This window comes from Mesorhizobium sp. M1396 (assembly GCF_040317725.1).
In the GTDB taxonomy this organism is placed as follows: Bacteria; Pseudomonadota; Alphaproteobacteria; order Rhizobiales; family Rhizobiaceae; genus Mesorhizobium.
Genome location: NZ_JAMYLA010000046.1, coordinates 1 through 57,671, shown reverse-complemented (window position 1 = coordinate 57,671; position 57,671 = coordinate 1). Strand labels below are relative to the sequence as shown.

The following is a 57,671-nucleotide window of genomic DNA, read 5'->3' as shown; positions in this document are numbered from 1 at the left end:
GATGCCGTTCTCCGCCGGCTTGAATGGCGTATATAGTGCGATTCAGCAAGCCTGCAGCCAAAGCGGCATGAGCTGTGAACGGGCCGACAATATCTGGAAGGAGTCGGCCGTCATCCAGGACATCTTCGGTCTCATCTACCGATCGTTCGTTGTCGTTTGCGATTTCACCGGCAAAAATCCCAACGTCTTTTATGAAGCTGGGATTGCTCACACGCTGGGTAAGCAGGTCATTCCGATCACCCAGTCTGCCGACGATATCCCTTTCGACCTACGTCACCATCGGTTTCTTCCTTATCTCAACAATGGTGAAGGGCTAGCGGCTCTCACAAATGCTCTCGCAAGCAGGCTCAGAACGTTGCATGCCAACCGTGATTCAGCCACTTCGGCGGCCGCGAATGTGGGCGTTTTTGGCTGACGACCAGGCGCTGCCCGATAGTCCCGCAGACTGTTCAGCAAGCTCGGCGCCGCTCATGGCATCGTGACAGAGTACACCGCCGATCGAAAAGCTATAAATCGATCAAATACTTAACTCGCATAATATCCATTATGTTAGATCACCGTGTCCCGGAGAGTCGGGGATGAGACTTCCCATGCCGTCAGCTAATCCCTGTTTGTCGCTCATCGTAGCCCGCAAGAGTTCGATGCCAGCCTTGCTGGGGACGCTATAACCTGCCGGTAGCCCTACTTGATGGATAGACCCCGCATCGTGCTCAAAAATCAAGGTTCTCCGCTCGGCCCGGAAATGTCCGCCAAGATGGTGTGCCGTCCCCCAATTGGCAATCAATTCAAGCTTCGCAGGTTGGAAGAAGGCAGGCAATTCGGCGAGGCGGTCGATCTGTTCCTCAATCCTCTCGAGCAGCACGGAAACTTGCTTGAGAAGCGTGGCCATGCCTTTGTTGCTGGTGTCGCCAAACCCAAATGCCAACCGCATGAAGCTGCCACGGGCGTCCTTCCTGGCATTGTAGCCGAAATAATGCAGCTTCTCGAATGCCGACATTGCACTGACCGGGTCAACGGCAAGGCTCTCGAACTGAGCGGCGATGTCCTCCAGGTCGCGACGCGGAGCGTTGGTAGACGAGAAGAAAGTACCGGCGCCGACTGACCCAATCGGGCGGGGTACTGTCTTATAGATTGGTGTCTGCGGTTTCCGCGGCGCCGCACCTTCCCGGCGCCAGCGCTTCCGCTCTGTTAATGTGGCTTGCTGCCAGTCTTCCATCTCCCTTTCATAACGGGCTTCATCCCGCGCTTCGGCTTCGAAGTCGCGCACCCGCTCTTCTATGTGGAGGATACCTCCGCTGCGCTCGGTCGCTGCCCGTAGGCCGCCCCATAGCCTCTGCATGCCGCTCCGCAGGGCTTGCCGGGTATCGCTATACTGCTGGAAGGCGGAATCCCGCTTCAGGTCTGCCAGATAGCGAACGAACCCAGGCAAGGCCTGTTTGAGTTTCGCTACTCTATGGAGAAGGGATGCACGATCTCTCGCCTGGGAATAATCCCGGTGCAACGCCTCAAAGTCTACACCATAGATCTTGGCCCCGCACCTATGGCCACATAGGAAGCGGCTGCCATCGTCAACGCGGATGACAAATCCCGCGAGATGATTGGGGTACTTGCAATGTGCACACCGGATCATTGACCGCTTTGAGCCTCGAAAATCGTATCCGAACTCCACGAAAGGCCGGCTATCGACGGGGGGAACACTTTGGATCAGCCCCTCCAGGCCTTCCGGGTCGTCGGTGGTGAACCTGATCCGGAGGAGTTCCTCGTCAGAAAGCCGACCCCAGCGGCCTGCCGGCTCGATAGGTTTGTTGAGTTGTGTCGCGGCACTCAATTCGATGCACCTCGCGAAAACTGATTCTCGCGACATCTGTACCATATAATGTGTCGTCAAGCGAATCGGTTGCCACATGTGGTGGGTGATGGGTACATTCACAGAAAGTGACCCATTTAGGTGTATCCGTAACGCAATGCGGCCTGTAGTTGCACAGCACAAAGACTGCCGCCGTCCCTTGGCCGAGGCCGTTCGATCACCTACAGCGTTATGGTCGGCAAGCCCCCCGGAGGCATTTCTAACCTCTTGAGGTTGGCGCCTTCCGAGCAACACTTGTTATTTCTACGGAGGAGTTGAAATGACTACCGTTACTCTCGAAGAGACCCTCATCCCGGCCAATGCCAAGGCGCATTTTCCGCCGGATATGAGCGTCGCATCTAGCCCGGCAACGGCCGCGCCGCGCAAAACGCGCGGCCGGCTCAAGCGATCTGCGCGCTCTGAGCTTGCCGCAATCCGCTACCTCACTGCCGCTCGTGGAGAAGAGCTTTGCCGCCGAGCGGCTGATGGAGTTGGAGGTTGGGGCCGCCACCGGCGCCGCCTATGGCGAGAAGAACCCGTTGCGCACGGCCCAGCGCAACGGCTATCGCGAGCGCGACTGGGAGACGCGGGCCGGCACCGTCGAGCTGCGCATCCCCAAGCTCAGGAAGGGCTCCTACTTCCCCGGTTTCCTTGAACCGCGCCGCATGGCCGAGAAGGCGCTGACCGCCGTCATCCAGGAGGCCTACGTCCAGGGTATCTCGACCCGCTCGGTCGATGACCTGGTCAAGGCCATGGGCATGAGCGGCATCTCCAAAAGCCAGGTCTCGCGGCTCTGCGAAGAGATCGACGGCAAGGTCAAAGCGTTCCTTGAAAGACCCATCGAGGGCGACTGGCCATATCTGTGGATCGATGCCACCTACCTGAAGGTGCGCCGCGGCGGCCGCATCGTCTCGGTCGCCGTCATCATCGCTGTCGGCGTCAATGCGGACGGCCGACGCGAGGTGCTGGGCATGGAGGTCGGCACGTCTGAGGCCGAGCCGATCTGGACGGAGTTCCTGCGCAAGCTGACCCGCCGTGGCCTGCGCGGCGTCAAGCTCGTCGTCTCCGATGCCCATGAAGGCATCAAGGCGGCCGTCACCAAGGTGCTGTGCGCGACATGGCAGAGGTGCCGCGTCCACTTCATGAGGAACGTGCTGGCCCATGCCGGCAAGAGCGGGCGCCGCGTCGTCTCCGCTTTCATCGCCACCGCCTTCGCCCAGGAAACGCCCGGGGCCGCAAGCACGCAATGGCGCGCCGTCGCCGACCAGATCCGGCCGAAGGTGCCGAAGCTGGCGACAATCATGGACGACGCCGAGCCCGACGTGCTTGCCTACATGACCTTCCCCAAGGAGCACCGCGCCAAGCTGCACTCGACCAACCCGATCGAGCGCCTCAACGGCGAGATCAAGCGGCGCACCGAGGTCGTCGGCATCTTCCCAAATGATGGCGCCATCGTCCGCCTGGTTGGCGCTATCCTGCTCGAACAGAACGACGAATGGGCCGTGCAGCGCGCCAGATACATGACGCTGGAAACCATCAGCCAAATGAGCGATGATCCTCTGATCAGCCTGCCAGCCGTGGCACGCTGATCAGCCCGGCCCCATGCCGGAGAGCGCGGCGACCAAGCCGTCAGCTACACCACGCAGCGGGACACGATCCCCTCGTTCAAGCATGACTTTGATCCCCCTGACCATTCTATCAGGGGTTTCTCGTTGCCTGGCAAGCAACTTAGTCGCAATCGAGAGTTCTGTATGAGTAGCGCTTGACTTCATCGAGCGTCGCCTCATCCGGTCGACGGTCGCCCGAAGGTATGGTTTCCGGTTTTGGTGTCGGTGGCTCCGCCCCAGCCCGCCTTTGCAGCATGGCTTAGAAGCGCAGCAATGCTGTGAGAACGAGAGATGGCGCGGACCATTAAGACGATAGAGCGGCGTTGAACTTTACGCGCACAATCACTGATAAAGGACATTGTCACATTGAGTCATGCTAAATCAGGTGACGGCAAGTGTTGACAGGTGACGGCAAGTCACCTACCTTATCAGTTGACGGCAACTGATGGAGCGCTTCATGCGTCCGATAAAATGTAAGCGGATTATCGATGGCAAAACCTACAACACCGAAACGGCAACCCAGATCGGCGGTTGGACCTCCAATGAGGAGTGGTGGAGCTATGGCGATTACCTTTACCAGACCCGCCATGGTGCATTCTTCCGCTACAATTTCATGGATGGTCAGAACGAAGATGATCACGACACGATCACACCGCTGACTCCGGACGAGGCCCGTCAGTGGCTCGAAAAGAATATGAGCTGGGACCCCGAGCTCATAGAGAAACTGTTCGGTGAAATGCCTGAAGCCGGCTCGGGTGAGGTGAAATTCACTTTGCGAATGCCGGAGAGTTTGAGGACGCGGTTAGCGGCAAAAGCTGAGGCAAACAAACAGTCCCTCAATGCCTGGATGGTGCGCTGCCTCGAAGGCTGCGCCGGCGATGGAGACAAGCCGTGAGCAAGATTGAGATTTCTGCCTCGCGTGCCAGCCTCAAGGTCAGGCTGACGGCCGAAGGTGCGGTCGCCATAATCATTGCCATCGCGGCAGTCGCGATAGGCGCGTATTGCGCTTATCGGCTTATCTCATAAGCTTCATCACACATCCGAGGGTCGCTCCCAATGAGCCACACCGCTTTTTCACAACACTTCGATCGTGAGCTTGACTCCAACCGCGCCACATTCAAAACAAGATGCTCTTGCCCGTCCTGACTAAGCACCTCAACGGAAGGGTCGAACGGAGCCGAGAATAAATCCAGCCAGTTGCGCCGCTCGGCTCCATCAGCCCTTAGAAGTAGCCGCACCGGTTATCCTCGCGGTTGTAGGGAGCTAATGCAGTCTCCGTAGTATGTGATGACGTCATTCCCAGGCGCGGCTATTGAAACAGAGGTGGGCATTCGAAGGGAAAACGTCAGCTCCTGTGCCCCTATTTCGGCAACTATCAAACTTGATCCGACGCTTAACGAAACGGGCGGGGTTTGTCCGACTTGCAGAGTATTGTCGTTAGCTCCCATCCCGCCACGGAACGTTAGCAGCATCGGAGGCAGGTGCTCAAACTTGCAGGAGACCACAGTCGGTTCTCCCGCCGCAAGCGCAACCATCGGAAAGGGCAGGCACAAAGCCACAGCCAGTCCAATTAGTCTCGCTGTCATCGTCGCCATTCCTAGCATAAGGTTTCGCACGCCTGCCCGTCGCCATCCCGGTCGAGCTTGCCGCCCCACGGACAATTACTGAGATACCATTGAGCCTCGTCGCACGAGCTGATTTGCGAGCATTTCCGCCGCGGCTGGCATGAGTAGCTTTGCGCTACCTGTTGACGGCTGATGGTGCCGAGCGGTTGGCTCACCGCCGGTTGGGCATTGAAGCGGATGCGCTGTCCGTGGATTTCGATCGTGTCGCCGTCGATGACGGATGCCACGCCGGCAATCGTCGCCAAGCCCGCGCTGGTCCAGTTCGGCAGATGGAACTCAGGTATGCGGTCGCTGTGTTGCATGGCCGTTTGCGCAGCCAGAGCGCCAGCCGCGGCCACCGTCACCAAGATCAGGCGCCTTTGCACCACGCCAAGTGGCCTCCGGCGAGGCGATCGCATTCTACGCAGCATTGCTAGTTCGCCTCATGTCCGGTGCGGCCGCCCGGTTTCGCTTCGGCGGCACGTTCACCGCAAGCCCGGCCTAGGCTGTCAACCCCATTGCGCAGATCGCATGGATGATTGCCAGAGTCCCCGCCGCCACCTTGGTTCGCACCTTGGCCTGGCGGTGTCAGCGGGATTCCGCGAAAGGCCTGGATGACTCCAGCTGTTCGCTGGCCGTCGCCCTCGATATGCGTGTTCTGACTGTTCGGGTTGAACGGGTCGACTGTCTGGGCGAGGCTATTGGCGCGATTGGCGTCGCCGGCAGAGAGCGTCACGCTGTCGTAGTGATTGAGATAATCCGCTGCGCAGCCGCTCAATGCTAGAACGATGCCAAGGCAGATCGCCAGGTTCCACTGCATGGCCCCTAGACCGGCGCCGGGTTTATGCCGGCGGCTCTCAGTTGCGCACCAAGCTTCGCTCGAGTCCCACACGCGGCCTTGTCGCCGGCGACGCACTTGTTATTCGCGTCTGACCAGTCCAGCAGCGCCGTATTGATCCAGCTGCCAGGTGCGCGCTGGATCCCATAGGGTGTCGGTGGCGCGCCACCAGCAACGGCTGGAGCTGCCGTGGCACTCTGGCCATGCGGGGCACGCTTCCACCCGCTTAGGATGAGGCAGTTCTTCATATACTGGTCTTCGGCAGCCAAGTTGCCGAGGGCATTGCCGATTCCGGCCCCCGCAACAAAGCCCGGGGACCCGATAGCAATATAGCCTTGGTCAACCGACCCCTTATGCATTTCGCATTGAGCGTGGGCGACGTCGAAACTAGGCCCGTAGCCTATTTGCATGTAGTCAGCTTGATTGCTTGTTTGGCAGCCGCCCAGCGCTGCCGTGGCACCGAGTGCCACAAATGCTTTTATTCTCATCCCCCAGCCCTCCCAAGGCCGAGTTAGCATCTCCTAAAGTTGAATTTGGTGCAAGAGTGATGAACAAATCTGGTAAATTCTGCCAAATTCCACCTGCTGGCAGTTCGTAGACTTCCCTATTCCGACGGATATACCCCGTTATTTTATCCATCATTCCGTAGGAATGAAGATGCGAAACAGCGAATTGGCGCAACGGCTATGCAAGGGCTGGACCCCATGGGCAAAGGGTCCAGGCGACCACGATATTGAGAAAATATGATGGGCGGCCCGCGTGCTGCATTTTCCGAAGCTGAACTTTTCGACTTGGTTCGAGGGCTCGGAAGTCGTCGGCACCTGGCATTGGGGATTCGTCAGGAGCGGCATGCTTCCCCCTCTGACCCGATCGTGCATCTCTTACGGGATGTAGAGCTACGGATTCCGGCTGACGTCCGCGACATGCGCCCGCAGAGCAGAGTGAACCTCTAACATGGAAGGTGGAGGTTTTTGTCCTCCTTGGGCGATCAACGCTGGAATTTCGGCGGGGGGCGCTCGACCAAGGATGCCGAGACCGAGATTACGCCTTTTGAAGGCGTGCAGAATTGACAGAAAGGGCAGTTTCAGGTCATGCGGCCGGCAGCATTCGCCATAGCGCCGATTTGATCCGCAGCTGCAAAGCTCGGCCTCCTTAAACTGAGTTAGCCGATAATAGGGATCAGATTGGCCCAGTTCATCAGGCATCGCATACTGGCGTCCCGGCCACCGATCAAACACCACCAAATGAAGGTGACGAAGCGCCCATACGCTATAAAGGTCGAGCAACGTGCACAAATCACCACCTGGCGACCAAGCTTTGTCGAGCATGGGGTGATAAGCGCAGACCGAGCCGTCAGGGAAATTGGTATGTCGCGGGCCGATCCATTCGACCTGCCCATCTTGCTCCCAGAACGCCCATCCACGCGGCTCGACCGCTGGTGTTTCTGGTAAGGCAATAAGGAATATGGCTTCTCGCGCTAAACCATCTATGACTTGGCTGCGAGCGAGAAGCCATACTCCATGGTCATCGGGGAGGAGAGTTGCTCCGGGGTATGCCCGTTGCACATTCTCTAGCTGCCCGGCGTAGTTGCCGGCGAGGCCGACGATCCGTGATCCGGCACGGGGCGCCCGTGATCGATCGGACGACCTTTGCCGTCTGGTGGACCCTTGCCGTGATCGGGCTGCGGGTCCTCCCGCTCCTTGCTGTTGCTCATTACTTTTCTCCTGGACAGTCGGTGATGTGGGCTGTGGGCCGAGAATTACGATTCCCCGGTCCCTTACCCCCACGGGCTGGCGCGCGTCCAAACCGTCGCCAATCCGCTGCAACTCAGCCCGCGCATCGTTGGTCAACAACACTTCCATTTTGCTTGCCGATGTGCGAGTCTGTGTCACCAGCACAGGATGCATTCTGGAGCGGAGTGTGTCAAGGTGTGCTGATCGCACAATGGTGAACATGAACGAATTCGAAGAAAAGCTCGTCGGGGCGGTCCGCGAGAAGCGGGAACGCGAAGGTCTTAGTATAAGGGCATTATCGGGGATTGTGGGGATCAGCTTCTCCACGCTGGCCCGCATCGAGCGGGGCGACGGATCGCCCGACAACAATTCCAAAATTAGGCTGCTCGAGTGGCTCGGCCCTGATGCCGATGAACACGAGCTTGGCTTTGATCGGGTGGCATTCGTCCACTTCCGCGCTGGCAAAAACGCGTCCTCCGGGACTGTGCAAACCCTACTGCACGCAGCCGTGTGTCTTCGTCAGCACTACACTAAGGGTGATATATCAGAACCGAGCAGCGCGCCGATAGATGCTGAAGTTATCGCCATGTCTAAGGAGGAGCTAGAGCAGACGGCCGAAGATTTCCGAAAAGAGTTAGGGTTGAAGAAAAGCGATCCGCTGGATCCATTTTATTTGGTTGTTGATTCTGTTACGGTAGAACGATTGCGGGAATCCACCTGTATTTCCGGAAAGGCAAAAAACACGCTTGTTGGACCGTCGCGCGGCGAGTGGTCCGCTATGAGCGTTCCCTTGAATTCCGATCAGGATAGCTGGGTTGTCTTTTTAAACGACTACCATACCGTTGAGAGACAAAGAGTGACGCTACTTGAGGAGTATTGGCATATTCTTGCCGGGCACAAGCTAACCAAGATAGCTAAGATTGCTGGCTGCTTCGGTCGAACATATGATAGCGCTGAAGAGCACGACGCTTATTTCTTGGCATCGGCAACTTTGCTTCCACGAGACGCGATCAAGCGTATGGTCTCGGATGGCAAAAGTGCCCCCGAGATCGCATCCTTCTTCGGGACCTCACCGGAACTTGTTGAATATCGAATAAAGCGGCTCGGCTTATGGCGCGATCATATTGGAAAGAAAGTGAGTCTCGCCAAACCCTAACGATGCCACCCGTCGACCGCCAGCGGCGCGTGGTTCAACAAGGTTCCGATTCGCAGTTACGCTTAGGCAGTGCAAAGCCGGTCGGGAAATGTCGACCCTACTACAAACTTCAAAATAGCGCCTTCTAGCTCCCCTGACCTTTCGATGCCGTCAAAGAAGGAGACCGGCGAGCGCGTCATCCCCCTCGGCAACGAGCCATTTCTGCCGGAATGGCTGCTTGTCCGCCTCCAAAGCGAATCTCACCGCCTCCTCCACCCTCTCATGTGCATCATCTGCAATCGCCCAGAGTGTCGGGTTGAGAGCGTGTCTTTGCCTAGCATCCTCCAACAAGAGATCGACCATGCGCGGCAAGTCGGCAATAGTGGCGGCTCTGATAATAGCAGGCATATCGTTCCCACGTCGCAATGCGGATTACGCCAATCCTGTTGGCGGCGCCACGGCACCGAGCACCAAGAGACTCAAAGCTGCCTTAGCTGCTCTCGCAAATGAACTCCCGCTCGGCTGTGGAACTATCGGCCCGTATCAGGAAGAATCGCTCCTCGGCGATGACATGTTCGCCGTCGGGCAAATGAAGCACAAATTCTCGCTCTCACACCTGGGGCGCGACGCGATCCACAAGGATTCCGGTTTCCTCGCGCAGTTCGCGGATTGCGGCCTGTTCGAACGTCTCCCCCATGCTGCAAGCCTCCACCGGGCGTCGCCCAGTAGCTCTGCCCCGCGAGCGCGCCTTTAGATTGTGCTTACTCGAGAGAGACTTGCCCTCCGCGACCGAAGGCGGCATCTTCGCTGACCATGGGAGACGGTGCAGCCAAAAAGCCGAAGGTATATGGATCGGGAATGACGCCGTTCGGCGTCTTTCTTTTCGCCCAAACGTATCGGGCGAACGCTGATGCTCTTGCCTTGGTCTCCCCCCAAATTCGGCCGAGCATTTCCGATCATCCTCGCAGATTCCTCTACTTTCAAGCGTTAGAGCACTACCTGCGAAGCTTCCTCCTTCTCCAAGGAAAAACACCGGCTGACATCCGGGGCTATCAGCATCATTTCTTGGACATGCTGGACGAAGGAAGACACCTCGGGTTGGAGATGCCGAGCGAGGTAGAAGACTTCATCCGCTCGCGCACGGTCGCGAACGAATACACGCAGATCCGATACGACTACAAGCTTGACAAGGACGGGCCGCGTAGGACTGCGCGAACCATGGAGCGATTGCGGCTGGTGGTTTGGGAGATAGAGAAAGCCGTCGGTCTGGCTATCCGGAAGACGGGCATCGAGGCTGTGTATGGTGAACGACCATCGGCAAGTCCACTAAACGGATCGTTTGCCAAAGCATGAGGAGACCATTTCGGCTTCGGCACTGGCAACTCCCGCAGACCCACGGCGGCGCCAGGTTTTGTACGGCTGCCCGACCAGGTCGAACAGGGAACGAGGCGTCGGCCTCGGCAAAAGTGTCCGATCAGCAGATTATCGATTGGCTTCACGGCTTGCCTCTAGCATGCCGGGTCATTATTTCGGTGCTTGGCACAAAGCCCAAAGGTCATATGAGTGAATGGTCGTTCTACTCGTTCGACAAAAAGGGCTTCAGCTTCCAAAACTGGTTAGATGAGAATGCACCTGGGTACATCGTCTTAGAGCGACCAACATTCGATTTTACCCCCGTACCGGTCGAGATCTGCCAACAGATATTGAGCGACGTCCAGAAGTGCGAGTCTAACTTTGGCTACATTCCAGTGATCATGGATTCGGGTGGGGTGGGCAGGACTGGTCAGGTGTGCCGGTGGATGAAAGCTGTGGAACGAAGCGACAGCTAACCCTGGCTTCATAGCCTAGGTTTGTAGCGCTCTTGACTGCCTGACCGCGCCGGATAAATTCCATGCCGTGCCTTGAGAGAAGCGGCCCTGGGCATCTTGGCTAAGCCGCGTGATAACCGACGATGGGGGAGCCCTTACGTCGTAGACAACGAGCAGCACGGCTGCCCAACAAAACTCCTTGAACACATCAACTGGCCCGCTGACCTGCTCACGCAGTCGGCGGCCGAACGAACACGTTTGGAGATGGAGTCATGCGGATACAGAGTGGCTATTGGTGGGCGATTAGCATTCGGCAGGAGGATGATCGGCCCGAGATCATCGACGTAGGTTCTTATTCCTTTGGCCAAATGGCCAATCGTGTTGGGGATGCCGATCCATTCGACTTGATAGAATTCGAGCTACTGCAATGGCTTGATGCCAGCCTCTGGCCAACGGAGGGCGCCGTCGATCCATCGACAGTTCGCGAAGGCTATTGGTGGGCGCTTGACCCGGCAGAGAACGCATATCAGATCGTCTTGGTGGGCAAAGATAGAGCAGTTCGAACCTTCAATGGCGATTTCGATAGCTGTCTGGACGAGTTCGAATTTCTGATGCCTCTGGATCTCATCCCCACGGCTCGCTCCGATCGCTAGGGCCTGTCGCCGTCACGTTGGCTGCTTGCGCGTCACCCCGAACCTTGGTCATGTCGCCTCCTGATCCGTTACGCGATAGGCTCCATGGCCAACCTTGATGAGTAGGCGCTCGTTACACATCCGAATGAGATAGCAACGAGCTGAACGGTGCGCGGACAGAGGCAATTCTGCCGATGCGGCTATCTGAACCCCTTGATATCAGCGCATCAACTCGGTTGAAGCAAAACGAGATCTAATCGCATTAACTCACCGCGAATGGTCCGTTAGCAGACTATTTCAACAACAGCGCTGTATTGGCGGTAGCCCTCTCCCGACTCGAACCCCCGAATAAGCGGTTCGATCATGCTTGCATCACTGTATGTCCAGGGCCGTCAACTTCCTTCATGAGCGCGCGAAATTCAGCTGGAGGCGCAAGGCAGAAAGTTCGAAAAGCTTCCAGGAACCCCAGCGCGCGCGCCGCCGGAACCTGGCCGAGAATGATGGCGGAGCCGGCAGCAACGAAATTGATGGCGACGCCGGAGACAATCTGGCCGCCCCAATGGGTGATCGAGGCGAAACTGTGCACCAGCGCGAACAATGACGGCGGTGAACCGCGGCCGCCCAGGCGCCGCAACCGCCAGGCAGGCGAGCAGCAACGGCCCGGAGAACACCAGTTGCTCGGCGGCGATGGTGCGGGTCGCATCCCGCACCGCCATCATGACGGCGCCCGCCGAAGTGAGCATGGCGAGTAATCGGACAGCAGGCACAGCATTCAATCCCCGAAGGCGTCAGTCTACGTTCGTAAGAGACATATGGCGCGGCGCGAGCGCTGCGGCTGTACGACAGACGAAAGCGGTTCTCAATCCGAGGCGATGCCGTTCTTGATCCGTGTGAGGCGGCTTTCGCCTTCCTCCGGGCCGAAGCAGCTTTCGACATCATTGCATTCCCGGCAACTGGGCGCGCTGCACAGCGAAAAACCTTCGGCCTCGCAGAGCTTGCGGTAGAAGTATTTCTTCCATTTCATGTTTTGGGTATTGCCGGCCGCCAGCGTCGGAAAATGCGAGGCGAGCAGGCGGCCGAGCTCGGTCCGATTAAAAAGGCCAAGCTCCTGCCAGAGGTGGTCATTGCGCATGGCACGCCGGGCGATGATCCTGGCGAAGCGGGCGCTCGCCTTGTCCCCCGGACGGGCATGCGCCAACAGCAGTCCATGCAGCAGTTCTTCCTCCAGATCCGGCTCGGGCTCGCTCACCTCTTTCAAGGCAAACGCGTTGATAGGAATAGCAGGAAAACAGCGGGACAGGACATCGCGCAGCTCGGCGCGCGAAAGTCCGGTTGCCTCCGTCACAGTCGCCTCGCCGGCCTCGATCTCCTCGAGCGCACGTGAAAGCACACAGGCAAGCACATGCTGGTCCAGCTCGATCTGCGGCGATTGGCCGGTGCTGAGCCGGGCATAATGTTGAGCAAATATGGTGCGTTCTCCTGGTTTGTCCCTATCAATTCATGCAGAGACCCGGCCTGCCGCAACATGGGTCGGGCAGTTCATCGGTGTGGCACTCCGGGTCGCCTCGCGTCGAATAGTTCGGCAATTCTCGTCTGGTCCATCGGCTCTGACGCAAATTGTGTGATTGGAAGAGGTGTTCGCGAACCCCTGCCCTGCCGTTTGCGCCTCACCGGGAACACTGGCGACGGAAATGCCCCCGCAGAGTTGGACGTGGACCGTGCAGGACAAACGTCGCGTGCTGAGTGCGGCCACATGGCCGGCGCCATGCCGCCAGACTCACGGTTGAATGACGTCTGATTCAGAGCGTCGGAGTGAGTTCCAGCGCACGTTCAGGACAGGATCGCACGCCTCGTGATGCAGGCAGTTCCTCCCCTTCCGCAACTTCAATGTCACCAGGCAGGATGTAACCGTCATTATCAAGCTTGAAGATGTCCGGCGCTTGCGCCGCGCATCGCGCGTGACCCTGGCATTTGGCATTTTGGACGATGATGCGCATGGCGCTGCCTCCATTGTCGGTGCCCCGGCTCGGGGCGGGCCTAGGACCAGTCTAGGATCAAATTCTCGATCCCGAACACATGGCCGCCAGAGGTTATCGGTGCCGTACCCTGCTTGATCCTGAAAGCCGGGATGCGCGCCAGCCACTCCTCCAGGCCAATGACAATCTCCCGCCGGGCAAGGTGTGAGCCAAGGCAACGGTGGGGACCATAACCAAAGGCGGCGTGGCGGTTGTCCTCCCGCTCCAAATCGATCGTGTTGGGGCATTCGAATTCCGCCGGGTCACGATTGGCAATCATGGTGGCGCAGGAAACATAGTCCCCCTTCCGGATCGGCGCGCCTTCGAAGTCGATATCCTTCGTGGCCACGCGGATCAACTGAATGGGCGGATAGGCCCGCAGCAATTCTTCGGTTGCGAGCGGGATGCGGTCCGGTTCGCTCCGCAGCAATTGCTGATCTTTGAGGTTGCGTGCGAGGTAGGCCAAGTCAAAGCCTATAGCTGCTGCGACTGTGTCGAGCCCAGCGACGAAGACAAGCACGCCGATGCCGCGGACTTGGGTGTCCGTCAGCCGGCGGCCCTCGACCTGTGCCTGCACGATAAAGGTCATGAAATCGTCAACCGCCTCCTGGCGGCGCATGGCTGCAAGTTCGTCGATGAATGCCACGATTGTCCGGGCAGCCACAGGTCGTTCCTTATCGTCGCCGTGGAGCAGATCTTTTCCCCAGCCGACGAATGTATCGAGTCGGTCATCAGGCAACCCCAGAAAGCGAAGAAAGGTGCTCACCGCGAAAGGAAAGGCAAAATCCTTCATCACGTCGCAGCTTGTGCCCGACGCGGCGATCCTTTTGATCAGCTCGACCGCCCGTTCGCGGACCTCCGGTTCCAAAGCCAACACCCGCTTTGGCGAAAGCAGCGGATTGAGCAGTGAGCGAAAGACGCCATGGGCCGGTGGATCGAGCTCAAGCGGGATCGTCGGCCAGTTTTCACCCAGTATGGAGGAGAAGATGCTGCGATGGCTGGAAAAAGTCTCTGCGTCCTGCAGCACCTTCCGCTGGTCCGCGGCACGGGTGATGACCCAGGTACCCCGGCCATCTTGCGTGTTGTAGCGGGAGTAAAAGATCGGAGGCCCGTCATGTACGCAAGCGACAGCTGCGTGTGGATCCCCGTTGAGTGTTGGTGGCATCCCTGGCGACGTAAACAGGCTGAAATCCCTCACCATTTCGGGCGGGACATGATCTGGAACGGGGTTGGTTGCCATTTTGCTTTCTCTACATTGGCGTTCATGGCTCGATCGAGATTGCACCGCTGGGTGCGTCTCGTGTCGGGCGCCTTCGAGATTCTGTCGCCCGATCAGCCCACTGCCAGTGCGGATGAGATCGGTTGCGAAGTCAATCAAAAGGCATCTCCGCTGCGCTGCGGTCATGAAGCAAAGCCGCCGCTTATCCCCGATAGGGTTGAGAGGTGGTCAATCACCGCTGAGCTCCGTGACGCACTGCTGACGCCCCGCTGACCAAATTATCGAAGCAAGTCGCGTGCCGGATAGGCCTACCCCTAGCCTGCGCCAAGCGACGCCAGCCAGCACTGGGCCCGCCGCCACTAAGTTGATGATCACCTGTCCACCATTCTCAGGACAGCGTCCGACAACCGACATCCACGGTCGGTTTCGAGTCCGCGACATCGGCCTGTTCGGCCTGGCTGCTGCTGCACTGCCTTCCGGTGACGGGCGAGAAGATCGCTCGCACGGCCTGGATTGAGTAACGACGCAATCCAGCGCACGGTTCGGGTGCGGTCCGATAAGACCCGGCGGCGCTTCCGCTTCGGTTCGGCGCTGATGGCATATGCGTTGTTGTAGCCGCTGCAAGGATTTCCGTCAGACGGCGATGCAGTCGTGCGCACCGGTCCGGACGACGACGAGCCTGCCTTTATCGACGCGGTCAATTCCGGCGCGCACACCTAACCGTGCGTATGCGCTACGACGGCAAGCACTATCGCACGTGGACCTAAATTTCCTCGCGAGCCGCTGTCGGAACGTGGTGCCGAGTCCTATAGCGGCCGGTTCAATCCGAGGGCCTGTCGGCACACTCTATACATCCCTGTCGCCCGGACCGGGAATGCGTGGCAGACTCTCGGCCAGAAACCGCCAGTCGCTGCGCTCGCGTTCGCCTTCCTTGCGCGTGCCGAAGAACTGGATGATCATCTTGCCGTCGGCGCCATAGGCTTCAATGGACGTGACGTGACCGTCCCTCGTCGGCTTGCGCACGGCCCAGACCTCGCGGATGTGATGGGTCCTCAGATGCAGATGGAAAGTCTCGTCGAGCACATTGATCCGCGGCCCGATCTGCTTGACCGACTTGATCGGGCCGGAATGGATCTGGATGCAACCACGATTGCCGACAAAGCACATGATAGGCATCTCGTCTTCGGCCGCCTGTTGGAACAGGGCGCCAACGGCATCATTGTCGAGCAGCCAAGCGTAATCTTCGTCGGCCATACGCATTGCCTGGCAGCGGCTGAGCTTCAGTGTCTTCAACATATGGTAGAACTGATGCACGTCGCTCAGCCGGCTCCAGTGCTCGCGTAGGTCGTCGGCCGTGGCGGCTTGGTCTGGACTCACTGCGTTATCGCGCGCACCGCCCGCTTCGACCGATATGATCGGCTCCTGGTCGTAGGATACGAGCTCTGCCGTCAGATCCTGATAGGCGTGCAGGTTCGAGGCGGGCCTGAGATGTACTTTGTGCATCGCCTCGCCGGCGGCATCAAAGAATTGCAGGCTGCGGCGGATCTCGGCTCCCTCGCGCTTCTCGAAGGCGAAGCCATACGCCCACGCTTTCGGGAAGATGCGCAGGTCGATGTCGTCGCCGAGCACCATGGCATGCTGGTTGCCGGTGACCACTTTGTCGTAGACGCCGATCTTTTGGTGCACGGCACTTTCGTTGCTGGTGACTGCCATCACCTCGCCGACCGCTTCGAGGCCGGTCAGCAGATCATCAACGCGCGGCTCGATGCGCACCGCGCCGTGACCACAATGCGCCGCGACCAATTCGGCTTCCGAAATGCCCAATCGAGCTGCGAGATCATGCTCCCGGATTTTCTGATTGTCTTTGCACGCCCGCCGGATTTCGTCGGGCGACGGTTTCTCGCGTTGGTCCATGTCTTACCCCTGCTTCCACCTACGTGTGAGGATCAGCTGCCCTGCCCGGGAATCTTCAGCCGATAAGGCGCGCCGAAATGCTCGATCCTGATCTGCTGCTGGCCCATGAACAAAGTGTCGCTGGACAGCGTGCACACGGCGTCGCACCCGCGCGAAAACCGGCGAGCAGGCACATGCCGGATGGCATCCCGTTGAGCCGGTCGGCGGCTACTGGGCGGTGGTGAGCGAGTGTGGGTGTTGTCGCAATCGGCCAAGCGGGCATTCGGATGCCACGGGCGGCGCTGCTTTGCCAAACAAGGCGTATCTGACCCGGTCCTGACATGTTGCTCCCTTGCTTCGCCCCATCCATCGCGAGGGCACCCACGGCAGGATTGTGGATCGGCATGCTCTTTGCCGCCTCGCCAAACGGAGCCTCAAAAACCGTGCCAATTGCGCCGAAGCAAGCTCAGAAGACGTTCTGTATTTGCTGATGTGAGTTCAACCAAGAACTCAGGCCCAACATCCCTCGTGGCGATCCCGACAAACCCGACAGTACGTGTCGGTTGGCCGACAGCTTCGCAGCAATGCACTCACAAGAAGCACGGCAGTGTCAGAGATGCCGCGCTGTGTTGAAACGTTTCTTCGCTTTGGCACGGTGCATGCGACGTGATGCGCAAGCAGGTCCCGGACTGAGGAGAATGGAGCCATGATTACGCTCACCGACAACGCTGTTGCCGCCTTCAAGACTGCTCTTTCCCGCGCCAGCGAGCCGGCGGAAGGCTTTCGCATTATGGTCGAGGCCGGCGGCTGCGCCGGCTTCAAATACTTAATGGGCCTGGAGAGCGTGTCGCGCGAGGGCGACGCGATCACTGGCACAAATGGGATCAAGCTGTTCGTGGACGCGGGCTCCCAACCACATGTCGCCGGCATGACCGTTGACTTCCTCACCGGGCTCGAATCTTCCGGCTTTGTCTTCGATAACCCCAATGCGCGCGAGAAGTGCGGCTGCGGCAAGTCCTTCAGTTAAACGCCCGAAGGCCCTATGCGGCCGTCGGACTCATTTTGCGGCAGAGGAGACTTATATGGCCGGCACGACAGATGTCCCCGTCCTAAAGACCAAGGAAAACGGATCTCGGGACCGCCATTCGCTTCCGGTAAGGTGCAAAGAACGCCGCCTCCCGAAACAGCTCGAGTCCTGGTGTCACCCGAGCTGCTTGCGGACAGATCGCGCTGCTGTGCCAAATTCGGCTCATCGATAACGTTATCGCGTTCGGGCGTCCTTACGGCTGACGGCGGCCACTGCGAACATGTCCATCTCGACGGAGATCCGGTCTGCGTCAAACACTCCGGGCGTCTGCGCGGGCTGCCAGTTCAGGCCCATTATCATCAACGGCATGCGCCAGAGGCTCAACGAGTCGGTCCGCGCCGCGTCATTCTGGTCAACTGAGGATCGCACCTATGAAGCCTGTCTACCTCGACAACAACGCAACCACACGGGTCGATCCTGCGGTCCTGCAAGCGATGTTGCCGTTCTTTAGGGATCAATTCGCCAACCCTTCGTCGGCGCACGCTCTTGGCGCCTCAGTCAGTGCGGCGGTGACAAAGGCGCGGAGGCAGTTGCAAGCGCTGATCGGCGCGGAGTTCGACGATGAGATCACCTTCACCTCGGGTGGGACAGAAAGCGACAATGCAGCGCTTCTTTCAGCGCTCGAGGCGGCGCCCAACCGAACCGAGATCGTTACGTCCGCGGTCGAGCATCCCGCCGTGCTGACGCTTTGCGCGCATCTTGAGAAGACCCGCCGCGTCAAGGTGCACAGGATCCCGGTGGATTGCCGTGGCCGGCTCGACCTCGACGCCTATATGGCCGCCCTCACCCCACAGGTGGCAATCGTTTCCATAATGTGGGCGAACAACGAGACTGGTGTGATCTTCCCCGTGGCCAGGCTTGCCGAGTTGGCCAAGGAAGTGGGCGCCCTATTCCATACCGATGCTGTGCAGGCGGTCGGCAAGCTTCCGATGGACCTGAAGTCGACCGCAATCGACATGCTGTCGCTCTCCGGCCACAAGCTGCACGGGCCGAAAGGGATCGGTGCGCTTTTCGTAAAACGTGGCGTGAACTTCCATTCGCTGATCAAGGGGGGCCACCAAGAACACAACCGGCGTGCTGGCACCGAGAATACGCCCGGCATAGCCGGGCTCGGCACGGCGGCCGAACTCGCATTGAAATTCATGGACGACGAGACCACACGGGTAAAGTCGCTCCGCGATCGTCTGGAGGGCGGGATCCTCCAGCGCATCCCAAGCACCTGTGTCACTGGTGATCCCCTGCAACGGTTGCCCAATACCGCAAACATCTCCTTCGAACATGTCGACAGTGATGGAATTCCACTTCTCCTCAGCCGCATTGGCATCGCGTGTTCCTCTGGCTCGGCCTGCACCTCCGGCTCTCTGGAATCAAGCCATGTCCTAAGCGCGATGAAAACGCCGCACGCGGCAGTCCGCTTCTCCTTGGCGCGGGACAACAGCGAAGAGGATATCGACCGGGTGCTCGAGGTCATGCCGGCAATCGTGGGGAAGCTGCGCAGCTTTTTCGGTTCTGGGCCGGGTAATCCGGTCTATGCGTGAGCGGCAGAAGAACAGGCTACCGGTCATGACCCGTCATGTCTCTCTCAACGATACGACCTTGCGCGATGGCGAGCAGGCGCCGGGCGTCGCCTTTACCACGACGGAAAAGCTGGAGATCGCTGAGTCTCTTGCGGCGGCCGGCGTGACAGAGATCGAGATCGGCACGCCGGTCATGGGCGTCGACGAGATCGAAACAATTCGCGCCGTGGTAGCGCGGCGTCTTCCGGTTCGGCTCATGGCCTGGTGCCGGATGACGTCGCTGGATCTCGATGCAGCGATCGAGAGCGGCGTCCACGCCGTCAATCTATCGCTGCCAGGGTCGGACATCCAACTTGCCGCCAAGCTCGGCCTCGACAAGGCGGGGGCGCTCCAGGTCATCGATCATATGGTCAGGCGCGCCGCCGCCGCCGGCTTCTTTGTCGCGGTGGGCTGCGAGGATGCCTCGCGGGCCAATCGGGATCATCTCGCCCGCGTCATCGAGACGGCTGCACGCGCCGGCGCAAGCCGCGTCAGGCTAGCCGACACGGTCGGTGTTCTCGACCCGTTTTCGACCTTTGAACTTGTCGCCCAGCTCGTGGCGCAGTCTCCAATCGACCTTGAATTTCATGCGCACAACGATCTCGGACTTGCTGGCGCCAACACGCTAGCCGCGATCCGCGCAGGCGCGCGCCATGCCTCCGTCACCGTCCTGGGGCTCGGCGAGCGTGCGGGCAATGCCGCGCTGGAAGAGGTGGCCGCCGCGATGGCGGTCTTCGGCGGCGCAGATACCGGCATCGAGCTGACCGCATTGCCCGGCCTCGCCGCCCAGGTGGCTTGGGCCGCCCGCCGGCAGACCGCGGCCACTAAGCCGGTCGTCGGCGCCGATGTTTTCACCCACGAATCCGGCATTCACGTCGCAGGGCTGCTGAAGGACTCGCGTACTTATCAGGGGCTTGATCCGGCTCTCGTGGGCCGCTGCCGGCGGATCGTCATCGGCAAGCATTCCGGCGCCACTGCGATTGCCCATGTGCTGAGCGAAAGCGGTCGCGATCTCGACCCGGATCTGGCAGCCGCGATGGTGGCCCGCGTCCGGCGCGAGGCGGCCGAGACCAAATCGACGCTCACTGCAACTCAACTGGTCGAGCTCTACGATAAAATGTGCAGCGAGGCGTCCCTCTTCGAGCTGTGCGGGTCCAGGTCAGCCGTGCGCGCGCGCGCAAAGGTCACAGTTTTGCGACCAGGGAGAATGCAATGAGTTGTTCCGCTGACAGCCGCCCCATCGATGTCACAGACATCCTCGCACGACTGAAGCGCCTGTCGGCCGCGGAGGAGTTCTTCTCAGTCCTTGGCGTCTTCTATGACCCCAAGGTGCTGAATGTCTCGCGGCTCCATATAATGAAGCGCGTGGGCCAATACCTTGCCGAAGAAGATTTCTCCGGTCTGCCCGACCAGGTGATTGCCGCGAGGGTGCGCGCGACGCTCGAACGCGCTTACGAGGACTTTGCGATTTCCTCGCCGCTCACGCATCGGGTCTTCAAGGTGCTCAAAGACCACGATCCGAACAAACCTGCCGCGCCGGGTCACACCTTTGTCCCGTTCGACTCGGTACTGAAGCGGTTCGGACGGGAATGAGCGGCGACAAGGGTTGCGACGCGACAATGTCGAGCAGCCGACAAATCCGGTCATCACCACAGCGCCGTCAGAAACAACCAGCCGAAGTTGTAGGAAAGGGGGCAGCGCAAGAGACTTGGCACGAATTATGCGGATCAAGAAGATAACCGCAATGCCCGCACCCGGACAGGAGCCTAGAGAAACCGCCAATGCACATCGTAATCTGCATCAAGCAGGTGCCGGACTCGGCACAGATAAGGGTCCATCCGGTGACGAACACAATCATGCGCCAGGGTGTTCCGACCATCATCAACCCTTACGACCTGTTCGCCCTCGAAGAAGCGCTCAGACTGCGCGATGCCTATGGCGGCGAAGTCACTGTGCTCACCATGGGTCCGCCCATGGCAGAGGACGCGCTGCGCAAGGCGCTCGGCTACGGCGCCGACCGAGCGGTGCTCTTGACCGACCGCTATTTTGCCGGCTCCGACACGCTGGCGACCTCGTTCGCCCTTTCCCAGGCAATCGCGAAGGTCGGCGAGACGTTCGGCACGCCAGACCTCGTCTTCACCGGCAAGCAGACGATCGATGGCGACACCGCCCAGGTCGGGCCCGGCATCGCCAAGCGCCTCGGACTCCTGCAACTGACCTATGTCGCGAAGATCCCCTCTATTGACCTTGCTGCAGGCGAGATCAAGGTCGAGCGCCGCTCCGAAGGCGGCACACAGATGCTGAAGAGCAGGCTGCCTTGTCTCATCACCATGCTGGAAGGCACAAACGAGATCCGCCGGGGCTCGATCCACGACGCCTTGTGCGCCGCGCGCAGCCAGGTCTTGAAATGGAGCGCGGCCGACGCCGGCATTGAGGATCTCACCAAATGCGGCCTGCGCGGCTCACCGACGGTCGTCAAGCGTGTTTTCGCCCCTCCTGCTCGAGCTGAAAAGGCGGCACTAATCGACACCGCCGAGAAGCCCTTGCGCGATGTCGCTGACGAACTCATCACCGCAATCTTCACCCGCCAGCCGGCGCTGGAACATGAGCTCGCCTTCAACGGCGGCGCGTGACGGCAAGGAGCAAAACGATGTCGACCGCGAACCGAGAAACCCCTCGCCCTGCCGCCGGCCGCGCCGGCATAAAGAAGGAGCTGCCCGCCCATTTCAAGGACTACCGGCACGTCTGGGTCTTCATCGAGCTCGAACGCGGCCAGGTCCACCCCGTATCATTCGAGCTGCTCGGCGAAGGCCGCAAATTAGCAGACAAGCTTCAGGTCCAGCTTGCAGGCGTCGTGCTCGGACCGCCGGGAGAGGCCGTCGGGAACGCCGTTGCCGAAGCATTCGCCTATGGTGCTGACCTTGTCTACATCGCCGAGGCGCCCCTGCTCGCCGACTATCGGAACGAGCCTTTCACCAAGGCGATGACGGATCTGGTCGATACCCACAAACCCGAAATCCTTCTTCTCGGTGCCACCACACTCGGCAGGGATCTTGCCGGCTCCGTGGCGACGACCTTGCAGACAGGGCTCACGGCCGACTGCACCGAACTCGATGTGGATACCGACAGTTCGCTCGCCGCCACGCGTCCGACTTTCGGCGGTTCCTTGTTGTGCACGATCTATACGCTCAATTTCCGCCCTCAGATGGCGACAGTGCGGCCAAGGGTCATGCCCATGCCGCAGCGGACGGATAAACCGGTCGGGCGTGTCATCCGGCACAAGCTCTCGCTTGCCGAGGACGAGATCGCTACCAAAGTCCTCGGCTTCCTGCCGGACAATCAGTCGGCAAAGGCAAACCTTGCCTATGCCGACGTCGTGGTTGCGGGAGGCCTTGGTCTTGGCGCGGCGGAGAACCTGCAGCTTGTGAAGAACCTCGCGCGAGCAATCGGCGCCGAGCATGGCTGTTCGCGCCCGTTAGTCCAGAAGAGCTGGATGCCAGCTGATCGGCAGATCGGCCAAACTGGCAAGACCATCCGGCCGAAGCTTTACATAGCAGCCGGGATTTCCGGCGCCGTCCAGCATCGGGTTGGCGTCGAGGGGGCGGATCTCATCGTGGCCATCAACACCGACCCGAACGCGCCGATTTTCGATTTCGCTCACCTCGGAATCGTCACCGACGCGATCCGCTTCCTGCCCGCACTGACGGAAGCCTTCACCCGGCGGCTGTCGCCCCACAGTCGCGATAAGCTTGCAAGCTAAGGGACGGACATGATCGAGGAAAACTTCGACGCCATTGTTGTTGGGGCAGGCATGTCCGGAAACGCAGCTGCTTACACCATGGCCAGCCATGGCCTAAAGGTGCTGCAGTTGGAGCGCGGTGAATATCCGGGCTCCAAGAATGTCCAAGGTGCCATCATGTACGCGAACATGCTGGAGAAGATCATCCCGGATTTCAGGGACGATGCGCCTCTCGAGCGGCATTTGGTTGAACAGCGGCTTTGGGTGATGGACGACACATCCCATACCGGGATTCACTATCGGTCGGACGACTTCAATGAGGCCAAGCCCAACCGATACACAATCATCCGTGCCCAGTTCGACAAATGGTTTTCGCGTAAGGTGCGCGAGGCCGGCGCGACGGTTCTGTGCGAGACGACCGTGACGGAGCTCATCCGTGACGCCAAGGACAGGGTGATTGGCGTGCGCACAGACCGGGCCGGCGGAGCCATCTACGCGGACGTGGTCGTTCTCGCAGAAGGTGTCTGCGGACTGCTTGGCACGCGAGCCGGCCTGCGGCAGATGCCGAAGCCGCAAACCGTGGCGCTCGCCGTTAAGGAAATGCATTTCCTGCCCGAAGAGGTCATTGAGCAGCGGTTCGGCGTCAAGGGCGATGAAGGCTGCGTGATCGAGGCGGTGGGCACGACCTCCCGCAGCATGGCCGGGCTCGGCTTCCTCTACACCAACAAGGAGTCGATCTCACTGGGCATCGGCTGCCTCGTCTCCGATTTTGCCGGGATGGTCGAGAGCCCCTACGTTCTCCTTGATGCCTTAAAGAGCCATCCTTCGATCCGGCCGCTGATCGCCGGCTCGGAAGTGAAAGAATATTCCGCACACCTCATTCCCGAAGGCGGCTACAAGGCTATTCCGCAGCTGTTTGGCGATGGTTGGGTCGTGGTCGGCGATGCCGCGCAACTGAACAACGCCATTCACCGCGAGGGTTCGAACCTCGCCATGACCTCCGGCCGCATCGCGGCTGAGGCAATCATCGAGGTCAACAGCCGCAACGCTCCTATGACCAAACGAAATCTCGCTCTTTACAAAGCCATGCTGGACAAGTCCTTCGTGGTCAAGGACCTAAAGAAATACAAAGATATGCCGGCCTTGCTCCACACCAATTCCTGCAATTACTTCACAACTTATCCGCGGTTGATGTCGCAAGCCGCGCAGAACTTCATGCGTGTCGACGGCACTCCGAAGATCGAGAAGGAAAAGGCGACCACGGCGGCCTTCATCAAGGCGCGCTCGCGTTGGGGGCTGGTCAGCGACGCGGTCCGCCTTGCATTGGCGTGGCGCTGAAGGGAGACGAAATGACGATCGCAGTGACAAAGTCACGTGTCGAGGACAAGCTTTACCAGAACCGCTACTTGGTGGATTCCGGCCGTCCGCATATCAAAGTGCGACCGCACGAGAGGCCAAGCGCGAACTTGCTCGCGCTTACCCACGTCTGCCCGGCGAAATGTTATGAGCTGAACGACAAAGGTCAAGTGGAGATCACTGCTGACGGCTGCATGGAGTGCGGCACCTGCCGGATTTTGTGTGAGACCAGTGGCGAGATCGAGTGGAACTATCCACGCGGCGGTTTCGGAGTCCTCTTCAAATTCGGATGACCGACGCACGCACGTATTAAGAGGGTTGATCTTGATACAGTTTAGGTCTCGCCCAACGCCAAGTCTATTTTCTTTGCTTCGATCGTCGCTTTGACGAAGAGAAGCTCGTGAATACTGTGCTTTCAGAATTCAGATAAAAAAGGAGGAGCACTCTGGACGACAACCCCTGAGGTGTTTCCATGACCCACGGACCGCAAGATCGGGTCGACGAGGTTGGACCTCGGGGGACCCGCCCTGAACCGCCCATCAAAAGCATGCCCCAATCAGATATCGCGCTCAGAGGACTCTACGAGATATCGAAGGTGCTGACCGCCCCCAGCGAGCTGGAGATTACGCTCGCCAATGTCGTGAACGTCCTGCCTTCATTTCTGCAGATGCGTCACGGAGCAATCGTCGTCCTGGACGCTGAAGGAGAGCTGGAGATTGCCGCGACTGCCGGCAATACCCACGTACGTCAATCAGGCACTCGCCGCGTCATACCACAGGCCGTAACAGATCAAATCGTCGCTACGGGGACGCCGCTCTTCATACCGGACGTGCGCAAGTCCCAACTATTTCAGGCTGACCTTCAAACGTCTTCGAGCATCGGAACCATCCCAATTGCCTTTATCGGTATCCCGCTAAAGGCTGATCATGATATCCTTGGGACATTGTCGATCGACCGCGCCGGAGACGGCGCCACCGACTTTCGCGACGACGAGGACATTTATTTCCTGACGATGGTCGCCAACCTTGTCGGCCGGACCATCCGCCTCCATCGCGCCCTGAGTACAGATCGTCAGCGGTGTGGCCATGAGCAATCGGGACCGGAGAAATCGCCCAACGAGGGGAGGACCTACGACCCTGCCCGGCATGCGGATGCCAAAATCGACGGGATCATCGGGGAAAGCCCCGCACTCAAGCAGGTGCTCGAAACCGTCTCGGTCGTAGCAGGGACCAATTCCACCGTGCTTCTGCGGGGTGAAAGCGGCACCGGCAAGGAATTCTTTGCGCAGGCCATCCATAAGCTCTCACGTCGGAGGAAGAAGTCTTTCGTCAAATTGAACTGCGCCGCACTGTCTGAAAGCGTTCTGGAGTCAGAACTGTTTGGGCATGAAAAGGGCGCTTTCACGGGTGCTATCTCCCAGCGCGCCGGTCGTTTTGAATTGGCAAATGAGGGAACGCTGCTACTTGATGAAATCGGCGAGATTTCGCCGGCCTTTCAAGCCAAGCTGTTGCGTGTCTTGCAGGAAGGCGAGTTGGAGCGAGTCGGCGGCACCAAAACGCTACAGGTCGACGTGCGCCTCATATGCGCCACCAACAAGGACCTCGAGACGGCCGTCATAAAAGGGGAGTTCAGGGCCGACCTTTATTACCGCATCAATGTCGTGCCAATTATCCTGCCTCCGCTCAGAGAGCGACCCGGCGATATTCCACGCCTTGCGAACGCCTTTCTCAACCGGTTCAACAAGGAGAACGATCGCGCACTCGCCTTCGCGCCGCCGGCGCTTGACCTGATCTCGCAATGTTACTTCCCTGGTAACGTCCGCGAGCTGGAGAACTGCGTCCAAAGGACGGCCACACTTGCGCGTTCAATCACGATCACGCCATCCGATTTCGCCTGTAAGAAGGGCCAGTGCCTTTCCTGGCTCCTCTGGAAGCGAGCCGACCGCTCGAATGGCGGCAATGCCATCGACGATCTCGCACGGGTCAACGCAGTGCCGGTCGGATTGCGGCTGCCGGCCAGTTGCATCGGTGCCTCCGCAGGCAAGATATCTCCCTTTACGGCCGGCGATCCGAACGATCCCACTTGTCCCCCGCGTCTGGCGGAACGCGACCGGGTGATCGACGCGATGGACAAGGCCGGTTGGGTTCAGGCCAGGGCGGCTCGTATCCTCGGCCTCACGCCGCGGCAAGTCGGCTACGCCCTGCGCCGGCATGGTATCGTGGTGAAGAAATTCTAGACGTCGTGATGACGTCAACCGTAAGCAGCCCGGAGTGGTCTCGTTCACACTTTGCGCGCCCAAGGCTGGTAGCCTCGCGACCCTATTTGCGTGTCCACTGTCGTAAGCCCGACAAAGGTGTGTCGGAGCAATCCGAAGGAATCTGACACGACAAGCCTATTCGTGAACCGAAACAGCTCTTTGAGCTGGCATAGCTCTTGCGCTTTGGACTGCGACATCACGCAGCAACGGAGCCGTTCATGTCTGCACCGGCAATTTCGCTTGAGAGCCTCAGCACGACATTCGGTGACCAGTTGCTTGGCACCATGAAACCCGGTGGCTGCGCGTCATCCTGCGGCTCGTCGACAAAGCCCGACGACACGGATCCGGCTGTCTGGGAGAAGATCAAGGATCACCCCTGCTTTTCAGAAGAGGCGCATCACTATTTCGCGCGCATGCACGTCGCGGTCGCGCCGGGCTGCAACATCCAGTGCAACTACTGCAATCGCAAATATGACTGCGCCAACGAAAGCCGGCCTGGGGTGGCCTCTGAAAAGCTGACGCCCGACCAGGCGCTACGCAAGGTGATCGCGGTCGCCAACGAGGTGCCTCAGCTTTCCGTGCTCGGCATCGCCGGACCGGGCGATGCCTGTTACGACTGGAAGAAGACGAAGGCAACCTTGGCGCGGGTCGCCAGGGAAATCCCAGACATCAAGTTTTGCATCTCCACGAATGGGCTGGCGCTGCCGGACCGTGTCGAGGAGCTTGCCGACATGAATGTCGATCACGTGACGATCACCATCAACATGGTCGACCCTGAGGTCGGTGCAAAGATCTATCCTTGGATCTTTTACGACCATCGCCGCTACGTCGGCATCGAAGCCGCCCGGATGCTGCACGAGCGGCAGATGTTGGGCCTGGAGATGCTGACCGCGCGCGGCATCCTCACCAAAATCAATTCGGTGGTGATTCCTGGCGTGAACGATGAGCATCTGATCGAGGTGAATAGATGCGTCAAGGAGCGAGGCGCGTTCCTGCACAACCTCATGCCGCTGATTTCTGACCCGGCACACGGCACGCATTACGGACTGAGCGGGCAGCGCGGCCCAAACGCAATGGAGATGAAAGCTCTTCAGGATCGTGTCGAAGGCGGCGCCCAGTTGATGCGCCACTGCCGGCAGTGCCGGGCAGATGCCGTCGGCATGCTTGGCGAGGATCGTGGCCAAGAATTCACGGCCGACCGGATTCCCGGCGAGGTCACCTACGATGCCAGCAAGCGTAAGGCCTATCGGGAGCTGGTCGCGCAGGAGCGCCGTGATCACGTGGCGGCCAGAAGTGAAGCGATCGGATTGGTCAAGGCAGCGAGGCCCGGCAAATCCGTCCTCTTCGCGGTGGCGACCAAGGGCGGCGGCCGCGTCAACGAACATTTCGGCCATGCGAAGGAATTCCAGGTTTACGAAGCCTCGCCGAGAGGGATCAGCTTTGTCGGGCATCGCAAGGTCGAGCAGTATTGTCTCGGCGGCTGGAGCGCAGAGGCCGCCCTCGATGGCATCATCGCAACCCTTCAAGGCATAGATATCGTGCTGTGCGCTAGGATTGGAACTTGCCCGCAGGATCAGCTCGCGGAGGCTGGAATCCAAGCGACCGATGCTTATGCCCATGACTATATCGAGACGGCAATCAGCGCGATTTACACCGCCACGTCAGGGGCCCCCGCACTCGCGGCGACGGCCTGAGCTGTCTCATTTCATTCGGACCAGGAGTTAAAATGGCTTTCAAGATCATCGCATCCCAGTGCACCCAATGCGGTGCCTGCGAATTCGAATGTCCTTCCGGCGCGATCAAGTTCAAAGGCGAGAGCTACGTGATCGAGTCACAGAAGTGCACCGAATGCGAGGGGGTCTTCGATGCGCAGCAATGTGCCTCGGTATGCCCGGTGCCGAAGACCTGCGTTCCTGCGTGACCCCATGGGCTGCCGACATTGTTGGGGCTGCCTACGCAGGACGCCTGGAGCGCCTTGTTCACAATCTGCAGCCGCAAGAGAAATCAGGGAACGGACATGTCGCTCGGACGCGAAGAGGAGATCGAAATCCGCAGGCCCCCACGATTCATGCCGGGAGAGCGGGTACGTGCCACTCGCCACATAAAGAATGACGGCACCTATCCCGGCAGGGAAATCGGCGAAAATCTCGTGCGCAAGGGCGACGAGGGATATGTGCGCGACATCGGCACCTTTCTCCAGCAGTTCTTCATCTATGCGGTCGAGTGGATCGACCGTGGCACCGTCGTCGGCATGCGAGCGCGTGAACTGATGAGCCTCGAGAAAGCCGAGTCCTGCAGTGCTGAAAGCAATTCCAATGAAGGGACGGCCAGATGAAAGTCATGATCCGCAGGACCGATGCTGGCTTGTCGGCGTATGTCCCCAAAAAAGACCTCGAAGAGCCGATCATCAAGATCGAGAAGGAAGAGTTGTGGGGCGGAACTATCACGCTCCGGAACGGGTGGCGGCTCGTCTTACCCGATCTCCCACGGGATACGCGTCTGCCGATCACTGTCGAGGCAAGGAAGGTTTCCGAAGAGGACTGATGCTGCCGCTAAGTGCGTCGCGAGGAAACGAGCATGAATACGATCCTGACATCGGGCCACCTCGTCATAGTGCGGGACAGTTTTGCCGATAAGCTGCTTGACTTGGCGAAGGAAGCGCTCGCCGCCGATGAGGTGATCCCTTATCTCGGTCCGGGTCTTCTTGGGTTCAACTGTGCGGAACCGCCTGTGCCGCATACTCCGGAGGTCGTTGCCGCGGCACTCAATGCACGGGCGCCCGCCCCTTCCAGGATCCGCACCAATATGTGGTCGGTTGCGCAGTTCATCGAACAGCGCCGGCATCGCCGGACGCTTCAAGCTTGGATGACGGAGATATTCGCAGCGCCGGTGAGGCCAACCCTCCTCCACGCCTGGCTCGCAAGGCTGCCGCTCTCCCTCATCATCGACAGCTGGTATGACAGCGCGATGCGCACGGCTCTCGTGGAGACCGGCCGAACGGACGTCGTTGAGATACAAGGCGTCACGCGCGCGAACGAGATCGGCAACATTTGGACAAAAACCTACGATTTGTCCGGGAGGGAGCTCGACGCTCAATCGGGGGCAAAGACGGTCCTCTATGCACCTCACGGGAGTAGTAGGCCCTCGCAAAACTTTCTCGTCGCAGATTCCGACTATGTCGAAGTCCTGACCGAAATTGATATCCAGACACCGATCCCAGACGTGGTGAAGGAACGGCGCATCACCCGTGGATTTTTCTTCGTTGGCTGCCGCTTCAACGATCAGATGCTGCGCACCTACGCCAGACAGATCATGAAACGCTCCCGCGGTCCCTATTGCACCGTAATGGACGCGGAATCCCTGACCAGAAACGAAGCGCGTTTCCTTGCGGCAAGCGGAATCACGGTGATCGACATGCCACTTAGTCAAGCGGCGGCTCGGCTTCTGGGAACGGGCAAGGCTGCAGGTTGTGGACAGGATTAAAATGGCGGTCGCCTTTGATGATGCGTCCTTCGGCTTTCCTCGAAGGCGCAAAATGCAGTCGGGAATACACCCGTGAACAGTGATGCTGTCGGCAGCGCAACGAACGCTCTGAATTCGTTGACCCATGTTGAAGCGGCGCGCTGGGGCCGGGATTTGAGTACGCTGTTGCGCATAACGCGTATGAATTTTCGGCATCCCTGGCAGGTCGCCTTCGCTATGGGCTCGACGATCATGGCGGCAATCCTCCAGTTGCTCATTCCCCAGCTTCTCGGCCGGGCTGTCGACCAGGCCCAGACAGCCATCGGGGGCGGTGTCGCCGGGAGCGCGGCAGGACAAGCGCTCTGGACCCCGGCTCTCCTGCTGCTCGCCGTCAGCGCGCTACGCGGCCTTTTCACGATGGCGCAGAACTATTTTGCCGAAGCCGTCGGGCATCATGTCGCGTACGAACTGCGGCTCGCCTACTACGACAAGATCCAGCGTCTCAGCTTTTCCTTTCACGATCGGGTCCATTCAGGCGATCTGATCACCATCGGAATGCTCGATCTCCAAGGCGTGCGGATGTATTTTTCCACCGCGCTCGTTCGCGTGGTCCTGCTCACCATGCTGATCGGGATCGGCGCCTACATGATGATCTCGATCGATCTCATGCTCGGCCTGGTCGCGCTGAGCTTCGTGCCTTTTGTCGCCTGGCGCTCATCGACCACACAGCTTAGGCTGCGCGCCACCTGGCTCGACCTCTATGAGCGCCTTTCGGTACTAAGCCGCGTGATGAAGGAAAATCTCGCAGGCATCCGCGTGGTCCGCGCTTTTGCGGCTCAATCCTATGAGATGCTGAAGTTCGACCGCGCTTCCAAGACCGCGCTCGGCCTCGCCAACGATCTCGTTGACATCTACGTACCCAGCACGTCGGCGATGACCTTGTCCTTCTTTTTCGCAATGGGATTGGTGCTTTGGATCGGTGGCAACAAGCTCATCGCTGGCGAGATCAGCGTCGGAACGATGGCGACCTTCCTGACCTTCATGACCATCCTACAAATGCCAGTCCGCCAGATCGGCCTCATGGTCAATGCCTTTGCCCGCGCTTCCAGCTGCGGTTCGCGGCTTTTCGGTCTCCTCGATCAGGAGATCACGATCAGGGATGCTCTCGAGGCCAGACCGCTTGAGATAAGCGACGGCACTCTGCGCTTCCACAATGTCTCATTTGCGTACCCCAATGTCGAAAACCGCGCCATTCTGAAGAACCTCAGCTTTGAGGCCCGGAGAGGCGAGACGATCGCGATCGTCGGTCCGCAGGGTTCCGGCAAATCGACGATGGCTCATCTGATCCCCCGCTTTTACGACGTGACCGGTGGCGCCATCACGTTGGACGGCCAGGATATACGCAATGTCACCCTCGAGAGCCTTCGCAAGGCGGTTGCCGTTGTACAGCAGGATGCGTTCCTATTCACCACCACGATCGAGAACAACATCGCTTATGGCGACCCCTGGGCGAAGAGACAGCGAATTGAACACGCTGGCGAATTCGCCCAGCTCCACGACTACATTCTAGGGCTCCCAGCAGGGTATGAGACGGTCGTGGGAGAACGCGGCGTCTCTCTCTCTGGCGGCCAGCGCCAGCGTCTCACGATTGCTCGCACCATGATGCTGCGCCCCTCTGTCGTCGTTTTCGACGACTCGATGGCCGCGATCGATGCCGGCACCGAGCAGCGCATTCGCGCGGCGACGCGGCGCTTCGCCAAGGATCGGGTGACGATCATCATCGCGCACCGGCTGAGTGCGCTTATGCATGCCGATCAGATCCTTTTTGTCGATAACGGCGAAATCGTAGAACGCGGCACGCATGAAGAGCTTCTGGCGAAGCGGGGACGCTACAGGGCCCTTTACGATCTCCAGACGCGCCCAGGTGATAGCATATGACCCAGTATGGGGGCGCCCGCTGATGGACCAGGGCCCCGGCGAACTCGAAGCCGAACGTGACGACGGCAGACGCCCTCCGCGCGCGGTCGTCGGCTCGCACCGGATCGAGGAGGAGATGTTCGGCCGGGCTTTCGACAAGAGCATCCTCCGCCGGATCTGGGGCTTCGTCCATCCCTATCGGGCAAAGGTAGTTGTCACGATTGTCGCGATGTTGATCTTCACCGGGACGCAGCTTCTCATCCCCTTGATCATCCGCTACGCGATCGACCAGGGCATGAACCCGGCAGCGAGCGATCGCTCAGCCCAGCTTGCGGCCGTCGGCGCGTTCCTTTCGGCGATTTTGGTCAATTTCGCCGCCGGTTACATGCAGGAAACCTTGGATGGGAAAATTGCCGAAACTGTCCTGTTCGACATCCGCCGCGCCATGTTTGGCCATCTGCAAAAGGTTTCGCTCTCTTTCATGGACAAGACTGAGGTCGGACGCCTGATGTCGCGCCTGCAAGGCGACGTTAACTCCATACAGGAGTTCCTGGAAACCTCGGTATATTCCCTAGGCGATGTTGCACTTCTCTTCGGCATCGTTTTCGTAATGCTGTGGCTCGACTTTCGCCTCGGCCTCCTGACGCTGTCGGTTCTGCCGATCCTGGTGATCGTCCGCATTGTCTGGCTGCCGCGTGCCCGCGACGCCTTCATGGCTGCACACGAAACCAATTCCGTCGTCAATGGCGCGCTGGCCGAAGCCATTCACGGCGTGCGGACCATACAGTCGATGGATCGCCAGCAGGTGAATTTCATTCTTTTCGACGACCGGGCCCATGCCAACCTCAGGACCCAACTGATCGCTGCCAGATATGCACTGGTCATGGTGCCTATCGTCGATGGCCTCACGGGCCTCGCCTTGGCCGCCGTTATTGTGGTCGGCGGCTCGATGGTCGTGAATAGCCGTATAGATGTGGGCGTGTTGGTAGCCTACCTGTTTTACATCCAGCGCTTCTTTGACCCGATCCGCTCACTCACCCTGCAATATTCGATCATGCAGCGCGCCATGGCCTCAGGCAAGCGCCTGACCGATGTGCTCGATGTCAAGATCGATGTTCAGGACAAACCCAATGCGGAGGTACTTTCGCCCGAAATGGACGGCTCGGTTGAGTTTAGGGACGTCACATTCGGCTACGATCCGAACCGTTCGGTTCTGAAAAATGTCTCCTTCAGGGTCAACCCCGGCGACACGGTCGCACTGGTCGGACCGAGCGGTTCTGGCAAATCGAGTGCGATGGCCCTGGTCCACCGCTTCTATGATGTTCAGCAGGGTCAGGTGCTGGTCGGCGGGCATGATGTGCGCGACCTCACCCAAGAATCGCTCGGCCGCCAGGTCGCCATGGTGCTGCAGGAGCCATTCCTGTTCACCGGGACGGTCTTCGAGAACATTCGATACCAGAAGACGGAAGCCACGCGCGACAAGGTGATCGAGGCGGCGAAGGCGGTCGGCGCGCATGACTTCGTCATGAGCCTCGCCGACGGGTATGAGACCCAACTTGGCGAACGCGGCGACAACTTATCTCTCGGCCAGCGCCAGCTTATCAGTTTCGCCCGCGCCCTCGTCGCTGACGCCAAGATCCTCGTGCTCGACGAAGCTACCGCCAACATCGACAGCTACACGGAATTGCAGATTCAGAAGGCTCTGATCAAGCTGCTTGAAGGGCGGACTGGCCTCGTCATCGCCCACCGTCTCGCCACGATCCGGGGGGCCGACCGCATCATCGTGCTTCAGAATGGCCAAGTTGTTGCGACTGGCAAGCACGATGAGCTAATAGCCATGGGCGGCCTGTATTCCAAACTCTACTATCTCAACCACGCCTCCTTCGACGACATCCCCGAACACGAGACCACCGTGCAAGCTGGCTCCCAGACCTGACTTTTTGGCGGCCTTGTGGTAGTGGCGTTGACTTTCGGGCGTGTCGGCGGACCACTCAGGCACCGCAGACGGCCAGCAGGCAGCATTCAAGGACAAGCACTCCTCGCAGTTCGTGAAGACCGGCTGCGAACGATTTCCTCCAGCATCGTATCCCGACCGCGGTGCACCCCATCATCGGGCGAGCTCGCTCCTGGTGGTGGCTGGGCGTAGCAAAGCCGCTCGCGAGCGCGCCCTCAACAGCGCCATAGCGAGTGGCGGCTCTGCTACCGCCGGGCCGCTGATGAAGCTGGAGGCGCCGCACCGACGCCGCCCCGGGCGAGAAGAACCTCTGCGGCGGGCTATGGGCAACGGGTAGCGCGAGCGCGAGAGCAGACGCGTGCCTGCATCGTGACGCGCTCGGCCATCATCTCCTTAGGATCATCCAGGTTCACAAGATGGCCCAGACGCCAGCCAACGCACAAACCTGGTATTCTGTGCCGCCGGCTCGTCGTCAGTTTGGCCTCCCTCCCGATTGCCCGTCCCCACCACGTGCACGCTCGAGCACGTGGATGTGAAGGAGCGCTGTACAACGATTCAACCTCAGACTGCGAATTTCATGGTCAGCCAAGTCGAGCCATGATTTCGGATTGAATGGTCGTCGCAGTGTACAGGGAAGCATCTAGCGGCAGATTTCCAAATGCCAATTGACAAAGCAGGTAGTTGGCACCTGCCTCTTCCAACTGACCTAACAGAGCTTTTCGCACAGATTCTGCTGATCCTACCACGCACAATTCACTCTCAACTGCCGCATCGAAGGTCAGCGGCAGGTTTGGTGGAGTGGGGATAGCGTTAAGCTCGTAAAGGAATTGGAAGCTCTTGAGCCAGCGTTCGTAAGCAGGTGCCGCGAGCGAATAGGCATGTGTGTCACAACGCCCAACCACGACCATGCGGAGCAATCCGATAAATTGCGCCTGATCCCCCGCGCCAGCGTTGTCCTCTCGATAGGCGCGGAACGCATCAGTAGTTTTGCGAACAGAAGAGGAAGGTCCTACACACGCGATATTTGTTCCATTCGCAGCCGCCCAAGCTGCGGACTCGGGTCGATTGGCAGCGACCCATGTCGGCGGATGTGGACGCTGATGAGGTCTTAACGTCAAAGGAACGTCATTGAGATCAAAATGGCGGCCTTGATAGCATAGCGTGCCGACCTTCATCGGATTAACAAGTATTTCCATGAGGATTTCGCTGGCTTCGGCATAACGGCCCGGCACCGCGTCCGCACCAATCCCGAAGTAGCCCAATTCGATCGGGAGAGCACCGCGCCCTATGCCCAGTTCGAGCCTGCCACCGCTCAACTGGTCCAGCATACAGATCTCTTCGAACGCACGCAGCGGATGATAAAGCGCAAGCAGCATCACCAAGGGTCCGAGACGCAAGCGCCGGGTGCGCTGGGCGACGCTCGATAAGAACAGATTCGGCGATGGACCTCTCCCATGGGGAGTACAGTGATGTTCTGCGAGATGATAGGCATAGAACCCTAGCTGATCGCACGCCTCTGCTAATATCAGGCGATCTTCGTATTGCCGACCGATGTCGCGGCCATCCTCGTCCAGATGATCGAAGATGCCGAACGCTAGGTTTGAAGGAAAGACGTTTGTCACTCGATAAGTCCCCGATTTTAAAAGCAGGCTGTTCTCTTGCTGGGATGACCAAGCAAGTGGGAAGAGATGTGTGTGATCGCCGATTAGCGTCAGCGTAACGAAGAAGCAGAGTCTGACGCTTCCCTGCCCTTGGAGCTTGGCACCGTTAAGCTTCCAGCAATGTCGCCAGCGGCAGCAAGAAATGCATCCATCTGCTCTTTTGTGCCGATGCTAACGCGGATGCAGTGTTCCAAGCCTTTGTCCGGAAAAAACGCTACAAGTATCTTTTGCCTTTCCAATGCTGCTTGCCACCATGAGCCGTCCTGTCCCGCGGGCACACGGGCCAGCAAGAAATTTGCGCGGGAGGGCGTTACGGAAAATCCGAGTTGCGACAGCGCGACTGTCACTCGCTCTCGTTCACCCTTGATGTGCTTGTGGTTCTCTGCGTAGGCGCCGCGATGCGCAAGCACGCTGATACCAACGGCATGCCCGATGACGTTCATGTTGAAGACGTTCTGGATGTTTCGCAGCCTGCCAATAATTTCAGGGTGACCGAAACCGAAACCGACGCGAATGCCGGCGGCGGCATAGCTTTTCGAGAGTGACCTCAAGATCAGAACGTTCGGATACTGGTTGATGAGGCGCAGGCCATGATCGGGTGCAAAGTCGACGTAGGCTTCATCAAGGACAACCAAGCGGTCTGATTGTGCTACGAGGCGTTCGATATCGCTTATCGGGAGGAATGTTCCGGTCGGATTGTTTGGATTGGCCAACATAATGAACTTGGCGTCTTTTGCCGGACCGGAAAGCAATTGCTCCATTGGCAGGGAATGAGCTTGACATCCGATTTCGAGAAACTCGGCGCCCTGAATCATGGCAAGTTTGCGGTTGAACGAAAACCCTGGCGACATCATCGCAACCTTATCGCCAGGCGCGAGGAAAGCTCTGTAGATGAGTCCGAGCAGTTCAGACGACCCGTTGCCTGCGATGACCTGATCCCTGGAAACGCCATAGGTGCTGGACGCCGCTTCCCTCAAGCTGATGTTATCGTCATCCGGATATAGATACTGGCACTTGAGGGCCGCCACTGCACTTTGCATTATGATTGGCGGCAACGGAAACGGGTTCTCATTCGTATTCAGCTTGACAAAATTTCCGTCCGGCGCTGGTCCGTTGGACGGCAGAGCATCTAACTGTCGCGTCACTGGCGGAAGAGCCGAAAGCACAGTTTGCAGTTTTGCATCGGACATATTTTAACTCCGTTTCATTCACCAGGGGCATCCGTATGAGCTCGCAACGAGAGCAACATGGCGGACAGGATTGACGATGGAAGCGTTGCCTCTCACACGATGGTCGCAACGCAGACACGGGAATTCGGCCAGGCTGTCCTCGATGAATCGAGTGGAAGCGGACGCGGACCTGCATCGCTGCCGCAAGGCGCTAAGCAGCTCAGCTCATCTGCTCGGTTTCACATACGCTTGATCTCGACGCCGTATTTCCTCAGCACGTAGCCAATCTGGCGCGGGGTCAGTCCAAGGAGGCGCGCTGCCTTTGCCTGCACCCAGCCACATCTTTCCATGGCAGCAATGACGCGCTCTATGTCGGGGGTCCTCGCGCCAATTGGGTGTGTTGCGCCGGCACGCGGGACTGTGGTCGCGGCCGAACAGGCTGCCGCATCCGGCGGCGTGGCCGGATTCACTGACTCCGGCAGGATCGGCGCTGGTTGCAGCGCGGCCTTGCCCGATCTGCACTTCCACAGCGCCTCGGCAAAGCATTGGCCTTGGGAGCAGGCAAAGTCGTTTCTCCCGATTGATAGTCCCTCGGCCAGGATCGCTGTCCGGTGCACGCAATTTTCAAGCTCGCGAATGTTGCCGGGAAACTCACATTTCATCAGCACTTCAATCGCACACGGATCGAAGGTAAGCGTACAGCCGTTCTCGTCGTTGAACTTCTTGAGAAACTCAGCTGCGAGCAGCGGAATATCGCTGCGCCTCTGGCGCAATGCTGGTACCAGCAAGGGAACCACGTTGATGCGGTAGTATAGGTCGGCGCGGAACTCATTCCTTGCAACCGCCTCTTCCAGGTTCCTGTTCGTGGCGGCAATCACGCGAACATCGACCTTAATGGTCTGATTGCTGCCGACGCGCTCAAACTCCTGCTCCTGCAGCACGCGCAGTAGCTTTGCCTGGAACGAGGCCGAGATCTCGCCAATCTCATCCAGAAACAACGTCCCCTTGTCAGCGAGCTCAAAGCGCCCCTTGCGGGAATTGAATGCGCTTGTGAAGGCACCCTTCTCATGACCGAACAATTCGGATTCCAGGACTGTCTCTGGGAGCGCTGCACAATTGAGTTTAACGAAGGGCCGCTTGGCGCGCGGCGACAACTCGTGAATTGCCTTGGCAGCCAGCTCCTTCCCGGTACCGGACTCGCCTCGCAACAGAACCGTGGTTTTTGCCTTGGCTACGACAGCGATCTTCTCCAGCAGCGCGCTTATCGCCGGACTGTCACCAATCATCCCCTCGACATGAACTTTTTTGCGCCGGGGTGCAGGGTGCTTAACATCTGAAAATTTCGTTTGCAGCCGATCTTCCAACTCCGGCGGTCGCTCGCGGTCCCCCGCGCAGAAGCGGTGCAACTTGACTGTCTGTCCCACCATGTTGGCAATCATGGTGAGCAGTCGGACATCGTAATCGAGCCGATAGCTTGACCTGCTTTCCAAAGCCCTGTCCATAGTCAGCGCGCCTACGGCGTTCCCATCAACACGAATGGGAACGCCGATGAAGGACACGGTGTCGGAGGCCCCAAGCACCTCGATGTCAGCGGCAGTGAAGGCCGGATGCATCGCTATGTCCTCGGCGATGAGCGGCGTGTCCGTCGTCACAATCTGATCGATGGCGTTGCGCGGCACGCGCGACCGGGAGGGCTCATTGCTGTTCGTGTCGCAGTCGCTGGCCACGGTGATGTCCAGTCCGGCCTCGGCATCGCAGAGAGTGATGATGCCGTGCCGCATCTGCACTAACGAGTGCAGGAGATCAACGACCTTGGCCAACGTGAGTTCGAGCCGGGCGGGACCGGTGAGTATTTTCGATATTTCGAAGATTCCGGTGAGGGCGCGCTCGTGCAATGCCCCATTCGCAGGATTCGTCTCGGACGTTGGACAACCCCTTATCGCATCCGGCAGCGATATGCCGCACTCGCTGGCATTTTGTTCTGATTTGCGAATGTTGTGGTGCATGTGATCCTCGATCTCGCGCCATCAAACGTAGGCCGGCGGCATGTGCGCCCGCGACGTCGCGAGCAAGCGCGAAAATACTCCGACGTGAACTCGTGCCGCCGCCGTTTGGTCGAGTGCAAAGCGGATCGAACCCTGATGCATCGCTTGGCTCTCCCCTCCACGAAGCTTGGCCATGGTCTCGGCTTGCACCAAGGCAACCACACGTTGTTTTCAACAGACTGGAGCGAGGCGGGATAGTCAATCGAGCTTTCTTTCATTCGTGAAAGGAAACCTCGCGGCATATGATAGAATTCATCAATTCTGTTTTTGCCGTTGAACGACGGAAATACTTGCGCCGGCGATGCGGTGCCCGAGCGGCTGACCGCGCCGAGTGTAAAAGCCGGGCCGTGCCATTCACCAGCGCCCGCGAAGGAGGGGCGGAAGTGATAATAACCGCCAACGGCACTGGTCGTTTGCGGCAACCGCCATTTTGCTCGAGTTGATCATGCGGCGGCGGTGTCGCGTGTGAAGGCGCGAAGCTGGCGTCGAGTACGGCTTGGTAGGCGGTGCTCGCAATTTCCAGATCGCATCGTCGTGGTCAGCGCCAACGGCGTCAATCTCTACGTCTCGACGTGGCTTTCATGCAGCGGGAGCGCTGCAAAGAGCACAGCCATTCTCGGCTCTGATGCCACCGATGAACCGCGAGCCAGAGGGATCGACCGGCAGCACTCTGTCAGTGAACATCAACGGGTCGTGCTGGACCCTCGTCGTTCCCGCCTTGTGCCAGCGCATTCATTCCATCATGGGTGCCACGGCTAGTCAGGGAAAGCGAAGCTCTCGGCCTCCTCTAGACCAACGGATTTCGTCATGTGGCGCAGGCGTTCCGGCGAGAGGAACTCGCTTCTCACAGCGCTTCCGAACAGGGGTAAGTTAGCCTGTCATCTGGACGGGCTTATGAACAGGCGACCTATTTGGTACGCGCTGGCGCCAGCGATGCGGCCCGGTCCAAAGCCGGCTAAAACGAGGAACCCACCACGCTCTGTGCAGCAAACCGCTAGCCAGAGGGATCGACCGGCAGCACTCTGCCAGAGACATCAAGGGCGTGCCGGACCGCGGCCTATCCCGCTGGTCTGACACCGCATTCCTCCATCATTGGCGAGCCCACGTCAGTTCAGGTCATGCGGATTCATCTGGCATGGGTATTGCGGCGGCGTTGGTGCAGCGTTCGACCGGAGCGCCGCGATAGGGAGAAGTCACGCCACCTCGATCCGGTCAGGGAGAGAGAACCAGTGTCAGCTGCACAAGTCCGCGGCGCGAGTCCCGCGCCCCGCAAACCCTTCTACACCAAGCTCTACGCCCAGGTGCTTGCCGCCATCGCGCTCGGCGTCGCAATTGGCTATTTTTATCCGGAGACCGGCGAGAGCCTGAAGCCGCTGGGTGATGCCTTCATCAAGCTGGTCAAGATGATCATCGCGCCTGTCATCTTCCTGACAATTGCCACCGGCATTGCCGGCATGAACGATCTTCATAAGGTCGGCCGGGTCGCCGGTAAAGCAATGGTCTATTTCCTCACCTTCTCGACGCTCGCGCTGATCGTCGGCCTCATCGTCGCCAATGTCGTCCAGCCTGGCGCCGGCCTCAACATTGATCCGGCCTCGCTCGATGTCCAGGCCGTGAATACCTATGCCGCAAAAGCCAGCGAGCAGTCGGTCACCGGCTTTCTGATGAACATCATCCCGCCAACGATCGTCGGTGCCTTCGCGGAAGGCGACATCCTGCAGGTGCTGTTCTTCTCGGTTCTGTTCGGCATGGCGCTTGCGATGGCCGGCGAGCCGGGCAAGCCTGTCGTTTGCTTCCTTCAGGCGCTCATCGCGCCTGTCTTCAAGCTCGTTGGAATTCTGATGAAGGCCGCGCCGATCGGCGCTTTTGGCGCAATGGCTTTCACCATCGGCAGATATGGCATCGGTTCGGTGGTCCACCTCGCGATGCTGGTCGCGACGTTCTATTTCACCGCCTTCCTCTTCGTGTTCGGGGTTCTCGGCGCGGTCTGTCGCTACAACGGCTTCTCGATCTGTTCTCTCATTCGCTACATCAAGGAAGAGCTGCTGCTTGTCCTCGCAACGTCCTCCTCGGAGGCGGCGCTCCCTTCGCTGATGCAGAAAATGGAGAAGGCGGGCGCCAGGCGTTCGGTTGTGGGTCTCGTCATCCCGGCCGGATACTCATTCAATCTGGACGGCACGAATATCTACATGACGCTGGCGGCCCTCTTCATCGCGCAGGCGACGAACACGGATCTGTCCATCGGCGATCAGGTGCTGCTGCTGCTCGTAGCAATGCTTTCCTCCAAGGGCGCTGCAGGTGTCACAGGCGCGGGCTTCATCACCCTGGCGGCTACGCTCGCCGTAGTTCCGAGTGTTCCCGTTGCTGGGATGGCACTGATACTCGGCATCGACCGCTTCATGTCCGAATGCCGGGCGCTGACGAATTGCGTCGGCAACGCAGTGGCATCCCTCGTCGTCGCCCGCTGGGAAGGAGAATTGGACCGAGCACAGATGAAAGCCGCCTTCTGCGGTCATCAGCTTGCCGAGGCATCAAACCGGCTACCCTCCTCCAAGTAAGGTGGGCGGCCCACGACCTGTTAAGTCGCCTAGCTGGTCACATGAACTGAACGACCGACCCGCAGCCTCTAAACGGCTCCTCACGGACCATGTAGCCGAAGCGCTAAATGTGTGAGTGCAAACCGTCACCGCCCTTTAAGCGAATGAGCCTTCCAGTATACCCGGCCGGTTTACGTCTGGAATGATGTTCGTCCAACACGCTGTTGGCCATTCGTATGGGACGTTTTCACTTTGCCACCCGAAACCGAAACGCGTTAGGCGACAGAGAGCCGGCCCGCGTCAAAAACCGATCAGAATAGGGACCTATGACCAAGCGCCCCACAATTGCCGATCTCGCCCGCGAAGCCCGAGTCAGCGTAGCAACGATCGATCGGGTTCTGAACGCCCGCCATCCGGTGCGCGAGGAGACCGCGCGGCGGGTCCACGACGCCGCCCACGCGATCGGCTATCATGCTGCCGGGCTAATCAAGCAGCGCTTACGGCGAGACCTACCGCACTACCGTCTGGGCTTCATCTTGAGAAAACCGGCCCAGCATTTCTACCAAGATTTTGCACGCGAGGTCGAAGCATCGGTCAATTTGGCCCAGTCCTTCCACGGCATTCCGCTCGTCGAATTCGCCCCGTCACATATGCCGAGCGACCTGATCGCGCGGCTCAAGGATTTGGGCGCACGCTGCCATGCGATCGCGATGGTGGCACCGGACCACCCGAAAATTACAGCAGCGGTTGAGGACCTCAAGGCCAAAGGCATTCCGGTTTTCTCGCTGCTTTCCGACTTCGCCGCCGGCGTGCGACAGGGGTATATCGGCCTTAACAACCGCAAGGTGGGGCGCACGGCCGCTTGGATGGTGTCGAAGGTCGCAAAACGGCCCGGCAAAGTGGCGGTTTTTGTCGGCAGCCATCGTTTCCAGGGGCACGAGCTCCGTGACGTCGGCTTTCGCTCCTATTGCCGTGAGAACGCGCCCACGTTCGAGGTGCTGGATCCTGTCATGAACCTCGAGAAACGGCAGATCACCTACGAGGCAACGCTTGATCTCATGCAGCGAGAGCCCGAGCTCGTCGGCTTCTATGTCGCCGGCGGCGGCATGGAGGGCGCCATCTCCGCGCTCCGAGAAGAGGGCAAAAGTCGCGATCTCGTCGCGATCGTGAATGAAATCACACCGGAGTCTCGGGCGGCGCTCGCAGATAATATCGTCACGATGGCGGTCGCCACGCCAATGCGCCGACTTTGCCGGGAGCTGATAACGCTGATGACGCGGGCTATCGAGACCGGCACCGCTGAAACGCCCGGACAGACATTTCTCCCGTTCGACATCCATCTGCCGGAAAATATATGAAACTCATGGACTCTATCGTGAGCGGGGAGTTTCCTTTCATAAACGAGAGAAAGTTGAATGATGATCCCATCCCGCGGGGTGGCCGCACCCACGGACCTCAGCCGGGCAGAATGAAGCGCCGATTAGATGAACGGATCGGCCACGCGTTCACGAAGCGCGGGGTCAATTGCCGGGTCCGCAGCGTCAAGCTCGACCGGCTTCATTGCCAAGTGCCCGACTTTCTCGGTGCAGGGGACTGTCGTCGACGCCGGTAGCCGAGCGAGGCTGGCACAGATGATCGACCACGTCGACCGCCATCTCCTCGCCTGGCCGCGCGTGAAAAGCCGCGGCAAGGCCTGCGACGTTGGCAATTAAGTGGGGCTGAGCATCTTCTGGGACTCCGCAAGCAAAATCGGAGGCGGCAGTCAATTCAGTAGCAACCCCGGGCGTGTGTTCTGCTCGTTCCTGGCCCTCGTACTTGACAAGCAACTGCGCCGCTCTGCTGGGCAAAGGCCCGGTGTTTAAGTGGGGCTTAACATCTTCCGGGACTTCGCACGTGAAATCGAGGTGGCAGTCGGTACCAACAACCGCAAGGTCGGATCGGCGTGCCCGAGACGCTCATTGATTTCAGGCAAAGGCGCCAGGCGAGATGCCTCCTGCAACATCATTTCCCGCATCCACATGCTTGCCGGATCAGTATTGTGAAGCTCAGGCCACTGGACGGCCTCCGTGAATGCGGGAGGAGGAAGTGGCGGCGGAAGTTGGACAATCCGCAGGGGTGTTGTTTTTGCGAAATGCTGCGCCAGCCGTAAGGGCATGGTCCCGATGCGGTTGCTGCCTGACAGGACGGGCGCGATCAGGCTAAAGCCCTGTACGACGACCTCGACACGTCTCTCGAAACCGTGCTCGAGCAAATACCATTCCTCCATGGTGGGCTGCCGGGTGTGCCTGAATTTGAGCACGACATGCCCCATGGACAAGTATCGCTCGAATGTAAGTGGCTCTGACAGCTGCTTGTTCGTGCCGCAGCCTACGCATACGAGCATATCTTCGAACAGGACTGCGCGAGGATGTTTCGACATGAACACTTCCGGCATAATCAGAAAATCAAGGTCGCCGCGCCGGAGAAGCTCCTCGGGGTCGTCGCAAATAGGCAGACATTCAAAGCGAACGGCGGGTGCTTCCCGCGCAGCACGCTCTACGATCTTCTTAAAAAATACGAGCGTGATGTAATCGGAAAGCATCATTCGGAAGAGACGATCCGATTGGGCTGGGTTGAAAGCGTCGGAGGAAATAATCGATAGCTGGATGTGCAGCAATGCCTCCCGGACTGCTGTGGCGAGCCCGTCGGCGCGCGGTGTCAAAATGAGCTCGCGGCCGTTCATCGTAAATAGCTCATCGTTGAAATAGGCGCGTAACCGAGCAACGGCGGCGCTCATGGCCGGCTGGCTCAGGTTGATACTGCGAGCCGCGGCAGTGACTTTACGCTCCCTCATCAGAGCGTCCAGCACAACGAGGAGATTTAGATCGAGTCCCTTGAAACGCATGTCATGTTCTATCCAACGCGTGGATGCGTATCATTCAAACAATCAATTTTACGAATTTACGAGCCATGCATTAGAGGAACGTTAATGAGCGACGTCAAGCTCAAATCGACGACACGGGCCGGAACTTCGAGAGAGCGTCTGGCTCACCTTCGCCAACGACAACGGCTGAATGCAGCCAACAGCGCCGCTTTGGTCGGGTAATGCGGCCGCAAAAAACTAATATGAAGAGAGGTCCTGAATGCGCCATCAGGTGCAGTGGAAGTTGTGCTGGGAAAACGAATTGCAGCTCTCCGATCACGTTGAGCTCGCCGAGTTCTTTCGTGATACGTACGGGCCGACTGGGGCGTCCAACGCAGAACCGTTCGAAGGTAGTCGAAGCTGGGCCGGAGCCAGGCCTGAACTCCGCGTGATCGCCTATGATTCAAGTGGTGTAGCGGCTCACATGGGCATACTGCGCCGTTTCATCAAGGTTGACGCGGTCGACCTGTTGGTGGCTGAGCTGGGCCTGTACGGGGTACGCCCGGACCTTGAGGGTCTCGGAATCGCCCATTCAATCCATGTCATGCTTCCAATACTGCAGGAGCTTGGCGTTCCATTCGCTTTCGGAACGGTCCGGGACGCGCTGCGGAATCATGTTGAGAGGTTCGGGCGGCGATACAGGCCTTTGGCCGTTTTGTCGGGAATTCGCGTGCGCTCGACCCGACCAGAGGCCCGCCTCGACCTGCCGCCCACACGCATCGATGACGCACTCACCATTGTTCTGCCGGTTGGACGGCCGATCAGCGAATGGCCCACGGGCACGATGATAGATCGGAACGGACCAGAGCTATGAGCCGTCCCGATTGCTTGTACGAAGTGCGCCGTGAGTGCTCTGACGGCACCGGCCGTCGCAGCGTTTATCTGACGTTTGACGACGGTCCCAATCGACTTTTCACACCGGAGATTCTCGATGTGCTGGCAGAGCAGCGGGTGCCGGCGACTTTCTTCGTCATCGGCGCCTACGCCTTAGAGCACCCAGATCTAATCCAACGGATGATCGCAGAAGGGCACGAGGTAGGCAACCACACGATGTCTCATCCGGATCTGTACCAATGCGGTTTCGGCGAAGTGCAACGTGAGGTCTTTGAAGCGAACGACGCCATCATGAGAGCGTGCCCGCAGGCCTCGGTGCGCTATGTTCGCGCGCCCTACGGCGCCTGGAGTGAAGAAGTCTTCACAGCGTCACAGATCGCCGGGCTGGCGGCCCTCCATTGGTCCGTCGACCCTCGAGATTGGTCTCGCCCTGGGGTCGACGCGATTATCGATAAAGTGCTCGCCTCTGTCCGGCCGGGCGCAATCGTACTCTTGCACGACGGATGCCCTCCCGGCGAGTTGGGCCGGGGCGCTCACGCCGGTCTGCGCGACCAGACGGTCACGGCGCTGTCCCGGCTGATTCCAGCATTGCGTGAGCGCGGATTTGTAATCCGCTCACTTCCTCAACATCACTGAACAAACGAGATCCCATGACTCTTCTTGGTACAACCAGCACTGTGGCCATATCGCTTTATGCGCTGCTCTCGACTGCTTATAAGAGCATGCAGGGGCTTTATGCTCTGCCGACAAACGACTCATCGGCGTTGGAGGTTCTCGTCGGCTCCGATCAACTGCCCAGCGTGGATGTCATCGTCCCCTGCTTCAACGAGGATCCGCGCACGCTTTCAGAGTGCCTGGCTTCCATTGCCGACCAAGAATACGCCGGAAGACTTCGGGTCTATGTGGTTGATGACGGTTCTGGAAATCGCGAAGCCTTAGGAACTGTCCACGAAACCTACGCGCGCGACCCTAGGTTCGACATCATTTTGCTTCCCGAGAATGTTGGAAAGCGCAAGGCGCAGATCGCCGCGATACGCCGCTCATCAGGGGATCTGGTGCTTAACGTTGATTCAGACACGTTACTCGCGTCCGACGTCATTGCCAAGCTTGTACCGAAGATGCGAGATCCAGCGGTCGGCGCAGTCATGGGTCAGTTGACGGCCAGTAACCGGACCGAGAGCTGGCTGACCAGGCTGATAGACATGGAGTACTGGCTGGCTTGCAACGAGGAGCGCGCGGCGCAGGCTCGCTTCGGTGCCGTTATGTGCTGTTGCGGCCCATGTGCCATGTACCGCCGGTCTGCGCTCCTTTTGTTACTGGACCAGTACGAGTCGCAGTTTTTTCGGGGCAAGCCAAGCGACTTCGGTGAGGATCGCCATCTTACTATCCTGATGCTGAAAGCAGGCTTTCGAACCGAGTACGTTCCGAGCGCCATCGCGGCCACAGTCGTCCCGAACAGACTAGGACCGTATCTGCGCCAACAACTCCGTTGGGCACGAAGCACATTCCGGGACACGCTGCTTGGGCTGCGCTTGCTGCCCAGCCTGAATAGCTATCTCACGTTGGACGTGGTCGGACAGAATCTCGGCGCGCTACTCCTCGCCATATCGGTATTAACGGGCCTCGCACATTTCGCACTGACAGGCTCTGTGCCTTGGTGGACAGGACTGATGATTGTGTCCATGACCCTGCTCCGATGCAGCGTGGTAGCATTTCGTGCCCGACAGTTTCGATTTCTGGGCTTTTCGCTGCACACGTTCATCAACATCTTTCTCTTGCTTCCGTTGAAAGCCTACGCGCTGTGTACATTGAGCAATAGCGATTGGCTGTCGCGAGGCTCTGCTGTCGCTACATCGAACACTGGGGGAAAACAGGCCCCCACCCAAACTCCGATCACTGGTTCCAGCAGGGCAGAATTCTCGCCGCATGCGGCTCCGCTTCGCAGGCTCAATCTTGCGCGGGATTCTTCGGAATTAGTGCTGTCGGGCAACATTTGCGGCGACGAGTGATCGCTAATTACCTAGTGGACGAGAGGTGCACGAGTTTGACCCAGAACGTGAATCATCAGTTGCTTGATCGGGAATTGGCCGCAGACGATCCGTGGCTTCTCGACGGCAATCCGTTCGAGCGGAAGCGCCACACGCAAATGCTCCAGCTGGCGCTTGCCCAAGGCTCCATTTCAAATGCCCTCGAAGTCGGGTGCGCTGCCGGCGCATTCACGGAAAAACTAGCCCCCTACTGCCAAGGGCTCACCGTCATCGATGTCGTGGCGCAAGCGATTGCTCGAGCACGTCAACGGATAAACGAGCCGTCGCGCATCAACTGGATAGTCTCCGATGTTCAACAGTTTTCGACCGACGAGTTGTTTGACCTGATCGTTGTGGCGGAGGTCCTCTACTATCTCGAAGACATAGCCGAGATGCGCGAGGCCGTCAAAAACCTGGTGCGGGTGCTTGCGCCTGGCGGGCATCTGATCTTCGGATCGGCAAGGGATGCTAATTGCCGTCGCTGGGGTCACGCCGCTGGTGCTGAGCCGGTCATCGCCATGCTGAACGAAACGTTGATCGAGGTAGAGCGTCTTGAGTGTCGGGGCGAGTCGGTCAACGAAGACTGCTTGCTCGTCCGTTTCCGAAACCCGCTTTCCGCTTCCTGATGAATCGAATCTATCGCCGTTAACCTGGAGACACTATGCGCATCTTTGGTATCAAGCTGACCCATGATGGGGCGATCGCCCTGGTCGAGGATGGACGGCTCGTCTTCTGCGTTGACCAGGAAAAGCGGCACAACGATCCGCGTTACCAAGCCATCGATAATCTCTACGCAATTGTCGCCGCTTTACCGGAACAGGGGCTAAATCCTTGTGATGTCGATCAGTTCGTTATCGACGGCTGGGATGGCGAAGACGAGTCACAGTTTCAGGTCCGGCAGGCAACCAAGCAACCGCCAGTCTTGGCGTCCCTCTCGGTAAAATGAACCCATGTCCATGGTAGCGATCGATCTTACTGACGTAAGCAAAACTTATGACAAGCTCGTTGTCGACAGACTGTCGTTCCGCGTTGCGGCGGGGGAATGCTTCGGGCTCTTGGGACCGAACGGCGCGGGCAAAAGCACGATTGCGCGTATGGTCCTCGGCATGACATCGCCCGATGCGGGGAAGATTACTGTGCTCGGCGTTCCAGTGCCGGCGCGCGCGCGTTTGGCACGTATGCGCATCGGCGTGGTCCCGCAGTTCGACAATCTTGATACCGCGTTCACTGTACGCGAGAACCTGTTGGTGTTCGGGCGCTACTTCCGGATGAGCAGACGCCAGATCGATGCGGTCATACCATCGCTGCTTGAGTTCGCCCGCCTCGAGAACAAAGCGGATGCGCGCGTCGCCGAACTGTCCGGCGGCATGAAGCGGCGCCTGACGCTCGCGCGTGCGCTGATCAATGACCCGCACTTGCTGGTGATGGACGAGCCGACCACCGGCCTCGATCCGCAGGCCCGCCACCTGATCTGGGAACGGCTGCGATCGCTGCTGGCGCGGGGCAAGACTATTCTTTTGACTACCCATTTCATGGAAGAGGCCGAGCGGTTGTGCGATCGGCTGTGCGTTATGGAGGAGGGGCGCAAGATCGCCGAAGGCCGCCCGTCCGCACTCATTGACGAGCAGATCGGCTGTGACGTGGTCGAGGTCTACGGCGGCAATCCGCATGAACTGGGTGCGCTGATCCGGCCGTACGCACAGCGCATTGAGGTGAGCGGTGAGACGCTTTTTTGCTATGCACCCGATCCGGAGCAGGTGCTGGCGCAGCTACGCGGGCGCGCGGGTCTACGCCTTCTGCAGCGTCCTCCCAATCTCGAGGATGTGTTTTTGCGGCTAACCGGGCGCGAGATGGAGGACTGAACAATGGGCGAACGTTATGCGGCGGGCATGCCCGCCAATGCGTGGAATTGGGTCGCGGTTTGGCGCCGCAACTATCTTGGATGGAAGAAAATCGGGCTTGCATCGGTGCTCGGCAACCTCGCCGATCCGATGATCTATCTGTTCGGTCTCGGCTTTGGAATCGGAACAATGATAGGTCCTGTTGAGGGCACTTCGTACATTGCGTTTCTCGCGGCTGGCATGGTTGCCACAAGCGCGATGGCATCGGCGACCGCTGAAACGGTTTACGGGAGTTTCGGCCGCATGGGCGACCAGCGCACCTGGGAAGGAATGCTATGCACTCAGCTGACGCTCGGCGATATCTTACTCGGCGAATTGGCGTGGGCAGCCACCAAGGCCCTGATGGCGGGCACAGCAATCACTATTGTTGCGACCACGCTAGGCTACGCATCGTGGCCATCCATCCTCTGCTTGCTGCCAGTCATCGCTCTCAGTGGCCTCGCCTTCGCGAGTCTAGCGATGGTCGTCACGGCGCTTGCGCCCAGTTATGAATATTTCATATTCTATAATACGCTTGTTATAACACCCATGCTGTTCCTTTGCGGCGCGATGTTTCCGGTCAACCAATTGCCCGGCGCTTTTCAGGACGTCGCCTCCTTGTTGCCGCTCGCACATGCAATTGACCTCATTCGTCCGGCGATGCTTGGCCGTCCCGCCGGCAGCATGGGCCTGCATATCGGCGCGCTTTGCATATACACGGTTTTGCCGTTCTTCCTATCGGTTGCTCTGTTTCGTCGTCGGCTGATGCGTTGACGCTCTCACCATTCGTGAAATTGATTGTTTGGGCGATACCCATCCACGTATCGGATAGGTCAATGCATGCGTTTTAAGGGACTCGATCTAAATCTCCTCGTTGTGCTGGACGCTTTGATCAGGGAGCGTAAAGTCACCGCCGCAGCCCGCAGTATTAACCTGAGTCAGCCGGCCATGAGCGCCGCCGTCGGTCGGTTACGCGCCTATTTCAGCGATGAGCTATTTACGATGAACGGCCGCGAACTCATTTTGACACCGCGCGCGGAGGGGCTCGCCACAGCAGTCCGGGAGGCATTGCTGCACATCCAGCTGTCGATTATTTCCTGGGACCCCTTTAACCCGGTCGGATCGGATCGTCGCTTCCGCATCATCCTTTCCGATTACCTCACACTCGTATTTTTTAAGAAGATCGTAAAGCGTGCTGCGCGGGAAGCTCCCGCCGTCCGCTTCGAATGTCTGCCTATTTCCGACGACCCCGAGGAGCTTCTCCGGCGCGGCGACGTTGATTTTCTGATTATGCCGGAAGTGTTCATGTCGAAACATCCTCGCGCAGCCCTGTTCGAAGATATGCTCGTATGCGTAGGCTGCGGCACGAACAAGCAGCTGTCAGAGCCACTTACATTCGACCGATACTTGTCGATGGGGCAGGTTGTGCTTAAATTCGGGGACACCCGGCAGCCCTCCATCGAGGAATGGTATTTGCTCGAGAACGGTTTCGAGAGACGTATCGAGGTCGTCGTACACGGCTTTAGCATGATCCCGCCCCTTCTATCAGGCACCAGCCGCATCGGGACCATGCCGTTGCGGCTGGCGCAGCATTTCGCGAAATTAACACCCTTGCGGATTGTCGAACTTCCGCCGCCACTTCCTGCCGCATTCACGGAGGCCGTCCAATGGCCTGCGCTTCACAATAATGATCCGGCAAGCCTTTGGATGCGGGAAATGATGTTGCAGGAGGCATCTCGTATGATTGCCCTGCCTAAGAGCACCGGACGTCTCAGTTGTCGGCCGAATTGAGAAACTGACCCCTCGGTTATGGGAGGAGGCATGGATGGCGATTGGGATTGGGCGATTCCTGCATTGTCGAGAACGATGCAGGGAGAGCAGATCCTTCAGCCTGAAGAGGTGGCAGCGATGCTGCGGCGGCATGAGGTTGGCGGGGAACCGACGGGCGAAGGAATTCGGGTGCGCGCGCAACACCGTGCATCGGCATCTAAGCGAGGGCGGGACTGTTCCGTTTCGCAAGCCCGTGCGGCCGACGGCGTTTGACGGACTGGACGATTGGCTGCGGGAGCGCTTCTTCCCCCATGGGTCGAGCCGGATGACGATCTCGACCCGCTCCAGATGCACCGGGAACGCCTTGCGCGGTCGCGCAGCACGTCGCGGCTCGCCTGTCGGTCTTGCGGCCTTGCGGCCTCGAGTTCGGACTCAATCGCGCCGAGCCCGGTCTGGATTCGAAGGCAGGCCTGCTGGGCACGTTCGAGCTTCTCGGAGCTGCGACCGAAGCGCCGCGCTCCAGCTGCTTGACGATCCCTGAAGGTCGGCGAGCCTCTCCTGGGCACGCTCGTGTGTCGCCATCCGGACGATCTCGGCCTTGAGTGTTCGCTCCGGAGTTGTTGCAGTTCGGCCTTCTCCGCCGCCATGGGGACGAATATCGCCTTGAGCGGAACGATTTCGTGGAGACGGGCCAAAGCGCTTCTCTTCATGACGCCGACAAAAGCTTATTTTGCACGGCCAGAGGCCCGCCTTTTGCGCCTGAGTCACTTCGCCACGGCCTATCCGGCCGACGTCGGACGCCGTCTCCGTTCGGCTTAAGCGCGCCAGTCCATGCCTTCGACGAGCGCCATCAGTTGGGCGCGGCAAGCCGGATCACGCCGTTCTCCACCCGCGCCCAGCGGAACTTGTCCTCGTCCAGCGAGGCGCAGGTCGGGGAGTATGGTGAGCGCAAGGTGGCGGCTGAACAGGAACTGCGACGGATCGATATCGTCGCGCCGCAGTCAGGCACCATTCAACAACTCGCAGTTCATACGCTCGGCGGAGTGATTACGCCCGCCGATCCGATCATGCTAATCGTGCCGGAAGGCGACGATCTTGCGCTGGAAGTACGGATCACCCCGAAGGACATCGACCAAATCCAGCTTGGTCACAAGGCCGTGCTGCGGATGTCAGCCTTCAATCTGAGAACCACGCCGGAATTGAACGGATATGTCAGCCGGATCGCAGCCGATCTGGCGACGGACGAAAAAAACGGCATTTCGTATTACCTGGTGCGTCTATCGGTTCCGCATGCGGAACTGACGAAGCTCAAGGACCTGACGCTCGTGCCCGGCATGCCGGCCGAAGCGATGGTCCAGACGGGCGAGCCTACGGCGCTTTCCTATTTTGTGAAGCCGCTGTCGGACCAAATCAGTCGGGCATTCCACGAGTAATGAAAGTAATTCTGTTAGCTTGGCGTAGGCCGCGTCGCGTAGAGCCCGTGCGGCCGACGTGCGGAAGCTGTCGTTCCGAGATCCTTGAACTCTCGGCTCGCGCGAACGCGCTCCCTAATGTTCCATTGCTCGCAATGGGCAGTGCTGGCGAGATACTCGGCAACACAGCCCTATGCCTGTTCTTCCGAGGCCGGCTTGACGGTGAGCGAATGCGTAACGCAGCTGTGAGGACCCGTCAGTTGTCGTTTCAGCTCGGCTTCGGTCAACTTCGACAGCCTGTCGGCGAAAGGCGCTATCACGAGACCATTGGCGGCAAATTGCCCCCCCCTGTTGCGCGGTAGCAGCATGCGTGTCGGGGAAGGAACCGTCTCCGGCCCCCATTCATCGCTGAGCCGCGCCGTACCCGCCGCCACCGGAACTTGTCCACGTCCAGCGCTTACGGTGCGGGTATGCCGGCGTCGAGCAAACAGAGAGAGGTTTGGGCCCAACCAGGGCGGCCGGTTACCAAGTTTTCCTCGTCCGCTTGAGTGTGAATGTTCGGGTCGATCGTCTGGGCGCGTCCCCGCCGCCTGCGAGCCCGCTACTGCTCAGCGGAAGGGCGAAGTGAACGTGAATGCATCCATTTCGTAAATGTGTGTCTATCCAAGCAATCGATTTCTCTAATTACCCGATGGGCAATATGAACGCGTCAGGCAGGGTGCATCATTAGGAGTATTTTTCGATGGCAAACATTATCGAGGGTAGCCCGGATGCCGAAACACTCCTCGGCACAAAGGGTGAAGATTGGATGGAGGGTTTCCAGGGCGGTGACTGGATTGACGGTCGTGGCGGCAACGACGAGATCTCGGCTGGCCCGGGCAGTGACCGAGCCCTTGGCGGCGAGGGTAACGACCGCATCTTCGGCGGAGATGGCTGGGACGATCTCTCCGGCGACAACGGCCGCTTCAACGCGCGCGTCTCCGGTGAGGACAATGACAGGCTCAGCGGCGGTCCCGGCCAGGATGTCCTCTACGTGGGTGACGGCCAGGATACGTTGACCGGGGGCACCGACAATGACACGTTCGTGTTCCAGTTCCACAATCCGGTGCCTGGGGTCAATCCGAGTGTCGGGTCGAAGCCGGACATTACCACTATCACCGATTTCAACCCGGCGGAGGACAAGTTCGCCTTCGATGCGGTGGGCCTCTACAACGACGGTTTTGGCGCGAACTTCGTCAACAACGCCAGCATACAGTCCGGCTACCCGGTGAGCAGCTTCTACAGTGGCGCGGCCTCGGGTGCGAACGGCGAACATGTCGTGGTAATCACTGGCGAATCTTTCAACTCTGCTAATGAGGCAGCGAGTGCGATCTCCGGCGAGCACGCCGGCGACATCATTGTCTACCAAAGCAGCTACACCGACAGAGTCGCAACTCTGGCCTATGTCACCGCCGACGGCAGCGCGCACGAGTTCGCCCACCTGGGCGGTGTGGTCACCGTGGCCGACCTAGGCCTGACCGCGTCGGACTTCACCTTCGTTTGATCCAGAAAAACGATACGGAACAGCGCCCCGCCCCCTGGGCGGGCGCTTTCCGTCTCCGCTACTTGCGATGGGCCGGGGCGCCGGGAGCAGTCGCAGCGTGTACAGCTTGACGAAGCCCTGCACGTCGCGCTGGTCGTACACCGAAATCTCCCTGAAGGCGTCTGTTCGGGCCCTTGCGGCCGGCCACGATGAATCCCTTCCAAACCTTCAGCCGGACGGTGTCGTTGTTGACCCGCTCCATTAGATGCCAAACCAAACAAATTCGGCGGGAGCACTGATCCTGAATCAGCGAGGTCGGTTGCCGCTCGGGGAGCAATATAGGGAGCTGGGTCGCCAGATCCTCACGGAGACCTACGTGAGTAACCATTCCTTGAAGGATTCAGCTTTGAGACCTTTCCCTCTGACTTCCGCTATTTGGGGAATTCTGTTGATCAGCGGCGTGGTCAACGTGCTTGCGCTGATCTCGCCGCTGTTCATGCTTCAAGTCTATGACCGCGTTCTGGCAAGTGGCAGCGTATCGACGCTGGTGGGGCTCGTCGTGCTTGCTGCGGGGCTTTATGCGTTCCAATGCTTGCTCGACATTTTGCGCGCCCGCGTGCTGCTGCGGATTGGCGAGCGTTTCGATGGAGAGTTTTCCGGACGCGTTCACAATGCGATCGTTCGCCTTCCGCTTTCAACGCGCATGCCGGGCGACGGCTTACAGCCGCTTCGCGATCTCGACAATGTTCGCGGCTTCTTAGGTGGAAATGGTCCGACAGCGTTCTTCGATCTGCCATGGATGCTGCTTTATCTTGGCATTTGCTTCCTCCTTCATTTCTGGATCGGCATGACGGCACTTATCGGGGCGGTCGGCCTCACATCTCTGACACTCCTTGCCAACACTCTCTCGCAACGGCCGATAAGCGATACCGTTTCCCACAACATGGCACGCAATGGTCTGCTGCAAGCAGCGCGTTGCAATGCCGAGGTCGTGCAAGCTCTCGGTCTTGGAAAGCGGATCGCTGCCCGATGGCAAAAGGCCAATGCCAAGTTTCTGGCCGCCAACCGGAAAGCTGGGGACGTGGCAGGTGGGCTGGGTGCCATTTCAAAATCGCTGCGCGTGCTGCTGCAATCGGCCATTCTTGCCGTCGGCGCGTACCTTGTCATCAGACAGGAGGCTACGGCCGGGGTTATGATTGCCAGTTCGATCATGATGGGGCGCGCGCTGGCTCCGGTCGATCTGGCCATTTCAAGCTGGAAACCTTTCCTCATGGCGCGCCAGGGTTGGGCGCGGCTGGAGGAACTCCTGGAAAAGGTTCCTGAATCCGCTGCCGTTATGCCAATGCCTGCACCTGAACGCGAACTGCGCCTCGAAGGCGTGACAATCGTTCCGCCCGGCGCAAGGAAGCCGACCGTGACCGGCCTTGCGTTTGCCATTCAGGCGGGAAGCGCACTCGGGATCATCGGTGCATCGGGCTCGGGCAAGTCGACACTCTCGCGCGCCATCGTCGGCGCATGGGCGCCGGTCGCCGGAAAAGTTCGCATCGACAGCGCAAGCCTCGATCAATGGGACCGGGAAGCACTAGGCCGTCATATCGGCTATCTGCCGCAAGGTGTTGAACTGTTCGACGGCACCATTGCCGAAAACATCGCTCGTTTTGAAGATAATCCTGACCCTGAGGCTATTGTCGCCGCGGCGAAAGCAGCGGGCACGCACGAACTGATCCTCCGATTTGAGCACGGCTACGAAACTCCGATCGGTGAGGCCGGATCGGCACTTTCCGCCGGGCAGCGCCAGCGTATCGGCCTTGCCCGTGCTCTTTATCGAGACCCTTTCCTTGTTGTGCTGGATGAACCCAATGCCAATCTCGATTCGGAAGGCGAGGCTGCGGTCATTAAGGCGATCGCCTCCGTGCGCGAGCGCAAGGGCATTGCGGTTGTCGTCGCCCATCGGCCCAGCGCCATCCGCGCCGTGGATTTGGTGTTGGTGATGGAAGGTGGACGGCAGCGAGCATTCGGTGCGCGTGATGAAGCGCTTTCCAAAGTCCTGAAGGGGACAGCGATGGCACGAGGCGCTGGCGTCAACGCCATCGAGTCTACACAGGATCACGTGGGAGAGCGCGCTGACATGGAGGATCCCGGTGTCCGGCATTCATCAGAACAATGACGTTTCCAGCTCCATTCGCCGCCACCTGGTGGCGGGCCTTCTGGCGAGCGTAATCTTTGTGGGAGGAGCCGGAGCCTGGGCGGCCTTCACGAATCTCTCCGGTGCGGTTGTCGCGTCCGGACACTTTGTCGTCGATTCCTATGTCAAGAAGGTGCAGCACCCGACCGGCGGGGTGGTGGGAGAAATCCTGGTGCGCGAAGGCGATAAAGTGAAAGCCGGCGACATCCTCATGCGGCTCGATGCCACCCAGACGCGCGCCAATCTCGCCATAGTCACCAAGCGGCTCGATGAGCTCGCCGCCTACCAGGCAAGACTCGATGCTGAACGTGACGATCTCGCGGAGATCGCCTTCCCGGACTGGCTGCTCGCCCGAAGAGATGTTCCGGACGTAGCTTCGGCAATACATAGCGAGACGCTGCTGTTCGAATTCCGCAGACAATCCCGCGACGGAAAGCAGGCGCAACTGGCGGAACACATTACTCAATATCACCACGAGATCGAAGGATTCGAGGCGCAGGAAATTGCCTGTGAAAAAAGGATCGAGGTTCTCCTAAAGGAAATTGCTGTTCTGAGTGGGCTGCGCGACCAAGGCATTGTCTCGGACCAACGGTTGAACAGCCTGAAGATCCAGGTTGCCACTTTCGGTGGTGAACGCGGTGAGAAGATCGCACATCAGGCACAGACAGCAGCCCGCATAGCCGAAACGCGCCTGCAGATCCCGCAGATCGATCAGGATTTCAAGACCGAAGTCGGCCAGGAGCTCAGAGAGGTTCAGGCGCAGATCGGGGAGTATGGTGAGCGCAAGGTGGCGGCTGAACAGGAACTGCGACGGATCGATATCGTCGCGCCGCAGTCAGGCACCATTCAACAACTCGCAGTTCATACGGTCGGCGGAGTGATTACGCCCGCCGATCCGATCATGCTAATCGTGCCGAAAGGCGACGATCTTGCGCTGGAAGTACGGATCACCCCGAAGGACATCGACCAAATCCAGCTTGGTCACAAGGCCGTGCTGCGGATGTCAGCCTTCAATCTGAGAACCACGCCGGAATTGAACGGATATGTCAGCCGGATCGCAGCAGATCTGGCGACGGACGAAAAAAACGGCATTTCGTATTACCTGGTGCGTCTATCGGTTCCGCATGCGGAACTGACGAAGCTCAAGGACCTGACGCTCGTGCCCGGCATGCCGGCCGAAGCGATGGTCCAGACGGGCGAGCGTACGGCGCTTTCCTATTTTGTGAAGCCGCTGTCGGACCAAATCAGTCGGACATTCCGGGAGGAATGAAATAAGCCACAGAAATATATTGTTGTATTTCTTGGTTTCTTTGAGAGTGGTAACACCTGAAGGCACAGACATATTTCCTCATTTGCCTCTGGTCACCACTTCTTTCTGTAGTGAATTTAGCATCTTAACGTACCTCAAATGCAGAAATGTCCGCGTTTCATGTTGCAACTGAGTATCCTTGGTTTTCAATGGTTTTTAATGGTGCGCGACATGAAAGGCGACATGAAACACCGCCACCAGCGGCAGCGGGCTGTTCGTTTCTCTTCTGCGGAATGAAAGTCAGTCAGTGCCGCGTGGCTGACATCGCCTCGAACATATCCCAAGCCTCATCTCGGTTTCGGTGCTTGCCGGGAATGCGGACCCAGCACTGCTTCGCAAAGATCCGAGCTTCTAGCACTACTTTGGCAGTTTAGATTCGACGGCGTCGGCGAGGAGTTTCTCACAGTGGGGGCATCGCCTGGGTGGCGGCCGTGCGAAGAGGTCGAGGATGGCCTGCCTGATGGCCGGCATGCTCGGTTGTGGCGGCGGCCCCCCGACTCTTTTTTTTCCGTCCCGCTGCTTTGAGGCGGCGGGATTGGAGAAAGGCGTAGGCGATCATGGTCATCAAGGCGTGTCTGTGTAATCCGGTCCAGGATCTACCTTCGAAGTGGTCGAGGCCGAGTTCCTCCTTCAACTGCTGATGTGCCTGCTCGCAGATCCATCTGGCTTTGACCGTGGCGGCGAGCAGCTTGAGGCTCGCGTCGGCCGGTAAGTTCGACACATAGTATTTCTGCTCGCCAGTCGACCGGCGTTCGCCGAC

Annotated in this window: 50 protein-coding genes and 4 pseudogenes (1 of these 54 running past the window's edge); 38 read left to right on the top strand and 16 right to left on the bottom strand. The window is 59.2% G+C overall.

The window, feature by feature from the left end; genetic code table 11:
- On the top strand, window positions 1–415 hold the 3' portion of the coding sequence (locus tag NKH02_RS25620) for a hypothetical protein (RefSeq protein WP_050589558.1). The gene continues 377 nt to the left of window position 1, outside the view; the window shows 415 of its 792 coding nt (coding positions 378–792); its start codon lies beyond the left edge, outside the window; the stop codon is at window positions 413–415.
- Between the two features lie 129 nt (window positions 416–544).
- Here the strand turns inward: NKH02_RS25620 and NKH02_RS25615 are convergent, their stop codons facing one another.
- Window positions 545–1,828: a hypothetical protein gene (locus tag NKH02_RS25615; RefSeq protein ID WP_156938579.1), complete on the bottom strand. Its 1,284-nt coding sequence runs from the start codon at window positions 1,826–1,828 to the stop codon at window positions 545–547.
- A gap of 443 nt (window positions 1,829–2,271) precedes the next feature.
- On the opposite strand from NKH02_RS25615, the gene NKH02_RS25610 reads away from it, so the two are divergent.
- The 3 genes from NKH02_RS25610 (at window position 2,272) to NKH02_RS25600 (ending at window position 4,479) form a co-directional block, all read left to right on the top strand.
- Window positions 2,272–3,435 (top strand): IS256 family transposase, encoded by a 1,164-nt coding sequence (locus NKH02_RS25610; RefSeq protein WP_502913861.1) that lies wholly within the window; start codon window positions 2,272–2,274, stop codon window positions 3,433–3,435.
- A gap of 475 nt (window positions 3,436–3,910) precedes the next feature.
- Complete coding sequence (locus tag NKH02_RS25605; protein WP_198032244.1) at window positions 3,911–4,348, top strand: toxin-antitoxin system HicB family antitoxin; 438 nt, start codon at window positions 3,911–3,913, stop codon at window positions 4,346–4,348.
- Window positions 4,345–4,479, top strand: a complete 135-nt coding sequence (locus tag NKH02_RS25600; protein ID WP_023760395.1) for a hypothetical protein — start codon at window positions 4,345–4,347, stop codon at window positions 4,477–4,479. Before NKH02_RS25605 ends, NKH02_RS25600 begins: the two co-directional genes overlap by 4 nt.
- Before the next feature lie 571 nt (window positions 4,480–5,050).
- Here NKH02_RS25600 and NKH02_RS25595 read toward each other — a convergent pair.
- The 3 genes from NKH02_RS25595 to NKH02_RS25585 all read right to left on the bottom strand — a co-directional run bounded on the left by NKH02_RS25595 (window position 5,051) and on the right by NKH02_RS25585 (window position 7,609).
- Window positions 5,051–5,422 (bottom strand): excalibur calcium-binding domain-containing protein, encoded by a 372-nt coding sequence (locus tag NKH02_RS25595; RefSeq protein WP_352882476.1) that lies wholly within the window; start codon window positions 5,420–5,422, stop codon window positions 5,051–5,053.
- 68 nt (window positions 5,423–5,490) lie between these two features.
- Window positions 5,491–5,877, bottom strand: coding sequence for a hypothetical protein (locus tag NKH02_RS25590; protein ID WP_352882461.1), 387 nt, complete (start codon window positions 5,875–5,877; stop codon window positions 5,491–5,493).
- Between the two features lie 1,588 nt (window positions 5,878–7,465).
- Window positions 7,466–7,609 carry a hypothetical protein gene (locus NKH02_RS25585; RefSeq protein ID WP_155930622.1) on the bottom strand — a complete coding sequence of 48 codons (144 nt, stop codon included), beginning with the start codon at window positions 7,607–7,609 and terminating at the stop codon, window positions 7,466–7,468.
- A 239-nt stretch (window positions 7,610–7,848) separates the two neighbouring features.
- On the opposite strand from NKH02_RS25585, the gene NKH02_RS25580 reads away from it, so the two are divergent.
- Complete coding sequence (locus NKH02_RS25580; protein WP_352581802.1) at window positions 7,849–8,784, top strand: ImmA/IrrE family metallo-endopeptidase; 936 nt, start codon at window positions 7,849–7,851, stop codon at window positions 8,782–8,784.
- A gap of 589 nt (window positions 8,785–9,373) precedes the next feature.
- On the opposite strand, the gene NKH02_RS25575 is transcribed toward NKH02_RS25580, so the two are convergent.
- A complete protein-coding gene (locus tag NKH02_RS25575; RefSeq protein WP_245266724.1) occupies window positions 9,374–9,460 on the bottom strand; it encodes an NUDIX domain-containing protein in 87 nt (28 codons plus the stop codon).
- 161 nt (window positions 9,461–9,621) lie between these two features.
- Between NKH02_RS25575 and NKH02_RS25570 the strand changes: the two genes are divergently transcribed.
- Window positions 9,622–10,116 carry a hypothetical protein gene (locus NKH02_RS25570; protein WP_031213832.1) on the top strand — a complete coding sequence of 165 codons (495 nt, stop codon included), beginning with the start codon at window positions 9,622–9,624 and terminating at the stop codon, window positions 10,114–10,116.
- 727 nt (window positions 10,117–10,843) lie between these two features.
- Window positions 10,844–11,224 carry a hypothetical protein gene (locus NKH02_RS25565; protein WP_352882458.1) on the top strand — a complete coding sequence of 127 codons (381 nt, stop codon included), beginning with the start codon at window positions 10,844–10,846 and terminating at the stop codon, window positions 11,222–11,224.
- A gap of 385 nt (window positions 11,225–11,609) precedes the next feature.
- Here the strand turns inward: NKH02_RS25565 and NKH02_RS34575 are convergent.
- The 6 genes and pseudogenes from NKH02_RS34575 to hemP form a co-directional block, all read right to left on the bottom strand.
- Window positions 11,610–11,798: pseudogene (locus tag NKH02_RS34575) on the bottom strand (ABC transporter permease); the annotation flags it as partial.
- A 264-nt stretch (window positions 11,799–12,062) separates the two neighbouring features.
- Entirely contained in the window at window positions 12,063–12,671 is a 609-nt protein-coding gene (locus NKH02_RS25555; protein WP_352882474.1) for a nitrogen fixation protein NifQ, read from the bottom strand.
- Window positions 12,672–13,002: 331 nt separating this feature from the next.
- A complete protein-coding gene (locus NKH02_RS25550) occupies window positions 13,003–13,200 on the bottom strand; it encodes a ferredoxin (RefSeq protein WP_352882455.1) in 198 nt (65 codons plus the stop codon).
- A 40-nt stretch (window positions 13,201–13,240) separates the two neighbouring features.
- Window positions 13,241–14,458 (bottom strand): cytochrome P450, encoded by a 1,218-nt coding sequence (locus NKH02_RS25545; RefSeq protein ID WP_352882472.1) that lies wholly within the window; start codon window positions 14,456–14,458, stop codon window positions 13,241–13,243.
- A gap of 825 nt (window positions 14,459–15,283) precedes the next feature.
- The gene (locus NKH02_RS25540; RefSeq protein WP_352882453.1) at window positions 15,284–16,351 is read right to left on the bottom strand and encodes a hemin-degrading factor; all 1,068 of its coding nucleotides are present in this window, start codon (window positions 16,349–16,351) and stop codon (window positions 15,284–15,286) included.
- A gap of 32 nt (window positions 16,352–16,383) precedes the next feature.
- A complete protein-coding gene (hemP, locus tag NKH02_RS25535) occupies window positions 16,384–16,488 on the bottom strand; it encodes a hemin uptake protein HemP (protein WP_352601191.1) in 105 nt (34 codons plus the stop codon).
- 548 nt (window positions 16,489–17,036) lie between these two features.
- On the opposite strand from hemP, the gene NKH02_RS25530 reads away from it, so the two are divergent.
- The 16 genes from NKH02_RS25530 (at window position 17,037) to NKH02_RS25455 (ending at window position 33,640) form a co-directional block, all read left to right on the top strand.
- Entirely contained in the window at window positions 17,037–17,357 is a 321-nt protein-coding gene (locus tag NKH02_RS25530; RefSeq protein WP_023766895.1) for a HesB/IscA family protein, read from the top strand.
- Window positions 17,358–17,788: 431 nt separating this feature from the next.
- Window positions 17,789–18,955, top strand: coding sequence for a cysteine desulfurase NifS (gene nifS / locus NKH02_RS25525; protein ID WP_352882451.1), 1,167 nt, complete (start codon window positions 17,789–17,791; stop codon window positions 18,953–18,955).
- A gap of 25 nt (window positions 18,956–18,980) precedes the next feature.
- Window positions 18,981–20,189 carry a homocitrate synthase gene (gene nifV, locus NKH02_RS25520; protein WP_352882448.1) on the top strand — a complete coding sequence of 403 codons (1,209 nt, stop codon included), beginning with the start codon at window positions 18,981–18,983 and terminating at the stop codon, window positions 20,187–20,189.
- Entirely contained in the window at window positions 20,186–20,566 is a 381-nt protein-coding gene (gene nifW, locus NKH02_RS25515; protein WP_352882445.1) for a nitrogenase stabilizing/protective protein NifW, read from the top strand. The genes nifV and nifW overlap by 4 nt, the downstream gene beginning before the upstream one ends.
- 188 nt (window positions 20,567–20,754) lie before the next feature.
- Window positions 20,755–21,606 carry an electron transfer flavoprotein subunit beta/FixA family protein gene (locus NKH02_RS25510; RefSeq protein WP_352882443.1) on the top strand — a complete coding sequence of 284 codons (852 nt, stop codon included), beginning with the start codon at window positions 20,755–20,757 and terminating at the stop codon, window positions 21,604–21,606.
- Window positions 21,607–21,623: 17 nt separating this feature from the next.
- Complete coding sequence (locus NKH02_RS25505; RefSeq protein WP_023766900.1) at window positions 21,624–22,733, top strand: electron transfer flavoprotein subunit alpha/FixB family protein; 1,110 nt, start codon at window positions 21,624–21,626, stop codon at window positions 22,731–22,733.
- A 9-nt stretch (window positions 22,734–22,742) separates the two neighbouring features.
- A complete protein-coding gene (locus tag NKH02_RS25500) occupies window positions 22,743–24,050 on the top strand; it encodes an FAD-binding protein (protein ID WP_352882441.1) in 1,308 nt (435 codons plus the stop codon).
- Between the two features lie 11 nt (window positions 24,051–24,061).
- Entirely contained in the window at window positions 24,062–24,361 is a 300-nt protein-coding gene (locus tag NKH02_RS25495; protein WP_023678245.1) for a ferredoxin family protein, read from the top strand.
- A gap of 179 nt (window positions 24,362–24,540) precedes the next feature.
- Entirely contained in the window at window positions 24,541–26,304 is a 1,764-nt protein-coding gene (gene nifA, locus NKH02_RS25490; protein WP_502913860.1) for a nif-specific transcriptional activator NifA, read from the top strand.
- A 239-nt stretch (window positions 26,305–26,543) separates the two neighbouring features.
- Window positions 26,544–28,019: a nitrogenase cofactor biosynthesis protein NifB gene (nifB, locus tag NKH02_RS25485; RefSeq protein WP_352882439.1), complete on the top strand. Its 1,476-nt coding sequence runs from the start codon at window positions 26,544–26,546 to the stop codon at window positions 28,017–28,019.
- Between the two features lie 32 nt (window positions 28,020–28,051).
- The gene (locus NKH02_RS25480; RefSeq protein ID WP_023672218.1) at window positions 28,052–28,246 is read left to right on the top strand and encodes a 4Fe-4S dicluster domain-containing protein; all 195 of its coding nucleotides are present in this window, start codon (window positions 28,052–28,054) and stop codon (window positions 28,244–28,246) included.
- A gap of 96 nt (window positions 28,247–28,342) precedes the next feature.
- Window positions 28,343–28,660, top strand: a complete 318-nt coding sequence (locus NKH02_RS25475) for a nitrogen fixation protein NifZ (protein ID WP_023736294.1) — start codon at window positions 28,343–28,345, stop codon at window positions 28,658–28,660.
- Entirely contained in the window at window positions 28,657–28,869 is a 213-nt protein-coding gene (gene nifT, locus NKH02_RS25470) for a putative nitrogen fixation protein NifT (RefSeq protein WP_352882436.1), read from the top strand. The genes NKH02_RS25475 and nifT overlap by 4 nt, the downstream gene beginning before the upstream one ends.
- Window positions 28,870–28,902: 33 nt before the next feature.
- Window positions 28,903–29,808, top strand: coding sequence for an SIR2 family NAD-dependent protein deacylase (locus NKH02_RS25465; RefSeq protein WP_352882434.1), 906 nt, complete (start codon window positions 28,903–28,905; stop codon window positions 29,806–29,808).
- 72 nt (window positions 29,809–29,880) lie between these two features.
- Window positions 29,881–31,725 carry an ABC transporter ATP-binding protein gene (locus tag NKH02_RS25460; RefSeq protein WP_352882432.1) on the top strand — a complete coding sequence of 615 codons (1,845 nt, stop codon included), beginning with the start codon at window positions 29,881–29,883 and terminating at the stop codon, window positions 31,723–31,725.
- 22 nt (window positions 31,726–31,747) lie between these two features.
- Complete coding sequence (locus NKH02_RS25455; RefSeq protein ID WP_352882468.1) at window positions 31,748–33,640, top strand: ABC transporter ATP-binding protein; 1,893 nt, start codon at window positions 31,748–31,750, stop codon at window positions 33,638–33,640.
- A 599-nt stretch (window positions 33,641–34,239) separates the two neighbouring features.
- Here the strand turns inward: NKH02_RS25455 and NKH02_RS25450 are convergent.
- The 3 genes from NKH02_RS25450 to nifA (NKH02_RS25440) all read right to left on the bottom strand — a co-directional run bounded on the left by NKH02_RS25450 (window position 34,240) and on the right by nifA (NKH02_RS25440) (window position 38,494).
- The gene (locus NKH02_RS25450; protein WP_023736289.1) at window positions 34,240–35,280 is read right to left on the bottom strand and encodes an LLM class flavin-dependent oxidoreductase; all 1,041 of its coding nucleotides are present in this window, start codon (window positions 35,278–35,280) and stop codon (window positions 34,240–34,242) included.
- 89 nt (window positions 35,281–35,369) lie between these two features.
- Entirely contained in the window at window positions 35,370–36,509 is a 1,140-nt protein-coding gene (gene hisC / locus NKH02_RS25445; RefSeq protein WP_352882430.1) for a histidinol-phosphate transaminase, read from the bottom strand.
- Between the two features lie 218 nt (window positions 36,510–36,727).
- Window positions 36,728–38,494, bottom strand: coding sequence for a nif-specific transcriptional activator NifA (gene nifA, locus NKH02_RS25440; protein ID WP_352882428.1), 1,767 nt, complete (start codon window positions 38,492–38,494; stop codon window positions 36,728–36,730).
- Window positions 38,495–39,762: 1,268 nt separating this feature from the next.
- On the opposite strand from nifA (NKH02_RS25440), the gene NKH02_RS25435 reads away from it, so the two are divergent.
- Together NKH02_RS25435 and NKH02_RS25430 are read left to right on the top strand one after the other, a co-directional pair.
- Window positions 39,763–41,091: a dicarboxylate/amino acid:cation symporter gene (locus NKH02_RS25435; RefSeq protein WP_352882427.1), complete on the top strand. Its 1,329-nt coding sequence runs from the start codon at window positions 39,763–39,765 to the stop codon at window positions 41,089–41,091.
- Window positions 41,092–41,396: 305 nt separating this feature from the next.
- On the top strand, window positions 41,397–42,428 hold the full coding sequence (locus tag NKH02_RS25430; RefSeq protein WP_023736284.1) for a LacI family DNA-binding transcriptional regulator: 1,032 nt from the start codon (window positions 41,397–41,399) through the stop codon (window positions 42,426–42,428).
- Between the two features lie 500 nt (window positions 42,429–42,928).
- Here NKH02_RS25430 and NKH02_RS25425 read toward each other — a convergent pair whose 3' ends face one another.
- Complete coding sequence (locus tag NKH02_RS25425; RefSeq protein ID WP_352612161.1) at window positions 42,929–43,954, bottom strand: LysR family transcriptional regulator; 1,026 nt, start codon at window positions 43,952–43,954, stop codon at window positions 42,929–42,931.
- 238 nt (window positions 43,955–44,192) lie between these two features.
- Between NKH02_RS25425 and NKH02_RS25420 the strand changes: the two genes are divergently transcribed.
- The 13 genes and pseudogenes from NKH02_RS25420 (at window position 44,193) to NKH02_RS25360 (ending at window position 56,872) form a co-directional block, all read left to right on the top strand.
- The gene (locus NKH02_RS25420; RefSeq protein ID WP_023736281.1) at window positions 44,193–44,786 is read left to right on the top strand and encodes a NodA family N-acyltransferase; all 594 of its coding nucleotides are present in this window, start codon (window positions 44,193–44,195) and stop codon (window positions 44,784–44,786) included.
- Window positions 44,783–45,442 (top strand): chitooligosaccharide deacetylase NodB, encoded by a 660-nt coding sequence (nodB, locus tag NKH02_RS25415; protein WP_023766912.1) that lies wholly within the window; start codon window positions 44,783–44,785, stop codon window positions 45,440–45,442. The genes NKH02_RS25420 and nodB overlap by 4 nt, the downstream gene beginning before the upstream one ends.
- Window positions 45,443–45,456: 14 nt before the next feature.
- Window positions 45,457–46,815 (top strand): chitooligosaccharide synthase NodC, encoded by a 1,359-nt coding sequence (nodC, locus tag NKH02_RS25410; protein WP_352882425.1) that lies wholly within the window; start codon window positions 45,457–45,459, stop codon window positions 46,813–46,815.
- Between the two features lie 35 nt (window positions 46,816–46,850).
- Window positions 46,851–47,459 (top strand): nodulation methyltransferase NodS, encoded by a 609-nt coding sequence (gene nodS / locus NKH02_RS25405; protein ID WP_023736278.1) that lies wholly within the window; start codon window positions 46,851–46,853, stop codon window positions 47,457–47,459.
- Window positions 47,460–47,494: 35 nt separating this feature from the next.
- Window positions 47,495–47,740: pseudogene (locus NKH02_RS25400) on the top strand (carbamoyltransferase N-terminal domain-containing protein); the annotation flags it as partial.
- Window positions 47,741–47,783: 43 nt separating this feature from the next.
- Window positions 47,784–48,695: a nodulation factor ABC transporter ATP-binding protein NodI gene (gene nodI, locus NKH02_RS25395; protein ID WP_023736276.1), complete on the top strand. Its 912-nt coding sequence runs from the start codon at window positions 47,784–47,786 to the stop codon at window positions 48,693–48,695.
- A gap of 3 nt (window positions 48,696–48,698) precedes the next feature.
- A complete protein-coding gene (locus NKH02_RS25390; RefSeq protein ID WP_023736275.1) occupies window positions 48,699–49,487 on the top strand; it encodes an ABC transporter permease in 789 nt (262 codons plus the stop codon).
- A gap of 66 nt (window positions 49,488–49,553) precedes the next feature.
- Window positions 49,554–50,504, top strand: a complete 951-nt coding sequence (locus NKH02_RS25385) for a LysR family transcriptional regulator (protein ID WP_023736274.1) — start codon at window positions 49,554–49,556, stop codon at window positions 50,502–50,504.
- A gap of 30 nt (window positions 50,505–50,534) precedes the next feature.
- A pseudogene (locus NKH02_RS25380) lies at window positions 50,535–50,796 on the top strand (hypothetical protein); the annotation flags it as partial.
- A 607-nt stretch (window positions 50,797–51,403) separates the two neighbouring features.
- Window positions 51,404–51,916 (top strand): annotated as a pseudogene (locus NKH02_RS25375) (beta-barrel domain-containing protein); the annotation flags it as partial.
- 721 nt (window positions 51,917–52,637) lie between these two features.
- Entirely contained in the window at window positions 52,638–53,438 is an 801-nt protein-coding gene (locus tag NKH02_RS25370) for a calcium-binding protein (protein ID WP_031249252.1), read from the top strand.
- 370 nt (window positions 53,439–53,808) lie between these two features.
- Complete coding sequence (locus NKH02_RS25365; RefSeq protein ID WP_245260296.1) at window positions 53,809–55,584, top strand: type I secretion system permease/ATPase; 1,776 nt, start codon at window positions 53,809–53,811, stop codon at window positions 55,582–55,584.
- Window positions 55,559–56,872 carry an HlyD family type I secretion periplasmic adaptor subunit gene (locus NKH02_RS25360; protein ID WP_352441440.1) on the top strand — a complete coding sequence of 438 codons (1,314 nt, stop codon included), beginning with the start codon at window positions 55,559–55,561 and terminating at the stop codon, window positions 56,870–56,872. The genes NKH02_RS25365 and NKH02_RS25360 overlap by 26 nt, the downstream gene beginning before the upstream one ends.
- 439 nt (window positions 56,873–57,311) lie before the next feature.
- Here NKH02_RS25360 and NKH02_RS25355 read toward each other — a convergent pair.
- Window positions 57,312–57,671: transposase (locus tag NKH02_RS25355; protein ID WP_352882422.1), on the bottom strand; the 360-nt coding region annotated here is incomplete at its 5' end.

Excerpts from the sequence above, each read along its gene's own strand:
- NKH02_RS25495 (WP_023678245.1), top strand. The coding sequence starts at position 24,062 with ATGACGATCGCAGTGACAAAGTCACGTGTCGAGGACAAGCTTTACCAG.
- NKH02_RS25420 (WP_023736281.1), top strand. The coding sequence starts at position 44,193 with ATGCGCCATCAGGTGCAGTGGAAGTTGTGCTGGGAAAACGAATTGCAG.
- NKH02_RS25500 (WP_352882441.1), top strand. The coding sequence starts at position 22,743 with ATGATCGAGGAAAACTTCGACGCCATTGTTGTTGGGGCAGGCATGTCC.
- NKH02_RS25605 (WP_198032244.1), top strand. The coding sequence starts at position 3,911 with ATGCGTCCGATAAAATGTAAGCGGATTATCGATGGCAAAACCTACAAC.
- NKH02_RS25540 (WP_352882453.1), bottom strand. The coding sequence starts at position 16,351 with ATGGACCAACGCGAGAAACCGTCGCCCGACGAAATCCGGCGGGCGTGC.
- NKH02_RS25585 (WP_155930622.1), bottom strand. The coding sequence starts at position 7,609 with ATGAGCAACAGCAAGGAGCGGGAGGACCCGCAGCCCGATCACGGCAAG.
- nifA (WP_352882428.1), bottom strand. The coding sequence starts at position 38,494 with ATGCACCACAACATTCGCAAATCAGAACAAAATGCCAGCGAGTGCGGC.
- NKH02_RS25580 (WP_352581802.1), top strand. The coding sequence starts at position 7,849 with ATGAACGAATTCGAAGAAAAGCTCGTCGGGGCGGTCCGCGAGAAGCGG.
- NKH02_RS25425 (WP_352612161.1), bottom strand. The coding sequence starts at position 43,954 with ATGCGTTTCAAGGGACTCGATCTAAATCTCCTCGTTGTGCTGGACGCT.
- NKH02_RS25430 (WP_023736284.1), top strand. The coding sequence starts at position 41,397 with ATGACCAAGCGCCCCACAATTGCCGATCTCGCCCGCGAAGCCCGAGTC.
- nifV (WP_352882448.1), top strand. The coding sequence starts at position 18,981 with ATGACCCGTCATGTCTCTCTCAACGATACGACCTTGCGCGATGGCGAG.
- NKH02_RS25510 (WP_352882443.1), top strand. The coding sequence starts at position 20,755 with ATGCACATCGTAATCTGCATCAAGCAGGTGCCGGACTCGGCACAGATA.
- NKH02_RS25385 (WP_023736274.1), top strand. The coding sequence starts at position 49,554 with ATGCGTTTTAAGGGACTCGATCTAAATCTCCTCGTTGTGCTGGACGCT.
- hisC (WP_352882430.1), bottom strand. The coding sequence starts at position 36,509 with ATGTCCGATGCAAAACTGCAAACTGTGCTTTCGGCTCTTCCGCCAGTG.
- NKH02_RS25390 (WP_023736275.1), top strand. The coding sequence starts at position 48,699 with ATGGGCGAACGTTATGCGGCGGGCATGCCCGCCAATGCGTGGAATTGG.
- nifW (WP_352882445.1), top strand. The coding sequence starts at position 20,186 with ATGAGTTGTTCCGCTGACAGCCGCCCCATCGATGTCACAGACATCCTC.
- NKH02_RS25480 (WP_023672218.1), top strand. The coding sequence starts at position 28,052 with ATGGCTTTCAAGATCATCGCATCCCAGTGCACCCAATGCGGTGCCTGC.
- nifS (WP_352882451.1), top strand. The coding sequence starts at position 17,789 with ATGAAGCCTGTCTACCTCGACAACAACGCAACCACACGGGTCGATCCT.
- NKH02_RS25530 (WP_023766895.1), top strand. The coding sequence starts at position 17,037 with ATGATTACGCTCACCGACAACGCTGTTGCCGCCTTCAAGACTGCTCTT.
- NKH02_RS25475 (WP_023736294.1), top strand. The coding sequence starts at position 28,343 with ATGTCGCTCGGACGCGAAGAGGAGATCGAAATCCGCAGGCCCCCACGA.
- NKH02_RS25565 (WP_352882458.1), top strand. The coding sequence starts at position 10,844 with ATGCGGATACAGAGTGGCTATTGGTGGGCGATTAGCATTCGGCAGGAG.
- nifT (WP_352882436.1), top strand. The coding sequence starts at position 28,657 with ATGAAAGTCATGATCCGCAGGACCGATGCTGGCTTGTCGGCGTATGTC.
- NKH02_RS25370 (WP_031249252.1), top strand. The coding sequence starts at position 52,638 with ATGGCAAACATTATCGAGGGTAGCCCGGATGCCGAAACACTCCTCGGC.
- NKH02_RS25590 (WP_352882461.1), bottom strand. The coding sequence starts at position 5,877 with ATGCAGTGGAACCTGGCGATCTGCCTTGGCATCGTTCTAGCATTGAGC.
- nodB (WP_023766912.1), top strand. The coding sequence starts at position 44,783 with ATGAGCCGTCCCGATTGCTTGTACGAAGTGCGCCGTGAGTGCTCTGAC.
- nodI (WP_023736276.1), top strand. The coding sequence starts at position 47,784 with ATGTCCATGGTAGCGATCGATCTTACTGACGTAAGCAAAACTTATGAC.
- nifB (WP_352882439.1), top strand. The coding sequence starts at position 26,544 with ATGTCTGCACCGGCAATTTCGCTTGAGAGCCTCAGCACGACATTCGGT.
- NKH02_RS25575 (WP_245266724.1), bottom strand. The coding sequence starts at position 9,460 with ATGGGGGAGACGTTCGAACAGGCCGCAATCCGCGAACTGCGCGAGGAA.
- NKH02_RS25455 (WP_352882468.1), top strand. The coding sequence starts at position 31,748 with ATGGACCAGGGCCCCGGCGAACTCGAAGCCGAACGTGACGACGGCAGA.
- NKH02_RS25550 (WP_352882455.1), bottom strand. The coding sequence starts at position 13,200 with ATGCGCATCATCGTCCAAAATGCCAAATGCCAGGGTCACGCGCGATGC.
- NKH02_RS25570 (WP_031213832.1), top strand. The coding sequence starts at position 9,622 with ATGACGCCGTTCGGCGTCTTTCTTTTCGCCCAAACGTATCGGGCGAAC.
- nodC (WP_352882425.1), top strand. The coding sequence starts at position 45,457 with ATGACTCTTCTTGGTACAACCAGCACTGTGGCCATATCGCTTTATGCG.
- NKH02_RS25545 (WP_352882472.1), bottom strand. The coding sequence starts at position 14,458 with ATGGCAACCAACCCCGTTCCAGATCATGTCCCGCCCGAAATGGTGAGG.
- nifA (WP_502913860.1), top strand. The coding sequence starts at position 24,541 with ATGACCCACGGACCGCAAGATCGGGTCGACGAGGTTGGACCTCGGGGG.
- NKH02_RS25505 (WP_023766900.1), top strand. The coding sequence starts at position 21,624 with ATGTCGACCGCGAACCGAGAAACCCCTCGCCCTGCCGCCGGCCGCGCC.
- NKH02_RS25465 (WP_352882434.1), top strand. The coding sequence starts at position 28,903 with ATGAATACGATCCTGACATCGGGCCACCTCGTCATAGTGCGGGACAGT.